49 protein-coding genes and 3 tRNA genes (1 of these 52 cut by a window edge) are annotated in these 56,110 nt (G+C 68.2%); 27 read left to right on the top strand and 25 right to left on the bottom strand.

All coding sequences use genetic code 11. The features are described from left to right. From coaD to ETC07_RS13420, 5 genes are all read left to right on the top strand, one after another. Window positions 1–398: the 3' portion of a pantetheine-phosphate adenylyltransferase gene (gene coaD, locus ETC07_RS13440; protein WP_136249034.1), read on the top strand. Its footprint begins 82 nt before the window's first position; only the last 398 of its 480 coding nucleotides appear in the window; its start codon lies off the left edge, out of view; the stop codon is at window positions 396–398. A 57-nt stretch (window positions 399–455) separates the two neighbouring features. Further along, window positions 456–704, top strand: coding sequence for a YfhL family 4Fe-4S dicluster ferredoxin (locus ETC07_RS13435; RefSeq protein WP_136249053.1), 249 nt, complete (start codon window positions 456–458; stop codon window positions 702–704). Between the two features lie 148 nt (window positions 705–852). After that, the gene (locus ETC07_RS13430) at window positions 853–2,193 is read left to right on the top strand and encodes an MATE family efflux transporter (RefSeq protein WP_136249033.1); all 1,341 of its coding nucleotides are present in this window, start codon (window positions 853–855) and stop codon (window positions 2,191–2,193) included. A 347-nt stretch (window positions 2,194–2,540) separates the two neighbouring features. Continuing rightward, window positions 2,541–3,851: a short-chain fatty acid transporter gene (locus ETC07_RS13425; protein ID WP_136249032.1), complete on the top strand. Its 1,311-nt coding sequence runs from the start codon at window positions 2,541–2,543 to the stop codon at window positions 3,849–3,851. A gap of 155 nt (window positions 3,852–4,006) precedes the next feature. Then, complete coding sequence (locus tag ETC07_RS13420; RefSeq protein ID WP_136249031.1) at window positions 4,007–4,510, top strand: acyl-CoA thioesterase; 504 nt, start codon at window positions 4,007–4,009, stop codon at window positions 4,508–4,510. Between the two features lie 4 nt (window positions 4,511–4,514). Here ETC07_RS13420 and ETC07_RS13415 read toward each other — a convergent pair whose 3' ends face one another. Both ETC07_RS13415 and ETC07_RS13410 read right to left on the bottom strand, forming a co-directional pair. Then, window positions 4,515–4,646, bottom strand: a complete 132-nt coding sequence (locus tag ETC07_RS13415; RefSeq protein WP_136249030.1) for an entericidin A/B family lipoprotein — start codon at window positions 4,644–4,646, stop codon at window positions 4,515–4,517. 81 nt (window positions 4,647–4,727) lie between these two features. Continuing rightward, window positions 4,728–5,474 carry a sulfite exporter TauE/SafE family protein gene (locus ETC07_RS13410; RefSeq protein ID WP_136249029.1) on the bottom strand — a complete coding sequence of 249 codons (747 nt, stop codon included), beginning with the start codon at window positions 5,472–5,474 and terminating at the stop codon, window positions 4,728–4,730. A 102-nt stretch (window positions 5,475–5,576) separates the two neighbouring features. Between ETC07_RS13410 and ETC07_RS13405 the strand changes: the two genes are divergently transcribed. Next, the gene (locus tag ETC07_RS13405; protein ID WP_136249028.1) at window positions 5,577–6,008 is read left to right on the top strand and encodes an HIT domain-containing protein; all 432 of its coding nucleotides are present in this window, start codon (window positions 5,577–5,579) and stop codon (window positions 6,006–6,008) included. Between the two features lie 143 nt (window positions 6,009–6,151). Here the strand turns inward: ETC07_RS13405 and ETC07_RS13400 are convergent, their stop codons facing one another. After that, on the bottom strand, window positions 6,152–6,520 hold the full coding sequence (locus ETC07_RS13400) for a hypothetical protein (protein WP_136249027.1): 369 nt from the start codon (window positions 6,518–6,520) through the stop codon (window positions 6,152–6,154). Beyond that, window positions 6,517–7,017, bottom strand: a complete 501-nt coding sequence (locus tag ETC07_RS13395; protein ID WP_136249026.1) for a hypothetical protein — start codon at window positions 7,015–7,017, stop codon at window positions 6,517–6,519. Before ETC07_RS13395 ends, ETC07_RS13400 begins: the two co-directional genes overlap by 4 nt. 202 nt (window positions 7,018–7,219) lie before the next feature. Here ETC07_RS13395 and ETC07_RS13390 point away from each other — a divergent pair, with 202 nt between their 5' ends. Next, complete coding sequence (locus ETC07_RS13390; RefSeq protein WP_136249025.1) at window positions 7,220–7,693, top strand: Dps family protein; 474 nt, start codon at window positions 7,220–7,222, stop codon at window positions 7,691–7,693. A gap of 67 nt (window positions 7,694–7,760) precedes the next feature. Here the strand turns inward: ETC07_RS13390 and ETC07_RS13385 are convergent, their stop codons facing one another. From ETC07_RS13385 to ETC07_RS13375, 3 genes are all read right to left on the bottom strand, one after another. Beyond that, a complete protein-coding gene (locus ETC07_RS13385) occupies window positions 7,761–9,161 on the bottom strand; it encodes a DNA recombination protein RmuC (RefSeq protein ID WP_136249024.1) in 1,401 nt (466 codons plus the stop codon). A gap of 76 nt (window positions 9,162–9,237) precedes the next feature. Further along, entirely contained in the window at window positions 9,238–10,704 is a 1,467-nt protein-coding gene (locus ETC07_RS13380; RefSeq protein ID WP_136249023.1) for an aminoacyl-histidine dipeptidase, read from the bottom strand. A 32-nt stretch (window positions 10,705–10,736) separates the two neighbouring features. Beyond that, the gene (locus ETC07_RS13375) at window positions 10,737–12,896 is read right to left on the bottom strand and encodes a tRNA(Met) cytidine acetyltransferase TmcA (protein WP_136249022.1); all 2,160 of its coding nucleotides are present in this window, start codon (window positions 12,894–12,896) and stop codon (window positions 10,737–10,739) included. 321 nt (window positions 12,897–13,217) lie between these two features. Here ETC07_RS13375 and dctP point away from each other — a divergent pair, with 321 nt between their 5' ends. The 4 genes from dctP (at window position 13,218) to ETC07_RS13355 (ending at window position 18,102) form a co-directional block, all read left to right on the top strand. Beyond that, complete coding sequence (gene dctP, locus ETC07_RS13370; RefSeq protein ID WP_136249021.1) at window positions 13,218–14,324, top strand: TRAP transporter substrate-binding protein DctP; 1,107 nt, start codon at window positions 13,218–13,220, stop codon at window positions 14,322–14,324. 82 nt (window positions 14,325–14,406) lie between these two features. Beyond that, on the top strand, window positions 14,407–14,925 hold the full coding sequence (locus ETC07_RS13365) for a TRAP transporter small permease subunit (protein WP_136249020.1): 519 nt from the start codon (window positions 14,407–14,409) through the stop codon (window positions 14,923–14,925). Further along, window positions 14,922–16,250: a TRAP transporter large permease gene (locus ETC07_RS13360; RefSeq protein ID WP_136249019.1), complete on the top strand. Its 1,329-nt coding sequence runs from the start codon at window positions 14,922–14,924 to the stop codon at window positions 16,248–16,250. Before ETC07_RS13365 ends, ETC07_RS13360 begins: the two co-directional genes overlap by 4 nt. Window positions 16,251–16,350: 100 nt before the next feature. Continuing rightward, on the top strand, window positions 16,351–18,102 hold the full coding sequence (locus tag ETC07_RS13355; RefSeq protein ID WP_438590666.1) for an ABC transporter permease: 1,752 nt from the start codon (window positions 16,351–16,353) through the stop codon (window positions 18,100–18,102). Here ETC07_RS13355 and ETC07_RS13350 read toward each other — a convergent pair. Then, window positions 18,064–19,179 carry an ABC transporter ATP-binding protein gene (locus ETC07_RS13350; protein ID WP_136249018.1) on the bottom strand — a complete coding sequence of 372 codons (1,116 nt, stop codon included), beginning with the start codon at window positions 19,177–19,179 and terminating at the stop codon, window positions 18,064–18,066. The genes ETC07_RS13355 and ETC07_RS13350 overlap by 39 nt on opposite strands. A gap of 185 nt (window positions 19,180–19,364) precedes the next feature. Between ETC07_RS13350 and ETC07_RS13345 the strand changes: the two genes are divergently transcribed. After that, on the top strand, window positions 19,365–20,393 hold the full coding sequence (locus tag ETC07_RS13345; protein ID WP_136249017.1) for a Fe(3+) ABC transporter substrate-binding protein: 1,029 nt from the start codon (window positions 19,365–19,367) through the stop codon (window positions 20,391–20,393). A gap of 160 nt (window positions 20,394–20,553) precedes the next feature. On the opposite strand, the gene ETC07_RS13340 is transcribed toward ETC07_RS13345, so the two are convergent. Then, a complete protein-coding gene (locus ETC07_RS13340; protein ID WP_136249016.1) occupies window positions 20,554–21,066 on the bottom strand; it encodes a hypothetical protein in 513 nt (170 codons plus the stop codon). 135 nt (window positions 21,067–21,201) lie between these two features. Further along, window positions 21,202–23,964, bottom strand: coding sequence for a DNA polymerase I (gene polA / locus ETC07_RS13335; RefSeq protein WP_136249015.1), 2,763 nt, complete (start codon window positions 23,962–23,964; stop codon window positions 21,202–21,204). A 189-nt stretch (window positions 23,965–24,153) separates the two neighbouring features. On the opposite strand from polA, the gene ETC07_RS13330 reads away from it, so the two are divergent. From ETC07_RS13330 to ETC07_RS13315, 4 genes are all read left to right on the top strand, one after another. Next, window positions 24,154–24,447, top strand: coding sequence for a DUF2782 domain-containing protein (locus ETC07_RS13330; protein WP_136249014.1), 294 nt, complete (start codon window positions 24,154–24,156; stop codon window positions 24,445–24,447). Window positions 24,448–24,532: 85 nt separating this feature from the next. Further along, on the top strand, window positions 24,533–25,492 hold the full coding sequence (locus ETC07_RS13325; protein ID WP_136249013.1) for a homoserine kinase: 960 nt from the start codon (window positions 24,533–24,535) through the stop codon (window positions 25,490–25,492). A gap of 8 nt (window positions 25,493–25,500) precedes the next feature. Then, window positions 25,501–27,411, top strand: a complete 1,911-nt coding sequence (speA, locus tag ETC07_RS13320; protein WP_136249012.1) for a biosynthetic arginine decarboxylase — start codon at window positions 25,501–25,503, stop codon at window positions 27,409–27,411. 171 nt (window positions 27,412–27,582) lie between these two features. After that, window positions 27,583–29,928 (top strand): glucose/quinate/shikimate family membrane-bound PQQ-dependent dehydrogenase, encoded by a 2,346-nt coding sequence (locus ETC07_RS13315; protein WP_136249011.1) that lies wholly within the window; start codon window positions 27,583–27,585, stop codon window positions 29,926–29,928. A gap of 100 nt (window positions 29,929–30,028) precedes the next feature. Here the strand turns inward: ETC07_RS13315 and ETC07_RS13310 are convergent, their stop codons facing one another. Both ETC07_RS13310 and thpD read right to left on the bottom strand, forming a co-directional pair. Then, window positions 30,029–30,694, bottom strand: a complete 666-nt coding sequence (locus ETC07_RS13310) for a fumarylacetoacetate hydrolase family protein (RefSeq protein WP_136249010.1) — start codon at window positions 30,692–30,694, stop codon at window positions 30,029–30,031. Window positions 30,695–30,823: 129 nt separating this feature from the next. Beyond that, entirely contained in the window at window positions 30,824–31,816 is a 993-nt protein-coding gene (gene thpD / locus ETC07_RS13305; RefSeq protein ID WP_136249009.1) for an ectoine hydroxylase, read from the bottom strand. A 231-nt stretch (window positions 31,817–32,047) separates the two neighbouring features. Here thpD and ETC07_RS13300 point away from each other — a divergent pair, with 231 nt between their 5' ends. Continuing rightward, a complete protein-coding gene (locus tag ETC07_RS13300) occupies window positions 32,048–33,727 on the top strand; it encodes a sensor domain-containing diguanylate cyclase (RefSeq protein ID WP_136249008.1) in 1,680 nt (559 codons plus the stop codon). Between the two features lie 213 nt (window positions 33,728–33,940). Here the strand turns inward: ETC07_RS13300 and ETC07_RS13295 are convergent. From ETC07_RS13295 to ETC07_RS13265, 7 genes are all read right to left on the bottom strand, one after another. After that, window positions 33,941–34,016, bottom strand: a tRNA-Thr gene (locus ETC07_RS13295). 98 nt (window positions 34,017–34,114) lie between these two features. Further along, window positions 34,115–34,189: transfer RNA gene (locus ETC07_RS13290), tRNA-Gln, on the bottom strand. 3 nt (window positions 34,190–34,192) lie between these two features. Further along, window positions 34,193–34,268, bottom strand: a tRNA-Phe gene (locus ETC07_RS13285). 93 nt (window positions 34,269–34,361) lie between these two features. Continuing rightward, window positions 34,362–34,634: an oxidative damage protection protein gene (locus ETC07_RS13280; RefSeq protein WP_136249007.1), complete on the bottom strand. Its 273-nt coding sequence runs from the start codon at window positions 34,632–34,634 to the stop codon at window positions 34,362–34,364. 3 nt (window positions 34,635–34,637) lie between these two features. Next, window positions 34,638–35,753, bottom strand: a complete 1,116-nt coding sequence (gene mutY, locus ETC07_RS13275) for an A/G-specific adenine glycosylase (RefSeq protein WP_136249006.1) — start codon at window positions 35,751–35,753, stop codon at window positions 34,638–34,640. Window positions 35,754–35,819: 66 nt separating this feature from the next. Beyond that, on the bottom strand, window positions 35,820–38,159 hold the full coding sequence (locus tag ETC07_RS13270) for an AsmA family protein (protein ID WP_136249005.1): 2,340 nt from the start codon (window positions 38,157–38,159) through the stop codon (window positions 35,820–35,822). Then, a complete protein-coding gene (locus tag ETC07_RS13265) occupies window positions 38,156–38,608 on the bottom strand; it encodes an acetyl-CoA sensor PanZ family protein (RefSeq protein ID WP_136249004.1) in 453 nt (150 codons plus the stop codon). Before ETC07_RS13265 ends, ETC07_RS13270 begins: the two co-directional genes overlap by 4 nt. A 171-nt stretch (window positions 38,609–38,779) precedes the next feature. On the opposite strand from ETC07_RS13265, the gene hisB reads away from it, so the two are divergent. The 4 genes from hisB (at window position 38,780) to hisF (ending at window position 41,726) form a co-directional block, all read left to right on the top strand. After that, window positions 38,780–39,373 carry an imidazoleglycerol-phosphate dehydratase HisB gene (hisB, locus tag ETC07_RS13260; RefSeq protein WP_136249003.1) on the top strand — a complete coding sequence of 198 codons (594 nt, stop codon included), beginning with the start codon at window positions 38,780–38,782 and terminating at the stop codon, window positions 39,371–39,373. A gap of 28 nt (window positions 39,374–39,401) precedes the next feature. Continuing rightward, a complete protein-coding gene (gene hisH, locus ETC07_RS13255; protein ID WP_136249002.1) occupies window positions 39,402–40,043 on the top strand; it encodes an imidazole glycerol phosphate synthase subunit HisH in 642 nt (213 codons plus the stop codon). A gap of 152 nt (window positions 40,044–40,195) precedes the next feature. Then, entirely contained in the window at window positions 40,196–40,948 is a 753-nt protein-coding gene (hisA, locus tag ETC07_RS13250; protein WP_136249001.1) for a 1-(5-phosphoribosyl)-5-[(5-phosphoribosylamino)methylideneamino]imidazole-4-carboxamide isomerase, read from the top strand. A gap of 4 nt (window positions 40,949–40,952) precedes the next feature. Continuing rightward, window positions 40,953–41,726 (top strand): imidazole glycerol phosphate synthase subunit HisF, encoded by a 774-nt coding sequence (gene hisF, locus ETC07_RS13245; RefSeq protein WP_136249000.1) that lies wholly within the window; start codon window positions 40,953–40,955, stop codon window positions 41,724–41,726. Between the two features lie 148 nt (window positions 41,727–41,874). On the opposite strand, the gene ETC07_RS13240 is transcribed toward hisF, so the two are convergent. The 6 genes from ETC07_RS13240 to ETC07_RS13215 all read right to left on the bottom strand — a co-directional run bounded on the left by ETC07_RS13240 (window position 41,875) and on the right by ETC07_RS13215 (window position 47,005). Further along, window positions 41,875–42,456 carry a YjaG family protein gene (locus tag ETC07_RS13240; RefSeq protein ID WP_136248999.1) on the bottom strand — a complete coding sequence of 194 codons (582 nt, stop codon included), beginning with the start codon at window positions 42,454–42,456 and terminating at the stop codon, window positions 41,875–41,877. Window positions 42,457–42,492: 36 nt separating this feature from the next. Next, complete coding sequence (locus ETC07_RS13235) at window positions 42,493–42,786, bottom strand: MGMT family protein (RefSeq protein WP_136248998.1); 294 nt, start codon at window positions 42,784–42,786, stop codon at window positions 42,493–42,495. Between the two features lie 5 nt (window positions 42,787–42,791). Further along, entirely contained in the window at window positions 42,792–43,898 is a 1,107-nt protein-coding gene (gene mnmH / locus ETC07_RS13230; protein WP_136248997.1) for a tRNA 2-selenouridine(34) synthase MnmH, read from the bottom strand. Next, window positions 43,895–44,935, bottom strand: coding sequence for a selenide, water dikinase SelD (gene selD, locus ETC07_RS13225; RefSeq protein WP_438590665.1), 1,041 nt, complete (start codon window positions 44,933–44,935; stop codon window positions 43,895–43,897). Before selD ends, mnmH begins: the two co-directional genes overlap by 4 nt. Window positions 44,936–45,076: 141 nt before the next feature. Then, window positions 45,077–46,459, bottom strand: a complete 1,383-nt coding sequence (radA, locus tag ETC07_RS13220; RefSeq protein ID WP_136248995.1) for a DNA repair protein RadA — start codon at window positions 46,457–46,459, stop codon at window positions 45,077–45,079. Window positions 46,460–46,555: 96 nt separating this feature from the next. After that, complete coding sequence (locus tag ETC07_RS13215) at window positions 46,556–47,005, bottom strand: copper resistance protein NlpE N-terminal domain-containing protein (RefSeq protein WP_136248994.1); 450 nt, start codon at window positions 47,003–47,005, stop codon at window positions 46,556–46,558. 197 nt (window positions 47,006–47,202) lie between these two features. On the opposite strand from ETC07_RS13215, the gene hisC reads away from it, so the two are divergent. The 6 genes from hisC (at window position 47,203) to ETC07_RS13185 (ending at window position 55,396) form a co-directional block, all read left to right on the top strand. Beyond that, window positions 47,203–48,258 carry a histidinol-phosphate transaminase gene (hisC, locus tag ETC07_RS13210; RefSeq protein ID WP_136248993.1) on the top strand — a complete coding sequence of 352 codons (1,056 nt, stop codon included), beginning with the start codon at window positions 47,203–47,205 and terminating at the stop codon, window positions 48,256–48,258. 76 nt (window positions 48,259–48,334) lie between these two features. After that, the gene (gene gloA2 / locus ETC07_RS13205; RefSeq protein WP_136248992.1) at window positions 48,335–48,742 is read left to right on the top strand and encodes an SMU1112c/YaeR family gloxylase I-like metalloprotein; all 408 of its coding nucleotides are present in this window, start codon (window positions 48,335–48,337) and stop codon (window positions 48,740–48,742) included. Further along, window positions 48,739–50,538 (top strand): sensor histidine kinase, encoded by a 1,800-nt coding sequence (locus ETC07_RS13200; protein WP_136248991.1) that lies wholly within the window; start codon window positions 48,739–48,741, stop codon window positions 50,536–50,538. Before gloA2 ends, ETC07_RS13200 begins: the two co-directional genes overlap by 4 nt. Then, window positions 50,528–51,910, top strand: a complete 1,383-nt coding sequence (locus ETC07_RS13195) for a sigma-54-dependent transcriptional regulator (RefSeq protein WP_136248990.1) — start codon at window positions 50,528–50,530, stop codon at window positions 51,908–51,910. Before ETC07_RS13200 ends, ETC07_RS13195 begins: the two co-directional genes overlap by 11 nt. A 197-nt stretch (window positions 51,911–52,107) precedes the next feature. Next, window positions 52,108–53,133: a TAXI family TRAP transporter solute-binding subunit gene (locus tag ETC07_RS13190; protein ID WP_136248989.1), complete on the top strand. Its 1,026-nt coding sequence runs from the start codon at window positions 52,108–52,110 to the stop codon at window positions 53,131–53,133. A 115-nt stretch (window positions 53,134–53,248) separates the two neighbouring features. Further along, window positions 53,249–55,396 (top strand): TRAP transporter permease, encoded by a 2,148-nt coding sequence (locus ETC07_RS13185; protein ID WP_136248988.1) that lies wholly within the window; start codon window positions 53,249–53,251, stop codon window positions 55,394–55,396. Window positions 55,397–56,110 lie beyond the last annotated feature (714 nt).

Below are 56,110 nucleotides of genomic sequence, written 5' to 3'. Positions count from 1 at the left end.
TCGACAAGGTGGTGGTCGCCATCGCCACCAGCCCCGGCAAGGGGCCGACGCTTGCGCTCGACGTGCGGCTCGCGCTGGCCCGCACGGTCGTGGCCGACCTCCAGAACGTCGAGGTGATGGGGTTCTCGGGGCTGATGACCGACTTCATGCACCAGCAACAGGCCCGCGTGTTGCTGCGCGGGCTGCGGGCAGTCTCCGACTTCGAGTACGAGCTGCAACTGGCCAACATGAACCGCGCCCAGATGCCCGACCTCGAGACGGTCTTCCTGACACCGGAAGTGGAGAATTCGTATATCTCCTCCAGCCTGGTGCGCGAGATCACCCGGCTCGGCGGCGACGTCTCCAAGCACGTGCATCCCGAGGTCGCCGAGGCGCTGCAGCGCCATTACCATACCTGACCAGGGGGCGCGGGCATGATGCCCGAGCCCGCCGGCCACGATTTCCGTGAGGTACCCATGGCCCTGATGATCACCGACGAGTGCATCAACTGCGACGTCTGCGAACCCGAATGCCCCAACGACGCCATCTCGCCAGGGGAAGAGATCTACATCATCGACCCCGGCCTGTGCACCGAGTGCGTCGGCCACTACGACGAGCCACAGTGCCAACAGGTCTGCCCGGTGGACTGCATCCCGCTCGATCCCGAACGCGAAGAGAGCAAGGATCAGCTGATGGAGAAGTATCAGCGCATCACCGCCGCCTGACCGCTGCCACACTAGTGCCGCCACATCTCGATGAGCCGCCCCCGAGGGCGGGGCGAGCTCGCCCTGCCCTCGGGGCGTTGCCATGCCCCTCTTGCCACGATGAGGCCGACGGCCACCCTGCCGGCGGTGCCCCCGAACCGGAGCCGACGTGACCGCGACCACCCCCGCCACGACCGCCCAGCCCTCACAACGCATCTGGGCGCTGGCCTGGCCGATCATCCTCTCCAACATCACCGTACCGCTGCTCGGCCTGGTCGATACCGCCGTGGTCGGCCACCTGCCGGATTCCCGCTATCTGGCCGCGGTGACCCTCGGCGCCACGCTGTTCGGCTTCCTCTACTGGGGCTTCGGCTTTCTGCGCATGGGCACCACCGGGCTGACCTCCCAGGCGGCAGGCCGCGAAGACGACGAGGCGGTGAAGACCCTGCTCGGCCAGTCACTGTTGCTGGCCGCGGTGATCGGCGGGTTCTTGATCCTGGCCGGCGACCCGCTGATCGCGCTCGGCCTCAAACTGCTCGACGGCAGCCCCGAGGCCACTGCCCTGGCCGCGGAATACGCCGGCACCCGGTTGCTCTCGGCCCCGGCGGTACTGGCCAACTACGCCATTCTCGGCTGGTTCCTGGGCCAGCAGAACTCACGGGTGACCCTGGCGCTGCTGGTGCTGACCAACGGCGTCAACATCGCCCTGGACCTGCTGTTCGTGGTCGGCCTGGGGATGACCAGCGACGGCGTGGCCTGGGCCACGGTGATCGCCGACTACACGGCGCTGACCTACGGCCTGTGGCGGGTACGCCACCAGCTCACGGTTCTCGGGGGGCACTTGCGCCGCTCGCGTCTGCTGCGGCTATCGGCCTACGGCGAGCTGTTCCGGATCAATGCCCATCTCTTCGTGCGCACCCTGGGATTGCTATTTGCCATGGCCTTCTTCACCTCGCAGGGAGCCGCCCAGGGCGATACCGTGCTGGCGGCCAACGCCGTGCTGTTGCAGTTCATCATGCTGACCTCCTATGGCCTGGATGGCTTCGCCCATGCCACCGAGGCGCTGACCGGCCGCGCGGTGGGGCGCGGGCACTGGGGCGAGTTCGCCGCCTCGGTCCGTGCCGCGGCGCGCTTCTCGCTGCTCACCGCCGGGCTCGCCGCCCTGGCCTTCGCGCTGGGCGGGCCGTGGCTGATCGCCCTACTCACCGGGCTTGCGGAGGTGCGCGACACCGCCGCCACCTACCTGCCGTGGATGGTCGCCATGCCGCTGATCGCGGTCTGGAGCTACCTGCTGGACGGCGTCTTCATCGGCACCACCTCCACCCGCGAGATGCGCAACAGCATCTTCATCGCCCTGGCGGTCTATCTGCCCGCCTGGTGGCTGACGCGTGGGCTCGGCAACCATGGCTTGTGGCTGGCCTTCACCCTGTTCACGGCGGTGCGCTCGGGGGTACTGATTGCCTACTACCATCACTATCGACGCACGCGCTGGTCAGGTCACGACGCCTGACGGTCGCCGGTCGCCGGTCGCCGGTCGCCCGGTTCATCGTGGTGCGCCCCGGGGGGGCTGATCGCCGCTATTTCTGCCATCACTATCGCCGCACGCGCGGGTCAGGTCACGACGCCTGACGGTCGCCGGTCGCCCTTCCCCCGATTCAGCGTGGTGCGTTCGGGGGATATTGATCGCCGCCCATCGCTTCTACCGTCACGACCGCCACACACGCGGGCCGGACGAAAAACTTAGACATTCGTCGCATTTGCCGACTTTTCGGCTTTACGCTGACCTCGTTTGCCCCGAGGCTTGCTCTCCCGGCCGCCGCTGCGGCCCTCCCTCCACCAGCGTAAAGGGATGTCACCATGCTGAAGGTAATCTCGCGCCCGGCCGTCAAACTGGTCGAACGCTACCTGCCCGACCCTTATATCTTCGTGTTGCTGTTGACCGTGATCGCCGCGGCGGCGGCCATCGCCGTGGAGCGTCAGACGCCGCTGGCGGTGCTGCGCTTCTGGGGCGACGGCTTCTGGAACCTGCTGACCTTCTCGATGCAGATGCTCTTGGTGCTGGTCACCGGCTACATGCTGGCCAGCTCGCCGCCCGTCAAGCGCCTGCTGCGGCGCCTGGCCGGCCTGGCCCATAACCCCGGCGCGGCCATCGTGCTGGTCACCCTGGTATCGCTGGCCGCCAGCTGGGTCAACTGGGGCTTCGGCCTGGTGGTGGGGGCGCTGTTCGCCAAGGAACTCGCCAAGCAGATCCGCGTCGACTACCGATTGCTGGTGGCCAGCGCCTACTCGGGCTTCATCGTCTGGCACGGCGGCCTGGCCGGGTCGGTACCGTTGACCATCGCCACCGAGGGTCACTTCAGCGTCGAGCAGATCGGCGTGATCGGCACCTCCGAGACCATCTTCTCGCTGTTCAACCTGCTGATCGTGCTGGCGCTGTTCGTCGCCGTGCCGCTGTTCAACCGCCTGATGCTGCCCGACGAGAAGGACAGCGTGTACATCGACCCGAGCCTGCTCGAGGAAGACGACGACACACGCGTGCGCATCAATCGCCCCGCGGAGCGCCTCGAGAACAGCATGACCCTAGCCTGGCTGGTCGGCATCCCGGGGCTGTTGTTCCTGGTCGACCACTTCGTGCTGCAGGGCGGCGGGCTCAACCTCAACGTGGTCAACTTCCTGTTCCTGTTCCTGGCCATCGTGCTGCACCGCACGCCGCGCAGCCTGCTGGAAAGCCTGCACGAGGCGATCAAGGGCGGCGCCGGCATCGTCATCCAGTTCCCCTTCTATGCCGGCATCATGGCCATCATGGTGCAGTCGGGGCTGGCCGAGACGCTCTCTCAGGCGCTGATCTCGCTGGCCACCGAGACCACCCTGCCGTTCTGGACCTTCATCAGCGCCGGCATCGTCAACGTCTTCGTGCCTTCCGGCGGCGGCCAGTGGGCGGTGCAGGCGCCGGTGATGCTACCCGCCGCCGAGGCGCTAGGCGTCGACGTGCCACGGGTCGCCATGGCCGTGGCCTGGGGCGATGCCTGGACCAACCTGCTGCAGCCGTTCTGGGCCCTGCCGGTGCTCGGCATCGCCGGGCTCAAGGCCAAGGACATCATGGGCTTCTGCCTGGTTCAACTGCTGCTCACCGGCATCATCATCGCCGCGGGCCTGACCTGGCTCTAGGCCACGCGGCCCGTCGGCCTCCCCCCGGCGACGCCCGGCCTCGCGACGCCCAGCGATGTCGGGGCGCCACTCCGTCCTGCGAACACGCCTTGTCCCCATCGCGGGGGCAAGGCGTTATGCTATGGGGGACAATCGCGCATAAGGACCTCACCTCGATGGACGAACACGCCCTTTCCGGCCAGCATGAATTGACCATGACCGTGCTGATGACCCCCGACATGGCTAACTTCAGTGGCAAGGTGCACGGCGGCGCCATCCTCAAGAAGCTCGACGAGGTGGCCTACGCCTGTGCCAGCCGCTATTCCGGGCACTACGTGGTGACCCTGTCGGTGGATCAGGTGCTGTTCAAACAGCCGATCCATGTCGGTGAGCTGGTGACCTTCCTGGCCTGCGTCAACCACGTCGGCCGTTCCTCCATGGAGATCGGCATCAAGGTGGTGGCCGAGGACATCCAGAACAAGGTGATCCGCCACACCAACAGCTGTTACCTGACCATGGTGGCGGTCGACCAGCAGGGCAAGCCGGGGCTGGTACCGAAGCTGACACTGGAAACCGACGCCCAGAAGCTGCGCTTCGAGAAGGCCGAGATGCGCAAGACACGGCGCAAGCAGGCCGAGGAAGAGGAGCGCCGTGCCCAGCTCGAGCACGGCGCCGAGTGACGCCTTACGCGGAAGACTGCTGGATGGCCTCACCGCCCTGTTCGATGTCCTGGCCCACGCCGCGCACGGTATTGCAGCCGGCGAGCAGGGAGAGGGTGAAGAGGGCGGCGATCGAGAGCAGAAGGGTCCGTTTCATGGGGGCTCCTTTCCAAGGGTCGTGAAAAACCGTCTGTGCCGGTTCAATCTAGCAAAACCTGTGCGTTGAGCCATCCCCTTTTCAGGTCAATAGCAGACGCAGCATGATCGCCACGATCACCGCCACGGTCAGCCACTTCACCCACAGCGCCCCCTTGGGACTCACATTGACCTTCACCGCCAACCAGGCCCCGGTCATGCTGCCGGCAGCCAGGGCCAGGCCGTAGCCCCAGCGCACCTGCCCCTCGAACACGAACACCGCCAGCGCCGGCAGCGTGTAGACCAGCACGACCAGTACCTTGAAGACGTTCACCTGGGCCAGGTCGACCTTGAGCAGGCGATAGAGCACCACGATGAACAGGATGCCGACCCCGACCTGAATGAAGCCGCCGTAGACGCCGATGCAGAACATCGCCAGGTAGACCGTCGGGGTGAGCCGCTCCGCGCTCAGCGGGCGCGTCTCGAGCCGTGGCTGCGGCAACAGCATCAGTAACGCCGACAACGCCATGACCGTGATCAGCAGCGTCTCGAAAAGCGCCTCACTCACCTCGAGCGCCAGATACACCCCGAGCAGGCTGCCCAGCATCGCCGGCACCGCCAGGCGCAGGCTCAGCCCCAGGTGATGCGCCCCGGCGCGGAAGAAGTGGAACACCGCCGAGACGCTCTGCAGGACCACCGACACCCGGTTGGTGCCATTGGCGGCCTGGGGCGGCAGCCCCAGGAAGATCAAAAGCGGCAGGGTGAGCATCGAGCCCCCCGCCGACAGTACGTTGATGAACCCGGCCAACCCACCGATGGCGAACAGGGTCAGTAGCTCGAACGGCGTCATGATGGCATCCCTTCCGATCCGTGACGCGCCCGGGGCATCGCCGAGCGCCGCGCTGTGCCATCATACCCTTTCACGCTCGACCGGATGCCACCAGGAGCCCCCATGACGGATATCGCGCTGGATCCCCGCCTGACCGAGGACACTCATCCGGTCACCGAACTACCGCTGTGCCAACTGCGGCTGATGGACGATACCCGCTATCCATGGCTGGTGCTGATCCCGCGCCGTCACAACGTCGTCGAGGTGTTCGACCTCGACGACGCCGACCAGCAACGGCTATGGCGGGAAGCCAGCCTGGTCGGCCGCGCCCTCAAGGAGAGCCTCGGTGGCGACAAGCTCAACATCGCCACCCTCGGCAACATGGTGCCGCAGCTGCACCTGCACGTGGTGCTACGCCGCGAGGGCGACGACGCCTGGCCGGGACCGGTCTGGGGGCAAGGCCAGGCCGAGCCCTTCGACCTCGACGCCCTGGCGGCGATGCGTGACCGCCTGCTGGCGTTGATCGACGGCATCGACGAGCTGCGCGGCTCGTAAGACGGGGCGCTAGGCGTTGTCTGAACAGTCGGCGAGCAAAGGCTAGACAAGGCACGAATCAGCGAGAAGCCGGAGCTTAAATGAGGACTTCGAGCTGATTTTTAACGTGGTATAGCCGAGCGCAGGCAGTTTTCAGACATTGCCTAGTGGCCCAGGCGCTCGCTCAGCTCGGCCAGCAGCGGCTCGACCAGCCTCGGTGGTAGCGGCCGCGAGCCGCGATACGCACGCATCGCCAGCCGGCTCTCGCCCTCGACCGCCTCGACCTCCAGCAGCACACGATAGCCGGGCCAGCGGGCGATGACCGCCTCCAGCCGACCCAGCGCGACGTCGGCATGACGGATCACATAGCCACGCTCCATCAGCAGCGCCATCGAGGCCTCCAGCACGCTCGCCGGCCCCGCCTCGTGGGTGCGCGTGGCGGGCACCGACGGCGCCGGCGTCACGGCGCAGCCCGAAAGCCACAGCAGGAGTAGCACGACCAGCGCGCCTGACCCTCGACCGGTGCGTCTCATGCGCCCTCCTCCGCCTGCCGTCGCATGGCCTCGCGCAGCGCGCGGCAGAAGGCGGCGTCGCTGGCGGTACGCGAGCGACGCGGTTCTCCCCGCCAGTCGAACAGGCGCAGGTCTCGAGTCACCCGGACCGTCCGCTCGCCGACCGCCACCGAAACCCGCTCGACCTCGGTGGCCTCGTCGTCGAACATGCCGAAGCCGCCGCCACGCCCCCGAATGGCACCCAGCCCGAAGCGATCCGGCTCGGGCAGGCCATGCAGGACCGTGCGCCGGGAACGCTCGGCACTGACCAGCCCCAGCGCGACCTCGGTGTGGCGAATCGCAAAGCCCTCGCTCTCCAGCACCGCCACCACGCCGCCCAGGTTGGCCGGCGACGCCGCATCGTCGTGTGCCCAACGGCACGCTTCGGCTGGCGGCGGCTCGGCCACCGGCAGCCGCGACGGCAACGCCTGGCAGCCGGCTAACCCCACGAGCAGGATGATTCCCCATGAACGCCACATGCCGTTATCTCCTCATATTGCCTCGAGTCTAGCAGCCCCCGACGCCTCGCTCCTCGCACGACACCGCTTGAAAGCCCTTGAAAGACGGCGACGCCGCCTCGATATCATGCAACAAGGCTATGAAGGCGATACGCTAAATTCGCTTATCCCCCATGTGTCACTCGCCTACACTGGGCGGCACAACGATCAAGGAGGCTCTCGCATGAGCGATACCAACAGCATCGGTCTACATGAAGGCAGCGCCAGCCAGCTCGCCGAACGACTCAACGTCCTGCTGGCCAACTACCAGACCTTCTACATGAACGTGCGCGGCTATCACTGGAACGTGAAGGGCCAGGACTTCTTCCAGCTGCACGCGAAGTTCGAGGAGTTCTATACCGACCTGCTGGCCAAGGTCGACGAGGTCGCCGAGCGCATCCTGACCCTGGGCCACACCCCGGTGCATGCCTACAGCGACTACTTCAAGATCGCCAGCATCGAGGAAGACAAGAACGTGCACGACGGCACGGCCTGTGTGCGTGGCGTGCTCCAGGGCTACCAGCACCTGCTCGAGCTGCAGCGCGAGATCCTCTCGCTGGCCTCCGACGCCGACGACGAAGGCACCGCCGCACAGGTCGGCGACTACATCCGCGAGCAGGAAAAGACCGTGTGGATGCTCAACGCCTACCTCGGCTGAGCCCCTCCGGCCAAGCCAGGTAATGCAACGCCGCCCCTCGGGGCGGCGTTCGTGATTGAGGCGAGGCTCAGCGGTGCTCGGCTTCCTCGGGGGCGTCGTCCGCCGAGTCTCCCTCGGCGGCACGCACCAGCTCCTCGGGCAGCGGCTTCTTCATGCGCACGCCCAGCCGCTCCAGCTCGCGGGCCTGGGCCACCAGGCTACCCTGCCCCTCGGAGAGCCGGTTGACGGCGCGACGGTGGCTGTCGCCGGCGCGCTCCAGGTGGCGCCCCACCTCCTGCAGGCTCTCCACCAGGCCGCCGAACTTGGTCAGCAGCCGCTCGGCGCGCTCGCCGATCAGCCGGGCATTGTCGTTCTGGCGCTCCAGGCTCCAGAGTCCCGCCACGGTGCGCAGGCTGGCCAGCAGCGTGGTCGGGGTGACCATCACCACCTGGCGGTCGAAGGCCTCCTGAAACAGCGTCGGGTCGCGCTCGAAGGCCGCCGCGAAGGCCGGTTCCACCGGCACGAACAGGAACACGAAGTCCGGCGAATGCAGCCCCGGCAGGCCGGGGTAGTCCTTGGCCGAGAGCCCCCGCACATGGCTGCGCAGCGAACGCAGGTGTTCGCTCATGGCCGCCTCGCGTGAGGCTTCATCCTCGGCGTTGACCACCCGGTTCCAGGCCACCAGCGAGACCTTGGCGTCGACGATCAGGTGGCGGTCCTCGGGCAGGTAGATGATCGCGTCGGGGCGCCGCCGGCCGGCCTCGCCCTCGATCGACACCTCGCGACGATACTCGATGTCGCGGCGCAGGCCGCTACGCTCCAGCACCGTTTCCAGGATCAGCTCGCCCCAGTTGCCCTGGGCCTTCTGGTCACCCTTGAGCGCCCGGGCCAGCGTCGCCGCCTCGTCGCCGAGCCGCGCGTTGAGTCCGGCCAGCTGGTCGAGTTGGGCCTTGAGCGAGCCGCGCTCACGCTGTTCCTGGCCGTGCAGCGTTTCCACCCGCTGACGGAACTGCTCGACCTGCTCGCGAAACGGCTGGAGCAGCGTCTCCAGGCTCTCGCGGCTCTGCGCGCTGTAGGCCTGCTGACGCTCCTCGAAGACCCGGCCGGCGAGCTGATGGAATTCCTCCTTGAGCCGCTCGCGGGTCTCCTCCAGCAGCGCCAGCTGCTCGCGGTGACGCAAGGCCGTCTGCTCACGTTCCGCCTCCAGCCGGGCCGAGCGTTCACGCTGTTCGGACAGCCGGTCGCGGGCCTCGCCGAGCGCCGCCTCGAGGCCTTCCAGGCGCTCACGGCAACCGTCGAGCTGGGCGTCGCTCTGGGTGAGCTCCTGCTCCAGCCGCGCGGTCGTCGCCTGGCGCTCGGCCAGCTCACCACGCGCCTCACCCAGTCGACGTCGCTGGGTGAGGCCCCAGCCGACGGCCCATAGCGCCAACAGGCCACCCGCGAGCCCCCAGGCAACGCCCTGACGTGCCATCTCCTGCCAGTCGAACATGGTCATCTCCGCAATGCCTCGGCGAGTGGTGAACGCGGTCGACGTCCCCCGAGCCTCGAGACCGACGAGAGCCCCCTCAGCGAGGCGGCACCGCCAGGTCCTCGATCAACACCCGCAGCAGCCCCCAGAACTCCTCCACCGAGGCCAGCTCGACCCGCTCGTCCGGCGAATGGGCGCCGCGGATCAGCGGCCCGAAGGAGATCATCGACATGTCCGGGTACTTGGCGCCGAGGATCCCACACTCCAGGCCGGCATGGATCACCTTGACCTCGGGCTCGACGCCCAGCCGCGCCGCATGCAGCGCACGGAAGCGGGCCAGCAGCGGGCTCTCGGGGTCCGGCGTCCAGCCCGGGTAGGCATTCTCGACCCGGGTGCGGGCGCCGGTCAGGTCGAACAGCGCGCGGAAGCGGTCGGCGAGGTCGTGAACGGCGCTGTCACGCAGCGAACGCACCAGCGCGCAGAGGTGGAAACGCCCCGCCTCCAGCGACACCACGCCCAGGTTGTTGGAGGTTTCCACCACCCCGGGCACGGCCACGCTCATGCGCTCGACGCCACAGGGCGCGGCATGCAGGGCGGCGATCAACAGCCGACTGGCATGGCCGCTCAAGGCCTGTGCCTCGGGGGGCGGCACGCGTTCCAGGGTCAGCGCCAGCCCATCGTCGACGCCGGCCAGCTCGTCACGCAGCGTCGCCTCCAGGACCGGCAGCCGCTCGCGGGCGGCATCGACCGACTCGGCGGGCAGCGCCAGGGTGGCGAAGGCCTCGCGTGGCAGGGCATTGCGCAGGGTGCCGCCTCGATAATCGATCAGCCGTGCATCGAGCGCCGCCAGGTCGCGCAGTATGCGCACCAGCAGGCGGTTGGCGTTGCCCCGCCCCTTGTCGATGTCGATACCGGAGTGCCCGCCGCGCAGGCCGGTCAGCGAGAGGCGCATCGCCGTCTCGTCGTCGCCGAGCGGCGAGGTCGGCAGCTGGGCATCGACCTCCACGTCGGCCCCGCCGGCGCAGCCGATATACACCTGGCCGCGATCCTCGGAGTCCAGGTTGAGCAGCAGCCGCCCGTCCAGCCAGCCTTCGGCCAGCTGCAACGCCCCACCCATGGAGGACTCCTCCTCGAGGGTGAACAGCGCCTCCAGCGGGCCATGCGACAGGCTATCGTCCTCGAGCACCGCCAACGCCGCCGCCACGCCCAGGCCGTTGTCGGCGCCCAGGGTGGTGTGGCGGGCGTGCAACCAGCCGTCCTCGACGACGGTGTCGATGGGGTCGCGGGTGAAGTCATGGGGGTGCTCGGCATTGGCCTGGGCCACCATGTCGAGATGGCCCTGCAGGACGATGCCCGGCGCGGCCTCGAGGCCCGGCGTCGCCGGCTTGCGCAGCCGCAGGTTGCCGTAGGCGTCGCGGTCGCGGGTCAGGCCGCGGTCGTCGGCCCAGGCCTCGAGGATGGCCACCAGGGCCGCCTCATGGCCGGAGGGGCGTGGTGTGTTGCACAGGGTGCGGAAGTGCCGCCACAGGGGGTGCGGCGAGAGCTGCTCGAGATGTGCGTTCATGAGGCTTCTGTATCGACAATGACCCGGGCACTCTACCCCTCGCCTCGCGACGAGGAAAGTGCCGGCCCGGCCAGCAGGCGCGCCACCGCCTCGCGCCGCCAGGCATCCACCGCCTTGCCGCCGGAGAGCCCCAGCCGGGCGGCCAGCCAGGCCGTGTCGCGGCCCTGGAAGGCCCAGGCGGCGAGCGCCGCCAGGGTCTCGTCGTGCTCGCCCCTCGCGGCGGCGACGATCAGCGCCTGTACGGCGGGCCGGACCAAGGCCGCCTCGCGATGGCCGTAGGCCACGTCGGCGAGATCGCGGCGCGCCGCCTCATCGAGCGGGCGAGGCTCGTCCTCGGCCAGCAGCGCCAGCGCCACCCACGGATCGAGCGTCTTCAGCTCGAAGGCCAACAGCGTGGGCAACAGGGCCTGGAAGCGCCGCGCCAGCCGCTCGGCCAGGGCGAGACCCGCATCATCGGTGGGCGACACGACCATCACCGCATGCTCGCCGGTGGCCGCCTCGCGGGTCAGGCCGAGGCGCACCACGCGAAAGCCCTGGGAGCGCCAGAAGGCCAGCAGCCCGGCTTCGGCGCCGAAGCTCGCGCCCAGCAGCTCGATGCCCGCCTCGCGGGCCGCCGCACGCTCGACTTCCAGCAGCCGCCGACCCAGCCCCTGGCGCCGCACGGCCGGATGCACGGCGATGCGCAGCACCCGGCGCAGGCGGCCGGTCAGCGCCTCCCGCGAGCCGGCATGGGCGGCCAGCGACTGGGCCATCAGGTGGCCACGGGGGCGGCGCTCGCCCCGCGCCACCCGTTCGGCCAACGCCGCGTCGAAGCCGCCCTCGTCGGCGACCACCGCCACCGCGCCGGGGCCGGCGGCATCTCCCAGGGTGGCGAGCCGCGTATCGGGGCCATCCAGCAGGCGCCGCAGGTCACCCGGCGTGGTGCGGTAATGGGCCTGTACCAGCAGGCCGAACAGCGCCCGCAACCGCGGCTCGTCCCGGGCCAACGATGCGGGCGACTCACGCCGCCAGTCGACTTCGGCGGCCGACGGCGGCGCCGGTTCGGCGTCGAGCATCAGCAGCTTTGAGGTCAGCGCCTCCAGCGGGTCGTCCTCGGCCCAGCGGATCGGCGCGGCCAGATGGAACTCGCGCCATTCGGGGGTGAGGCGATCCAGGCGCTCGCGAAAGCGCAGCGCGAAGCCGCGCCCGGCCCCCTCGTAGCCATGCACGGTAGTGGCGAAGGCGATGCGCGGGAAGGCCGCGAGCCACCGGCCAAGCAGGCCGGCGGGGATCGCCGCGGCCTCGTCGACCAGCAGCCAGGCCCCGGCGCCGCCGGCCTCACCGCGCTCGACCCGGGCACTCAGCTCGTCGGGCGCCAGGAAGACCACTCGCCCGCCGTGGTCCTCGAAACGATTGGCATGGCGCCGGCCTTGAGGCCGCAGCGCGGCGAGCCGCTCGAAGAGCCCGGCCACCGCCGCCGGACGCGGCGCGGTGACCAGGATCTCCCCCTCACCCCGCGCCAGCAGTCGGGCGCAGGCGACGCCCAGCGCCGCGGTCTTGCCGCGGCCACGGTCGGCGGTGAGCACCAGCGGCCGGCGTCGACGCAGCCTGACCAGCCGCGCCACCGCCTCGCCCTGATCGACGGTCAACACCTCCGGGTCGTCGGGCTCCGGCCGCGGCGCCCTGGCCTCCGACCATTCGAGGATCACCGGCGGGCCGGCGGGCGGCCAGCGCAGGGTCTGCGGCGACGCCTCCAGCAGGCGGGCCAGCCGCGCCAGGTAGTACGACGAGAGTGCCTCGGTCGCCCAGGGGTGGGCGGCGAGCCGCGCGTAGTCGTCGTCGGGGCGCGCGCCCCAGTCGTCGGGGGTCATCAGCACCAGCAGCCCGCCGGCTCGCAGCGTGCCGGAGAGCGCGCCGAAGGCGTCAGGATCGAACCCGGCCCCGGGCGAGCAGGCATCGAAGACGATCAGGTCGTGCTCGCCGCCGAGCCGGGTGCGGGCCTTGGCCGCGGGCAGCCAGGCCGCATCGTCCAGCCCCTCGGGCGGTTCGGGGCCGACCCATAACGGCGCCTGGCCGCCCCGGGCACGCCACAGCGCCAGGGCCCGCGCGCGGGCGTCCTCGGCGCCGCCGGTCAGCCACACCAGGCCTCGCCAGCGACGCTCGATCAGGCGCTCCTGGCAGGCCAGTAGTTCGCCCGGCACGCAAGCTTCCATCGGTATCCTCTTCGATCGCTGAACTTTGGTCTAAGCGGACGACGCCCTTTCAACGCCCGGCCTCCCTTCGGCGTCGCAGCATAGCATTCGCCATTCCGCTTTATCGCGCTGAAATTCAAGGCCTTTTAGGGCGGAAAAACGGTCATCGTCGAACCGACCGCCGGCTACTTCGACGTTCGGAGGCCTTCTCCCGATCCCCGGGCCCCATGCTAGCGTGTTTTCAGGGTCGCCACGCCATGGGTGCCATCGTGCGGGCGACCACGAGCCTTGTGCCCCGCTTTCATCCCCCACAATCAGAACAACCCCCGGGAGAGAATCGCCATGACATCGACCCGCCTTGCCCTCACCGGCCTCGCCGCCGGCATCGCCCTGGCCGGCCTGAGCACCACCGCCCAGGCCCAGGAATCCTGGACCATGACCACCACCTGGCCGGACAACCTCGACCTGATCCAGATCGATCGCCACTGGGCCGAGCTGGTCAACCAGCTGGCCGGCGACGAGCTGAACATCGAATTCTACGCCGGCGGCACCCTGATGCCCGGCACCGAAGTCTTCGACGCCACCGAGACCGGCAGCATCCAGGCCGCCGGCGACTGGCCGGGCTACTGGGCCGGCCGCAGCCCGGCCTTCTCGCCGCTGGCCACTACCACCAGCCTGTTCAACGGCGTGGACTACCTGAACTGGATCACCCAGTGGGGCGGCTTCGAGCTCTACCAGGAGGTCTACGGCCAGTACAACATGGTCTACCTGCCCTACGGCATCACCAACAACGAGTCCGGCTTCCGCGGCGGCACGCCCATCGAGAGCCTCGCCGACCTGGAAGGCAAGCGCCTGCGCCTCTCCGGCCGCGACCAGGGTCGGGTACTGGAGCGTCTCGGCGGCTCCCAGGTGACGCTGGCCGGCGGCGAGATCTATCAGGCCATCGAGCGTGGCGTGGTCGATGGCGCCGAGTTCTCGACCCCCGGGGTCGACTACAAGGCCGGTTTCTCCGAGGTCGCCGACTACTGGATGACGCCCGGCTGGCATCAGTCGGCCAGCGTGTTCGGGGTGATGATCAATCAGGACGCCTGGGACGCGCTCTCCGAGGAGACCCAGGAGACCCTGAAGATCGCCGCCCAGGCGACCATGTCCTGGTCGCTGGCCTGGTCCGAGAAGCAGTCCACCGAAGGCACCGCGAAGTTCCTCGAGGATGGCACCACCATCAACCAGCTGTCCGAGGAAGACCTGGCCGAGATCCAGGACATCACCAACGAGGTGATCGTCAAGGGCGCCTGCGATGACCCGATGCACGCCAAGATCTATCACTCGATGATCAGCTACCTGCAGGACTACGCCCAGTGGCGTGATGTCTCGGTGCCCTTCAACATGAGCCGAGTCACCGACAACCTGCCGCCCCTCGAAGAGATCGAGGCCTGCATGAACCGGTAAGGTTCACGCGCCGATCCACTCGCCGGCCGGCGGTGCCACTCGGCCCGCCGGCCTCGTTCGTCTTGCCGAGGAGGCTTACTGGATGCATGCCATCGCCCGGGCCATCGATGCCCTCAACGAGGGCTTCGGTCGCCTGATCGCCCCGTTGATCGCGATCATCACCGCCGTGGTGATCTACGACATCGCCATGCGCTTCTTCGTCGGCCGGCCCAGCGACTGGGCCTTCGATGTCACCACCATGCTGTTCGGCAGCCACTTCATGCTGATGGCCGCCTATGGCCTCAGGCACCACGTCCACGTCGAGGTGGACGTGCTCAAGCGGCTGCTCTCGCGGCGCGGCCGAGCCCTGATCGAGCTCGCCGGTTACCTGCTGTTCTTCACCCCCTTCATCCTGATGTTCATCACCTACGGGTGGCGCTTCTTCGAGCGCTCCTGGAGCCGTGGTGAATCCACCTACGGCATCGTCTCGATCCCGGTCTATCCGGTGAAGGCGGTGCTGGTCATCGCCGGTGTGCTGGTGCTGCTGCAGGCCATCGCCATCGTGATCCGTGCCATCGGTGAGCTGACCGCCACCCCGTCGTCAGCGGAGGACGCCCCATGAGCCCGGAGATACTCACCCTGTTCATGTTCGGCGGCCTGCTGGTGGGGCTGTTCATGGGCCACCCGCTGGCCTTCGTGCTGGGCGGCACCGCGGTGCTCGGCGCCTGGTTCGGCCCCGGCCCCCAGGTGCTCGGCATCATCATCAACAACATCTACGGCCGCGCGATGGACAACTACGTCCTGGTGGCCATCCCGCTGTTCATCCTCATGGCGCGTTTCCTCAACGATTCCGGCGTCACCGAGCGGATGTTCGAGAGCATGCGGCTGCTGCTCGGGCGGGTCCGCGGCGGCCTGGCGCTGACCGTGGTCATCGTCTCGGTGCTGCTGGCCGCGACGACCGGCATCGTCGGCGCCTCGATCGCGGTGATGGGGCTGATCGCCCTGGCCCCGATGCTCAAGTACGGCTACCACAAGGGGCTGTCCGCCGGGGTGATCATGGCCAGCGGTTGCCTCGGCATCCTGATCCCGCCGAGCATCATGCTGATCCTGATGGCCAGCTACTCGCCGGTCTCGGTGGGGGCGCTGTTCGCCGGCGCCCTGGTGCCGGGCCTGCTGCTAGGCTCGCTCTACGCCGGCTACGTGCTGCTGATCTGCTTCATCAAGCCCGGCTACGGCCCCGCGGTGGCCGCCGAGGAGCGCGCCGACCTTTCCACCGGCGAGCTGGCGGTGCGGCTGGCCAAGTACGTGCTGCCACCGATGAGCCTGATCCTCGGCGTGCTGGGCGCGCTGTTCACCGGCATCGCCACCGCCACCGAGGCCTCGGCGATCGGCGTGACGCTGGCCTTCGTGCTGTTCCTGATCTTCGGCGATCGCAAGCTCGCGACCTGTTATCGCACCTTCATCGAGGCCGGCAAGACCACCACCATGGTGATGTTCGTGCTGGTCGGCGCCACCGCCTTCACCGGGGTGTTCTCGATCGGCGGCGGCATGGACGTGATCAGCGACCTGGTGCTGGCGATGCCCGGCGGCACCACCGGGGCCTTGATCCTGATGTTCCTGCTGGTGTTCGTGCTGGGCATGTTCCTCGACTGGACCGGCATCGTGCTGCTGAGCTTCCCGATCATGCTGCCGATCATCGATGCCATGGGCGTCGACACGCTGTGGTTCGTGGTGATGGTGGCGGTGGTGCTGCAGACCTCCTTCCTGACCCCGCCCTTCGGCTACGCGCTGTTCTACCTCAAGGGCGTGGCCCCGCCGGAGGTCGGGACCCTGGACCTGTACCGGGCGGTGATCCCGTTCTGCGCGCTGATCCTGCTGGCCTGCCTGCTGATGGCGGTGTTCCCGGCCCTGGTGACCGGGCTGCCATCGCTGTGGCTGGGCTACTGACCCGCCGCGTGCCCTGAAACGCTCGCGGCGCCCGGCCTTCCGGGGGCGTCGCGGGCTGGCTGCGGCCTCGTCGCGCAACTGATACTATCTTGCATTCGTTATGCCATCGCATCCGTTGAGCGTGTCACCGCTCACCGGAAGGAGAACCCGCGTGCCCCGTTCCCTCACCCAGCGGCTCGGCTCGTCCGCCTTGCGGCCGAGGCTGCGCCTCGATACCTGGAGCGTGCTGACCCTGCTCATCGCCGCGGTCGTCGCGCTACCGGTGCTGACGGTGCTGGCCCATATCGTGCTACCCGCCGGCGACGTCTGGCAGCACCTGGCCAGTACCGTGCTGGGTCGCTACCTGGCCAATACCCTGTTCCTCGTCGTCACGGTAGGGATCGGCACCCTGGTGATCGGCACCGGCACGGCCTGGCTGGTGGTGATGTGCCGCTTCCCGGGGCGCCGGCTGTTCGAGTGGGCGCTGCTGTTGCCGCTGGCGGTACCGACCTATGTGATCGCCTACGCCTATACCGATTTCCTGCAGTATGCCGGCCCGCTGCAGGGCGCGCTGCGCGAGGCCTTCGGCTGGGACCGGGGCGACTACTGGTTCCCGGATATCCGCTCGTTGGGCGGGGCCGCGACGCTGATCACCCTGGTGCTCTACCCCTACGTCTACCTGCTGGCGCGGGCCAGCTTCCTCGAGCAGTCGGTATGCGTGCTCGACGTGGGACGCACCCTGGGCCGCGGCCCTTGGCGACTGTTCACCGGCGTGGGCATTCCCCTGGCGCGCCCGGCGATCGTCGGCGGCGTGTCGCTGGCGCTGATGGAGACCCTCAACGAGTTCGGCGCGGTGCAGTACTTCGGCGTCGACACCTTCACCACCGGCATCTACCGCACCTGGTTCGGCATGGGCGAGCCGGTCGCCGCCGCCCAGCTGGCGGCCTGCCTGCTGGCCTTCGTGATCGTCTTCGTGCTGCTCGAACGCGCCTCGCGGGGCAAACGGCGCTACTTCCATACCACCGGTCGCTACCAACAGTTGCCCGAATTCCGACTCGGCGGCCTACGCGCCGTGGCGGCGACCCTGGCCTGCCTGATGCCGATCCTGGTCGGCTTCTTGATTCCCAGCGGCCTGCTCGGCTACCTGTCGTTCAAGGGCGGAGACGCGCTGTTCGGCGCCAGGTTCCTGGAGTTCGCCGGCAACAGCCTGTTGCTCGCGGGGATCGCGGCGGGGGCCGCGGTGGGGCTGGCGCTGATGCTGAGTTACGGGGCGCGGCTCAACCCGGGGCCGCTGACCCGCACCGCCACCCGGGTGGCCGCCATGGGCTATGCGGTGCCCGGCTCGGTGGTCGCGGTGGGCATCCTGATTCCCTTCGCCTGGCTGGACGACACCCTGAACGGCTTCCTCAGGACCCACTACGGGGTGATGGCCGGGCTGATCTTCAGCGGCTCCGCGTTCATCCTGATCTACGCCTACGTGGTGCGCTTCCTGGCGGTGTCCTTCAACGCCCTGGAGGCCAGCCTCGGCAAGGTGACGCCGAGCATGGACGCGGCCGCCCGCACCCTCGGGCAGACCGCCGGCGGCACGCTGCGCCGCGTGCACACCCCGCTCATGCGCGGCAGCCTACTGGCCGCCGCCATCCTGGTGTTCGTCGACGTGATGAAGGAGCTGCCGGCGACCATCATCCTGCGCCCCTTCGACTTCGACACCCTGGCGGTGCGAGCCCACAACCTGGCCGCCGACGAGCGCCTCGCCGAGGCTTCCACCGCCTCGCTGACCATCGTCGCGGTGGGCATCATCCCGGTGATCCTGCTCAGCCTGGCGATGCGCGGTTCACGCCCCGGCAGCGGCGGGGAAGACGAACACCTGTGACGGGTCCAGGCGGATCGTGACCGGCTGACCCTCCGCGGGCAGAAAGACCCCAGGCACCCGCGCGTGCAGGTGCGACTCGCGGCCGTCGCCGCCGTGGGCGCAGATATGCAGCAGGCTGGTGCGCCCCAGCAGCTTGGCCATGATCACGTGACTGTGGTGACCCGCCGGCGGATCCTCCAGGGCCACCACGCGCAGCGCCTCGGGGCGGATCATCACCCGCACCCGCCGACCCTCCTCCATTCCCGAGGCCGTCACCTCGCCGACCGGCGTCGCGACGCGCCCCTGATCGACAACGCCTTCGAACTCGTTGACCTCGCCGAAGAAGGTCACCACGAAGGGATCGGCCGGCGCGCAGTAAAGCTCCCGAGGCGTGCCCATCTGCACGATATGGCCGTCGCGCATCAAGGCGATGCGATCGGCCATGAACATCGCCTCCTCCGGGTCGTGGGTGACCAGCAGGGCGCCGGCGCCGACCTTCTTGAGCACGTGCAGGGTGTCGTCGCGGATGCGATCACGCAATCGGGCGTCGAGGCTCGAGAACGGCTCGTCGAGCAGCATCAGCCGTGGCGCCGGCGCCAGCGCCCGCGCCAACGCCACGCGCTGCTGCTGGCCACCGGACAGCATGTGCGGATAGTCGTCGGCATGGCGCCCCATGCCCAGCAGGTCGAGCAGCTCCATGGCGCGGCGGCGGCGCTCTCGGGCGGGTAGCGCCTCGAGACCGAATCCGACGTTCTGGCGCACCGAGAGATGCGGGAACAGCGCCGAGTCCTGGAAGGCCAACCCGACGTTGCGCTTCTCCGGCGGCACGTGGGCCTGGCCGGGGCGCCCGATGGCACGGCCGTCGAGGTCCACGCTGCCCTGCTGGAGCACCTCGAGGCCGGCGACGATGCGCAGCAGGGTGGTCTTGCCACAGCCGGAAGGCCCGAGCAGGCAGACCACCTCACCCGGGTGCACCTCCAAGCCGACGTCCTCCACCGCCGGGTGGTGGCCGTAGGCATGGCGAATGTGCTGCATCGCGAGCACCGGAGCCTGCTCCGAAACGGCATCGGCGGGGGATAGCTGAGCGTGAAGGTTCATGGGCAAGCACCGGCACAGACGTGACAAAGTCTTCATGGTAACGCGAAACCTTCGCCTTTTCGTCGCCAGCTGCCGATACAGCGATGCCGGTTGACGCCACGGCGGAGAGGGGCTTAAATGGCAAGACTAATACAATTTATTATCATTCAAAGCCTTAGCCGGCTTTCATTCTCACGAGGTCTCCCATGCATCAGCATCGCCGTCTCGCCCTGCCCTTCGCCGCCCTGATGGCCGGCGCGACCTTCGCCTCCCAGGCCGCCGCGGACGAGGTGAACCTCTATTCGGCTCGCCACTACGATTCCGACCAGGCGCTCTACGACGCCTTCAGCGAAGCGACCGGCATCGAGGTCAACGTGCTCGAGGGCGGCTCCGACCAGCTGATCCAACGCATCGAGCGCGAAGGCCAGGCCAGCCCCGCGGATGTGATGATGACCGTGGACGCCGGCCGCCTGTGGCGCGCCGAGCAGGCCGACATCTTCGCCAGCGTCGATTCAGAGGTCCTCGACGAGCGACTGCCGGCGAACATGCAGCACCCCGAGGGCAAATGGTTCGGCTTCAGCCAACGCGTGCGGGCCATCTTCTATAACCCCGAGGCGGTCGACGCCGATGAGATCACGAGCTACGAGGACCTGGCCGACCCGCGCTTCGAGGGCGAGGTCTGCATCCGCTCCTCGAACAACATCTACAACCAGTCGCTGCTGGCCTCGATGGTCGCCCACCACGGCGAGCAAGAGGCCGAGGCCTGGGCCCAGGGCGTTGTCGACAACATGGCCCGCGACCCCGAAGGCGGCGACACCGACCAGATCAAGGGCGTGGCCAGCGGCGAGTGCGACGTGGCGGTGGCCAACCATTACTACTACGTGCGCCTGCTCCAGTCCGACGATGCCGGCGATCGCGAGGCCGCCGAGAAGGTGCAGATCCTGTTCCCCAACCAGGACGACCGCGGCGCCCACGTCAATGTCGGCGGCGCCGGCGTGGTCCAGGGGGCCCCGCACCACGACAACGCCGTGCGTTTCCTGGAGTTCCTGGCCTCCGACGAGGCCCAGGCGATCTTCGCCTCCGGCAACCACGAGTTCCCGGTGGTCGACGGCATCGAGGTCGACGAGGTGCTGGCCGATTGGGGCGACTTCAAGCGTGACGAGCTGAACGTCAGCGTATTGGGCGAGAACAACCCGCAAGCGGTGCGGATCTTCGATCGCGTCGGCTGGCGTTAAGGCGTCACCGAGGTATTACGGCGCTCGCGGTAACAAGCGGCGCGCCTGAAGGCGAATTGAGCCAAGCACCACACTCTGAAACACCACAGGGCCCGCGGCATTGCCGCGGGCCCTGTGGTGTCAGCGTCGTTGCCGACAGGCGCTCGGGCGCCGGCCAGGCTTACTCGTCGCCCGGCCGTGGCGCGGCGTCACGGGCGTCCTGATACACGCCCAGCGTGCCCATGCGGCGCCCGCGGTCGTTGAGGAAGCTCTCGAGCACCACCACCGGCTCACGGCCCTGGCGGGTGAACTCGAGGCGGTCCGGCGCGGTGCGCTCCGACCGCCAGCCTTCGCCCAGGCACTGGCCGAGGGCCTCGCCACCGGCCACCAGCGCACCACGCGGGTCGTCGGTCGACAGCGAGCCGAAGCACAGGTAGTGGTCGGGCCGCCGGGCCGAGGTGATCACGCAGGCATCATGGAACGCCTGGGTATCGGTCTGCCAGGTGCGCGTCAGGTTGGTGGTTTCCAGGCGCCCCTTGATGTCGCCGAAGCCCGTCTCCGCGCTCGCGATCGCCCGATCCAGGGCGGCACAATCAAAGCGCTCCGCCGCCGTCTGTTCGGTGGCCTGGCTCGCGCACCCCGAGAGCAGGACCACCCCCGCACCCGCCAGCCATGTCCTCATCGTCCTTCGCATCCTCGTCTCCTCGCTGGATTCGGGCCGTCACGCCCCGGATACAGGCACCATAACACTCCACGGCCGCGCCATCTCATCGCCGCGACGCACTGCGGCCGGCCCGGGGAAGCCAGGCCGGCCCGCATCAACACAGACTCAGTGTGCCTCGTCCCAGTTGGCGCCACTCTCGGCCTCGACGGTCAGCGTCACATCGAGCTCGGCGGCGGCCTGCATGCGACGCTTGACCTCGGGAATGAAGGCCTCGACGGCCTCCTCGGCGACCTCAAAGACCAGCTCATCATGCACCTGCATGACCATCATCGCGTCGACATCGCCCTCGGCCAGCCAGGCATCGACGTCGATCATGGCGCGCTTGATGACGTCCGCCGCGGTGCCTTGCATGGGGGCGTTGATGGCGGTGCGCTCGGCACCCTGCCGGCGTGCACGGTTCTGGGAGTGGATCTCCGGCAGGTAGAGACGCCGGCCGAACACCGTCTCGACGAAGCCATCTTCGGCCGCCTGTGAGCGGATGCGCTCCATGTAGCGGGCCACCCCGGGGTAGCGGTCGAAGTAGCGGTCGATATAGATCTTGGCCTGCTTCTGCTCGATGTGCAGCTGGCGGCCCAACCCCCAGGCGCTCATGCCGTAGATCAGCCCGAAGTTGATCGCCTTGGCGCTGCGGCGCTGCTCGCCGGAGACCTTGTCGAGGCCCACGCCGAACACCTCGGCGGCGGTGGCGGCATGGATGTCGCGCCCCTCGGCGAAGGCCTCGAGCAGCCCCTTGTCGCCGGACAGGTGCGCCATGATGCGCAGCTCGATCTGCGAGTAGTCGGCGGCGACGATGCGATAGCCGGGCCGCGCCACGAAGGCCTGGCGGATCTTGCGCCCCTGCTCGGTGCGGATGGGGATGTTCTGCAGGTTGGGATCGGAGGACGACAGCCGCCCGGTGGCGGTGACCGCCTGATGATAGCTGGTATGCAGCCGGCCGGTGGCCTTGTTGACCAACCGCGGCAGCTTGTCGGTGTAGGTGGAGCGCAGCTTGGACAGGCCGCGGTGCTCCATGATCACCTTGGGCAGCGGGTAGTCCAGCGCCAGCTCCTCGAGCACCGCCTCGGCGGTGGACGGCGCGCCCTTGGGCGTCTTCTTGAGCACCGGGATCTGCTGTTCCTCGAACAGTATCTGGCCGAGCTGCTTGGGCGAGCCGAGGTTGAACTCGCGCCCGGCCAGCTCGAAGGCCTGCTGCTCCAGCTCGCCGATGCGCCGCCCGAGCTCCTGGCTCTGGGCATGCAGGCGCTCGGCATCGAGGGCCACGCCGCCACGCTCCATGCGCGACAGCACCCGGATCAGCGGGCGCTCGAGGCGGTCGAGCACCTCCGCCAGGCGCCCCTCGGCCTCGACCCGCGGGCGCAGTTCGCGGTGCAGGCGCAGGGTGATGTCGACGTCCTCGCAGGCGTAGGGCGCGGCCTGCTCCAGGGCGACCTGGTTGAAGGTCAGCTGCTTGACGCCCTTGCCGGCGATCTCCTCGAAGCCGACGGTCTTCTCGCCCAGGTACTTGAGCGCCAGCGAGTCCATGTCGTGGCGGGTGGCGGTGGAATCCAGCACGTAGGACTCGAGCATGGTGTCCTCGAGGGCGCCTTCCACCTCGATGCCATGGCGCGCCAGCACCGAGATGTCGTACTTGAGGTTCTGGCCGGTCTTGGCCTTGCCGGCATCGGCCCACAGCGGCGTCAGCGCCTCGAGCACGCGCTTGCGGTCGAGCTGCGCCGGGGCGTCCAGGTAGTCGTGAGCCAGCGGGATGTAGGCGGCCTCCCCCGGCTCGAGCGAAAGCCCCACGCCGACGATCTCGGCCTCCATGTAGTCGAGGCTGGTGGTCTCCAGGTCGAAGCAGAAGGCCTCGGCGTCGTTGAGTCGCGCAAGCCAGGCGTCGAGCTCGGCCTGCTCGAGGATCACGACGTCTTCACGCTCGCCGCCGCCGCTTTGCCCCTCGGCCCCACCATCGGCCGCCGCCGTGCCGCCGGCGGCATCGTCGACGCCCTCGTCCTTGCCTTCCAGCAGCTCGGACAGCCAGGCCTTGAACTCGAGGCGACGATACAGCTCGCCCAGCGCCTCGCGATCGGGCCGGGCGATGCCCAGGTCGTCGAGCCCCACCGGCAGCTCGCAGTCGGTCTTGATGGTGGCCAGCTCATACGAGAGGAAGGCCTCGTCACGGTGCGCCTCGAGCTTCTTGGGCAGCGTCTTGGCGCCGCGGAAGCTCAGCGTCTTGACCGTCTCCAGGTCAGCATAGACGCTCTCGAGACCGCCTCCCATGCCCTGCAGCAGCCCCAGCGCGGTCTTCTCGCCGACGCCGGCCACGCCCGGGATGTTGTCGACCTTGTCGCCCATCAGCGCCAGGAAGTCGATGATCCGCTCCGGCGGCAGGCCGAACTTCTCCTCCACCCCGGCCACGTCGAGGGTCTCGTCCTTCATGGTGTTGACCAGGGTGATGTGGGCGTTGACCAGTTGCGCCATGTCCTTGTCACCGGTGGAGATCACCGCGTCGCGGCCGGCCTCGGTGGCATGCCGTGCCAGGGTGCCGATGACGTCATCGGCCTCGACGCCCTCGATGCACAGCAGCGGCAGGCCCAGCGCGCGTACGCAGTCGTGCAGCGGCTGCACCTGGACGCGCAGGTCGTCCGGCATCGGCGGGCGCTGCGCCTTGTATTCGGCATAGAGCGCGTCGCGGAAGGTCTTGCCTGGCGCATCGAACACCACCGCCATGGGGCTTTCGGGGTAGTCCTTGAGCAGCCGCTTGAGCATGTTGAGCACGCCCTTCACGGCGCCGGAAGGCAGCCCCTCCGAGGTCGTCAGCGGCGGCAGGGCGTGGAAGGCGCGGTACAGGTAGGAGGAACCGTCGACGAGAACGATGGGGGTATCGGCCATGAATCGGCATCCCTTGCAGGCTGGGCGATGAAGTGTGAGTGATGAGGGGAGCGGCGGCGGGCGAACCACCGGCCCCTGATCCTGATGCCGATCATGATACGCATTGACGAGGCGATTTGCCGCGCAAAGCATGCGTCGTCGGCCTATCCCGGCATACACTGGGGGCAACCCCATGGTCAGGAGAACACCATGAAGCGTATACGCCCCGCCCTGCTCGCACCGCTGTTCGGCCTGGCGCTGTTCACCGCGGCCCTGCCGGCCCTGGCCCAGTCCAGCACCGACGTCGAGCCGGATGTCACCATCCGTCAGGAGGCCGACCGCACCATCCGCGAGTACCGGGTCAACGGCGCGCTCTACGCCATCGAGATCCAACCCGCCAGCGGCCCCGCCTACTACCTGGTCGACCGCGACGGTGATGGCGACTTCGAGCGCCAGAACGGCCAGCGTATCGCCGTCCCCGAGTGGGTGATCAAGCGCTTCTGATGGGCGTATCCCGCGCCATCCGGTTCGTGCATCGCACCGCCAAGCCGCTACAATAGGCGGCTTGGCATATCCGGGCGAGAGACACATGGCCGTATTCACACCGCTGACCGACTCCCAGGTGGAGGCGTTTCTGAGCCGCTTCGATGCCGGCGCCCTGATCGCCTGCCGGGGCGTGCCTGCCGGCACCGAGAACAGCACCTTCTTCGTCACCACCGAGCGTCGCGAGCTGGTGCTCACGCTGTTCGAGCAGGGCGAGCACGCGGAGCTGCCGTTCTTCGTCGAACTGCTGGATTACCTGGACGAGCACCGCCTGCCGGTGCCCGGCCCGCTCCACGATCGCGACGGCATCGCCCTGCACAGCCTGGCCGGCAAGCCGGCGCTGTTGTTCCCGCGCCTGCCCGGCAAGCATCCCGAGGCACCCAACCTGGCCCAGTGCCGGGCGCTGGGCGATGCCCTGGGCCGCATGCACAAGGTCTCGCGACGCTTCCCGGGCCATCGTCCCAACCCGCGTGACCTGCACTGGCTGCTGCCGATGCACCACCGGGTGCTGGCCTATCTGTCGCCCGACGACCAGACGCTGATGAAGGACGAGGTAGAGGTCTACCAGGGCTTCTTCGGCGACGCCCCGACGCTGCCCCAGGGCGCGATCCACGGCGACCTGTTCCGCGACAACACGCTGTTCGACGGCGACACGCTGGGCGGGCTGATCGACTTCTACAATGGCTGCACCGGCGACCTGCTGTTCGACCTGGCCATCGTGGTCAACGACTGGGCCAGCGAGGCCGACGGCCGGCTCGACCCGGCGCGCTACGCGGCGCTGCTCGGCGCCTACCAGGCGCGTCGTCCGCTGGAAGACGCCGAGCGCGAGGCCTGGCCGATGATGCTGCGCATGACCGCGCTGCGCTACTGGCTGTCGCGGCTGCTGGTGGTCTACGTCGACCCGCCGGCCCACGACCTCACGCCCCACGACCCGTCCGTGTTCCGCGCCATCCTCGAGCGACGCCTCGCGGATGGCGCCCCGGCGCTGCCCGAGGCCAGCCAATGAGCCTGGCCATGAGCAGCATGGCCGGGCCCGCGCAGCGTGCCCGGCACACCTGGAACATCGACCAGTGGGGCGGCGGCTACTTCGATGTGGCCGATGACGGCCAGGCCCTGGTGCGCCCACACGGCGGCGAGGACGACGGCCCCGCCCTCGCGCTGTCGCCGCTAGTCGCCCGTCTGCGCGAGGCCGGCCTGCGGCTGCCGGTGCTGATCCGCTTCACCGACATCCTGCACGACCGCGTCGAGCAGCTGTGCGCCGCCTTCGACGGCGCCATGGACGAGGAAGGCTTCGGCGGCGGCTATACCGCGGTCTACCCGATCAAGGTCAACCAGCAACGCCGGGTGGTCGAGGAGATCCTGGCCACCCGGGAACGCGGCCACGACCGGGTCGGACTGGAGGCCGGCAGCAAGCCGGAACTGCTCGCGGTGCTGGCGCTGTCCGGCGACGGCCCCTCGCTGATCGTCTGCAACGGCTACAAGGACCGCGAATACATCCGCCTGGCGCTGATGGGCGAGAAGCTCGGCCATCGCGTCTACCTGGTGGTAGAGAAACTCTCCGAGTTGCCGCTGATCCTCGAGGAGGCCGACCGCCTGGGCGTGACGCCACGCATCGGCCTGCGCGCCCGGCTGGCCTCGGTGGGCAAGGGCAAGTGGCAGAACACCGGCGGCGAGAAGTCCAAGTTCGGCCTCACCGCGGGCCAGATCCAGACCGTGGTGGAACGCCTGCGCGAGGCCGATGCCCTGGCCAGCCTGCAGCTGGTGCACTTCCATCTGGGCTCGCAGATCGCCAACATCCGCGACATCCAGCGGGGCCTGCGCGAGTGCGCACGCTTCTACCAGAGCCTGGTGGCGCTGGGCGCCCCGGTGGACACCGTGGACGTCGGCGGCGGGCTCGGCATCGACTACGAGGGCACCCGCTCGCGGAGCTTCTGCTCGATCAACTACTCGATGCGCGAGTATGCCCGCAACGTGGTCGCGGCCTTCGCCCAGGTCTGCGAGGCCGAGGGGCTGCCCCACCCGCACCTGATCAGCGAATCGGGGCGCGCCCTGACCGCCCATCACGCGGTGCTGGTGACCAACGTGATCGGCGACGAGCGCGCCGATACCCAGGCCCCGGCGGCCCGGGTCGAGGGCGACCCGCAGGTCGCCGAGCTGTGGCGAGTCCACGACGCGCTGGAGGCCGCCCAGGCGCCGCGCGGGCTGGTCGAGGCCTGGCATGACCTGGGCCAGGCCAGCGGCGAGCTGCAGGAACGCTTCGTGATGGGGCTGGCCGGGCTCGAGGCGCGCGCCGAAGGCGAGGGCGTCTATACCGCCGCCTGCGCCCGGCTGCGCGAGCGCCTCGACTCGCGCAACCGCGCCCATCGCGAGATCCACGACGAGCTCGCCGAGAAGCTGGCCGACAAGCTGTTCGTCAACTTCTCACTGTTCCAGTCGGTGCCCGACGTGTGGGGAATCGACCAGATCTTCCCGGTGCTGCCGCTGAGCGGCCTGGACCGCCCGCCCACGCGGCGCGCGGTGATCCAGGACATCACCTGCGACAGCGACGGGCGCATCGATGGCTACGTGGATGGCGAGGGCGTCGAAGCCACCCTGCCACTCCCCGAATGGGGCGCCGACGAGGAGCGTCTGCTGGGCTTCTTCCTGGTCGGCGCCTATCAGGAGATCCTCGGCGATCTCCACAACCTGTTCGGCGACACCGACTCGGTGGACGCGGCCCTGGACGCCAACGGCGAATGGCGCCTCGAACACCAGCGCCGCGGCGACCGGGTGGCCGACGTGCTGGGCTACGTGGACTTCGACGCCACGCGGCTGCGCCGGCAACTCGCCGACCAACTCGCCGCCAGCGGCCTCGCGGCCGATGAGCAGGCGCGCTTCCTCGACGACCTCTCCGAGGGGCTCGAGGGCTATACCTACCTCGAATGACTCGCCGTTAACCGACCTCGCCTGACGACCTTCCTTCATTAGGCCATAGTGAAAGGGGGAACCGTGTTGTCGGGGTCGACACAGGGCGGCAAGCGGTCAACGCCATTTTTATTTGCATCCTAATGTTTTATCATGGGTGCATTGTTTGTTATTCGCAAGGAGCATGGGCTCATGATCATACTCTCCCTCATTTTCTGGCTGGTGGGGCTGGCCCTGCTCGGGGGTGGTCTATGGCTGATCACCCTCGACGGCAGTTGGTACTACGCCCTGTCCGGCATCGTCTTGATCGCGGTCGGCGCCATGACCCGCTCGCGCCGCCCCAAGGCCCAGCTGCTGTATGCACTGTTCCTGGTGGCGACCGCCGCCTGGTCGCTGTGGGAGTCGGGCTATGACTGGTGGGCCCTGGCACCGCGCCTCGGCCTGTTCCTGCTGCTCGCCATCCCGCTGCTGTGGCCCGCCAAGGGCGGCAGCCGCATGGGCACCGCCGTGCTGCTGCCGGCCTGGGCGATCATCGGCGTGGGCCTGCTGGGCAGCATCGCCGTCGATCAGCACCGCATCGACGGTGAGCTGAACCGCGAGGTGGTCAACGAGACGCCGGACCTCGGCGACAGCCCGGAAGATGGCTGGCACGCCTATGGCCGCAGCAACATGGGCCAGCGTTTCTCACCGCTCGACCAGATCACGCCCGAGAACGTGGCCGACCTGGAGCCGGCCTGGCAGTACCAGACCGGCGACCTGAAGGGCCCCAAGGATGTCGGCGAAACCACCTACGAAGCCACGCCGCTGAAGGTGGGCAACTCGCTGTTCTTGTGCACCCCGCACAACTGGCTGATCGCCCTGGACGCCGACAGCGGCGAGGAGCAATGGGTGTATGACGCCAAGGTGCCGGCCGAAAGCTCGCGCCAGCACCAGACCTGCCGTGGCGTCGCCTACCTGCCGCCGGCCTCCGGCGAGGCGGATGCCATCGACGTACAGGCAGCCAGCGGCCCGGCCGAAGACCAGGCGCCCGTGCAGTGTGACGCCCAGCTGTTCATGCCGACCTCCGACGCCCGCCTGGTGGCCGTCGACCCGGCGACCGGCGCCCGTTGCGCCAACTTCGCCGATAACGGCGAACTCGACCTGATGCACAACATGCCGTTCAAGCAGGCCGGCTTCTACTACTCCACCTCGCCCCCCGTGGTAGCCGACGGCAAGGTCGTCGTGTCCGGCTCGGTCAACGACAACTACGCGGTCAACTCGCCGTCCGGCGTGATCCGCGCCTACGATGCCAAGAGCGGCGAACTCGAGTGGAACTGGGACGCCGGCAATCCGGACGAGACCGCACCGATCGCCGACGGCGAGACCTATACCACCAGCTCGCCCAACAGCTGGTCCATCGCCAGCGCCGATGAAGAGCTGGGGATGATCTACCTGCCGATGGGCAACCGTACCCCGGATCAACTGGGCATGTACCGCAGCCCGGCCGAAGAGAAGTACGCAAGCTCGGTCGTAGCGCTGAGCCTCGACACCGGCCAGGTGGAATGGGTCCAGCAGTTCGTTCACCACGACCTGTGGGACATGGACACCCCGGCCCAGCCGAGCCTGCTCGACCTCGACACCGACGAAGGCACGCAGCCGGCGCTGGTGGTCCCCACCAAGCAGGGCGACGTCTATGTGCTGAACCGCGAGACCGGCGAGCCGATCCACCCGATCTCCGAGCAGCCGGCGCCCCAGAGCGGCACCATCGAGGACGACTACACCGCCGAGACGCAGCCGATCTCGAGCCTGAACTTCCGTCCGCCGACCCTGCGCGAGGCGGACATGTGGGGCGCCACGCCGTTCGACCAGCTGATGTGCCGCATCCAGTTCAAGTCGCTGCGCTACGACGGCCAGTACACGGCGCCGTCCGAGCAGGGCACCATCGTGTTCCCGGGCAACTTCGGCGTCTTCAACTGGGGCGGCATCGCGGTCGACCCCAAGCGTCAGGTGATGTTCGGCATGCCGCTCTACCTGGCCTTCACCTCCACCCTGGTGCCCAAGGAAGGGGCCGACATGGCCGGCGCCAACCAGGGCGAGCAAGGCCTCAACTCCAACGCCGGCGCGGACTATGCCGTCGACATGAAGCCGTTCCTGTCGCCGTTCGGGGTGCCCTGCCAGCAACCGCCCTGGGGCTATGTGGCCGGCACCGACCTGCGCAGCGGTGAGGTCGCCTGGCAGCACAAGAACGGCACCATCGAGGACATGACGGCCCTACCGCTGAAGATCCGCATGGGCGTGCCCGGCATCGGTGGACCGATCATCACCGACGGCGGTGTGGCGTTCCTCGGGGCCACCGTGGATGACTACCTGCGCGGCTACGACCTCGAAACCGGCGAGCAGCTGTGGGAAACCCGCCTGCCCGCCGGCGGTCAGGCCACGCCGATGACCTACCTCAACAGCCAGGGCGAGCAGATGGTCGTGCTGGTGGCCGGGGGCCATGGTTCCATCGGCACCACCATCGGTGACTACGTGATGGCCTACAAGCTGCCCCAGCAGTAACGGCCCGGGTGCCGCCTTCCCGGCGGCGCTCACACGCGACAAGACCCCCGCCGGCATCACCGGCGGGGGTCTTGTCGTTTGCGGCCCGGGGCACGCCCGCTCAGTCGATGACGCGGGTGGTGATGCGCAGCCCGCCGCTCAGCGCCAGGCGCAGCTCGGCGCCACGGGGCAGCTCGCCCACCCCGGCCGGCGTACCGGTGAGAACCACATCGCCCGGCGCCAGGGTGAAGTGGCGGCTCATCTCGGCGACCAGCTCGGGCACCGAGAACAACATGTCGGCGCCGTGGCCGTGCTGGCGCTCCTCGCCGTTCACCGCCAGGGTGAAGGACAGGGCACTCCAGTCGGGTGCCTCGTCGAGCGGCAGGAAGGCCGACAGCGGGCAGGCTCCATCGAAGCCTTTGGCCATCTCCCAGGGCTGGCCCTGCTCCTTGAGCCGGGCCTGGACATCGCGCAGCGTCAGGTCCAGCGCCAGGCCGATGCCGACGATGGCCCGCTCCGCCTCGGCGGCATCGGCGTCGGTCAGCGCCTCCCCCACCAGCAGCGCCAGCTCGGTCTCGAAGTGCACGTCGCCCCGCCGGAAGGGCGCTGCGACCGGCGCCTCCAGGCTCACGGCGCTGGTCGCCGGCTTGATGAACAGCAGCGGCTGGCGAGGTACCGGGTTACCGAGCTCCCGGGCATGTTCGGCGTAGTTGCGACCGACGCAGACGATCTTGCCCAGCGGCTGCGGGAAGGCCCGACCATCGGTGAAACGGGGAACGAAAGGCATGACGATGCGACTCCTGGCTGGCGGAACGGGAAGACGGTTGACCCTCCAGTCTACGCCCAGGACAGGAACGGCGTCAGGCCTAGGCGTTGCCTGAACAGTCGGCGAGCGCAGCCGGTTTTCGGACAGAGCCTAAGGCGTCCAGTCCTCGTCGGGCGCATGGGCCAGGAAGCGCGGACGGCGCCGGCTGGCGGCGAAGGGCTCGCCGCAGCGATTGTCGCGACGGTTATAGACGAAGAAGACGTTGCTGCGCGGGTCCGGCGACATGTTGGCGTTGGAACCGTGCAGGGTGTTGCAGTCGAACAGCAGCAAGCCGCCGGCGGCGCCGGTGGGTGCCTCGATACCCTGGTCGTCGATCAACCGACGCAGTGCCTCGCGCCCCGGCACCCCGAACTCCTGTGACTTGAGCGACTGCTTGTGGTGATCCTCCGGGGTCTCGCCCAGGCAGGGCACGAACACCCGGTGAGAACCCGGCACCAGCATCAGCGGGCCATTGAAGGTGTGATTGTCGGTCAACACGATCGAGGCGCTGACCGCATGCATGGCCGGCATGCCGTCCTCGGCGTGCCAGGTCTCGAAGTCCGAGTGCCAGTTGAAGCCTCGGCCCTCGAAGCCCGGCTTGTAGTTGATGCGCGACTGATGCATGTAGGGCTCACCGCCGAGCAGCTGGCGGGCACGGCTCATCAGGCGGGGATCCTGGGCCAGATGAGCGAAGACCCGCGACAGGAAGTGCACGGCGAACAGCGAGCGAATCTCGTTGCCCTGCGGCTCGGTGATGCTGAAGTCGCGCTCGCGGTAGGCATCATGCTCCAGCAGCCGTCTGAGCTCCCGGCGCAGCGCATCGAGCTCCTCGCCCCCTAAGAAGTTCGGTTCGAAGAGAAAGCCCTGGCGTTCGAACGCCGCGAGCTGCGACGCGGACAGTGGGCCCTCCCGGTCATGGCCCTTGACCACCGGCTCCCGGCGATTGAGCCAGGGCAGGTCGAGGGGCTCGGCGAGCCGGGTGGGATAAGGGTCTGCACCGGGCAGCGGCGCACTGCGCGCTCGGCTCCGAGGGGCCAGGGAGTCGACGTGATCGAACAGGGTCGCTGGTTCCAGCGGTCGGTCAGACGATGTCTGCACTGACATCCACTACCTCCTTTGCAGTCGGAAGGGTTTCAGATTCGAACTCGTTACCGACGGCGAATCAGCCGCACGGCGCGGGCCATGAAAGACCCACACCCGTCACATGGCGATGCCCCGGCGGGGTTTCAAGGATCGACTCCCCCGGGCGGGACGAGCCGCGCAATGGACGCCCGCCCTCGATCGGGGCAGAGTAGTGAGCATGGATCCATGCATCGACAAGGGAGATGGGGTGCCGTGACACAACCTGCCTGGTGGGAAGAGGTCTTGAGCCTCTCGCATTCCGCCTACCTGCATATCTCGCGCGAGCAGCGTATCATCGACGCGCTGGGCGATACCCAGACGCTACTGGAGCGGACACCGACGGCGCTGGTCGGCATGGCGCTGAGCGATCTCAAGGACATCCGGGCTCAGCTCGGCGCGGCGGTGGCCGAGAGCCTGGCCCGGCGCGAGATTCGCCCCGGCGAGACCTGGGGCTTCGAGGACGGCGCCGGCAGCTACTATGGCCTGGCCGACGGCAGCTTCGTGATCAAGCTCACCTCGGCGATGAAGGTCGACCAGGGCATCGTCGGGCGGCTCGCCGATCAGCTGCCCATCCTGGTGACCTATATCGATGCGGATCTCCGCTTTCGCCTCACCAACCAGGCCTACGTGGACTTCATCGGCATCGCCCGGCAGACGCTCTACGGCCAGCCCATCGCCATGGTGGTCGACGACGCCTCCTTCGAGCGGATCCAGCCACATCTGCAAACGGTGCTCGCCGGCCAGGACGTCACCTTCGAGGATCGCCTGACCCTCTCCGATGGCCGCACCTGCTACTTCAAGGTGCACTACACCCCCGACTTCCTGGAAGGCGAAGTGGTCGGTTTCTACGCCATCGTGCAGGACATTTCCGAATACCGCGCCATGATCCAACTGCTGCGCGACGTGCACAGCGGCGTGAACCGCACCGACATCGCCACCGACGAGATCATCCACCAGCTGCTGCGCGACGCCCTCGCCTACCTCTCGCTGGATATCGGCCTGGTCAGCCGCATCATCGACGAGCAGTACATCATCAAGTGGGCCACCTCCGATGTCGCCGACATCGCGCCGGATGACACCTTCGCCCTGGGCGATACCTACTGCCGCCTGATGCTCGACAGCGGAGACATCTTCCACACCACCACCGCCGGTGAGGACACCCGCGTCAACGGCCATCCCTGCTACCAGGCCTTCGGCCTGGAGACCTACATCGGCACCCCGCTGCGACTCAATGGCGAGGTGTGGGGCACCCTCAACTTCTCCAGTGCCCACCCCCACCCACAGCCCTTCACCCAAGTAGAGATCGAACTGGTACGGCTGATCGCCGATGCGGTGGAGCGTGTGATCACCGACGCGGCGGAGATCGAACAGGTGCGCCAGGAACTCGATCGCATGGCCGACAAGGCATTGCGCGACTACCTGACCGGCCTGCCCAACCGCGCCTATCTGGACCAGCACGTCGAGACGCTGATCCAGGCCCATGATGCACGCGGCGCCGCCTTCTCCCTGGCCGTGGTCGATATCGACCACTTCAAGCGGTTCAATGACCAGCATGGCCACGATATCGGCGATAGCGTGCTCCAGTGGCTGAGCGGCCGAGTCGCCGAGTGCCTGAGGGATGGCGACATGGTCGCCCGGGCGGGCGGCGAGGAATTCGTGGTGGTAATGCGCGACACGGACGCCCTGGAGGCGAGCGCTGCCATGGAGCGGGTGCGCCAGCATATCGGCGCGGGCAACATCACGCTCGAGGACGGCCAGCGGCTCCACGTGACCGTCAGCATCGGCGTCGGCGAACACCTCAAGGGCGAATCCTACGCGCAGCTTTTCAAGCGCGCCGACACCGCCCTCTACTCGGCCAAGCGCAACGGCCGCGACCGCGTCGAGCGCCTCTAAGCGGCCCGAGGGCCCCTTCGGCGACGGCACGCAGCCCAAGAGTCATGATGAGGTTCGTGATCAGGCGCCGAAGGCACTCCGCACGCCATCCTCCCAGGAGGGAACCGGCCCGCATGGCCGCGGGCGTCAACACGCTAGCGATAGACACAAAAAAACCGCCTTCATCGGGCGGTTTTAATGTCGCTATAACGTATTGATTGCAAAATGCGTTAATGGTGCCGGCACCAGGAGTCGAACCCGGGACCTACTGATTACAAGTCAGTTGCTCTACCAACTGAGCTATGCCGGCAGTAACGCCTTCAACCAATGCCGGGAGGCAACAGCACCCTCCCGAGCGAGAAAAACCGCGAACCTTCGTCCACGGCTTTTCGAAAACTTATGTTGGCATGGCTGGGGTAGCAGGATTCGAACCTGCGCATGCCGATACCAAAAACCGGTGCCTTACCGCTTGGCTATACCCCAACATGGTGGCCAGAGACGGAATCGAACCGCCGACACGGGGATTTTCAATCCCCTGCTCTACCGACTGAGCTATCTGGCCCCTTGCCAACGGTGCGTATTAAACCGTAATGGCCTGCTTTCGTCAACTCTTTTCGATTCAAAAAGTTGGAGGAAAGCCGAGGCCCCGCCGCGCCTATTGTTCGGGGGGAACGAAGCCTTCCGCCTGGTCGGTCTCCTGGTTATCGAGGAAACGCTCCAGCTGTTCCATCAGGTATTCCCGCGCCTGGGGCTCGAGCATATTGAGGTGCTTCTCGTTGATCAGCCGGGTCTGCAGGGCCTGCCACTCCTCCCAGGCCGGCTTGGAGACACTGGCCTGAATCTCCTGGCCCTTCTTGCCGGGCAGCGGCGGGAACGGCAGGGCCTCGAGCTCTTGCTGGTACTTGCGGCAGAAAACGGTCTGGCTCATCGGTCATGGCTCCTGGGGTGTGGGGGAATGGGGCGCGTCCTGAACGCTCAGGGTGAAGGGCCCGAGCGCGTCCAGCAAGCCCTTCACCGGTGCGGCCAGGCCGATGCTGTCAGGCGCGGCGGGATCGAACCAGCGCCGCGTCTCGCCCACCCCATCGCCATGCGCCACGCGCGCCGGCTGCGGAGTGATCTCGAGACGGAAATGGCTGAACACATGGGTGAAGGCCTTCCAGGGCGCCTCCAGGCTCGCGCCGGGTGCATGCTGGTCGAGCCAGGCGCGCAGCTCGAGCGAGCTATCGAACTGCGGCAGGCTCCACAGCCCACCCCACAGCCCGCTTGAGGGGCGCCGCTCGAGCAGCACCCGCCCGTCTCCGTCCTGCAGCAACAGCATGGTGGTATGGCGGGTGGGGATGGCCTTCTTGGGCTTGGATTCCGGGAAACGCTTCGGCTCGCCCTGGGCATGCGCCAGGCAGACGTCGCCGAAGGGGCAACGCCCGCAGTCGGGCTGGCCGCGTCGACACAGGGTGGCGCCGAGGTCCATCATCGCCTGGGTGAAGTCGACCACGCGATGCGCGGGCGTGTAACGCTCGGCGAGGCCCCACAGCTGGCGCTCCACCGCCGGGCGCCCCGGCCAGCCTGCCACCGCATGCAGCCGCGTGAGCACTCGCTTGACGTTGCCATCGAGGATCACCGCCCGCTCACCGGTGCTCTGGGCGATGACCGCCCCGGCGGTAGAGCGGCCGATGCCCGGCAGCGCGGCCATGGCCTCGAGGCTGTACACCGGAAACTCGCCGGCATGCTCGTCCACGACGACCCGGGCGGCCTTGTGCAGGTTGCGCCCGCGGGCATAGTAGCCGAGCCCGGTCCACAGATGCAGCACCTCATCCTGCTCGGCGGCGGCCAGCGAGCGCACGTCGGGGAAGCGTGCCATGAAGCGCTCGAAGTAGGGAATCACGGTGGCGACCTGGGTCTGCTGCAACATGATCTCCGAGACCCACACCCGATAGGGCGTGCGATCGTGCTGCCAGGGCAGATCGTGGCGACCGTGGGCGTCGAACCACTCGAGCAGGCGCCGCTGGAAGGTCTCCGCGGGCAGGATGGCGGGGGGCGTCTCCGTCATGGGCGTTCTCGGCACGAAAAAAAGCGCCGACTATATAAGTCGGCGCAGGGACTGGCTATTGCTTGCTCACTTAAAGAGACCCTCGAGGGCGTCACGAAGTTCCCCACTCGATTCTTCTCCGATGCGTTCATCGAGTTTTTCCACCGCATTACCAAGGCTTTCGTTCAGCTTGTCGTTGGCCCGCTGGGTGGCTTCCTCGCGCAACAGGTCGCCCAGGGTGGACTGGAAAGCCTCGCGATCGAAGCGGCACCACTCGGCGCTGTCGCCGTCCAGCCGGCCCTCGCAGTGCACCGGGAAGGGCACGTCGACCAGCCGTGGATTGACCTCGCAGGCGGCGTCCACGTCTTCGCCGGTGAAGCGGGCGTCGGCGCGCAGGTCGAAACGCTCGCTGGTCAGGTCGAAGCTGCCGTCGCCGCCCAGGCCGATGCCCGGGACGGCGACGCTCAGGTCATCGCTCTTAGCCACGCCATCGCGGATGCGGAAGCTGGCCTCGGCACGCTGGAAGCGGGTATCGGGGGACCAGTCGCGGCGGGTGCTCTCCCCTTCCAGGCGCGCCGTGGTCGTGCACAGCTCCTCGGAGACGTTGACGCCGGGGATCCGCCCCTCGGCCAGCCGCGTGGAGAGCCGCCCGTTCAAGGCACGCTTGAGCTCGGGGACGCTGTTGCCACGGGTCGTCAGCTCGCCCTCGGCGTTCAGCCGCCCCTCCAGTGGCGCCGGCTCGTCGCCCAGCGAGGCGAGCAGCGCCCCCAGGCGTAGCGACTCGACGCGCGGCGACAGCTGCCAGCGCAGCGGCGTCTGCCGGGCATCCAGCTCGCCGCTGGCCGACAGCCGGCCCTCGTGGAGGCCGGACTCGAAGTTCACCAGGCGTTGGCGGCCGTCGTCGCCGGCCAGTGTCAGGCTGACGTCGCTGAAGCTCTGGCCCATCAGGATCAGCTCGTCGATGCCAAGCTTGGCATCGAGGGAGAGCGTCGCCAGCCAGTCGGCCGGCAGCAGCGCTGCCTGGTCGCTCTGTGCCAGCGCCCGGCCCACGCCGGGCAGGCTCGGGCCGCCGGCGGTCTCGGCGGACGGCTCGCCGGCAGGCAGATAGTCGTCCATGTTCAGGCGATCACCCTTCAGGTCGGCCTCCAGGCGGGTGCCGTCGAGACGCCCTCCCAGCCGGCCATTGAAGGTGCTGCCGTCCAGCGCCAGATTCAGGCCATCCAGGGTCACTCGCTGCAGGTCGCCCTCGACCGGACTGGTCAACGCCACCCGGCTCAGGGCCTCGTCGGAGGCCATGTTCGGCAGGGCATCGAAGCGCTCGAGCCAGGGCCTAAGCGACAGCTCGGCGAGCCGCAGCTGCCCCTCGTAGGCCGGCGCCTCGGCCAGCCCAGAAAGCGCCAGGCTACCCTCGAGGTCGAGGCCATCGGGGCCGCTCAGCACAAGCTCGCTCAGCCGAGCGCTGTGCTCGGCGAGATCGGCATCGAGCAAGAAGGCCAGCGACAGCGACAGGCGCTGCTCGCCCAGCCGTGGGTCCCGCAGGCCGGCGTCGAGCTGGCCGGCGTCGACCTTCAAGCGCTCACCGCTCAAGTCGAGTACCAGCTCTTCGGCGGCGAGCTGTACCTGCTGCTCCGCCTCGGCGCCATCCAGGCGCGTGCTGGACGCAAGCGTCAGCCCCTCGAGCACATGGCGCCCCTCGGCCAGCCCCAGGCTGACCCGGGTATCGAGCTCCAGCTGGCTTTCCAGCCGCGGGGTCTCGGCGTCGAGCGCGTCGCGCATGGCAACCTCGAGGCTGGCGCTGAGCGGGAAGGGTTGGCCGGGGTTGACGTTGCTGCCGGTCATCTCGATACCCGAGAGCGTCAGCTCGCGCCCCGCCTGGGCATCGCGATAATGGATCCGGCCATCATGCACCTCGACGCTGGCGATATTCAGTGCCACATCCAGGCCGCCATCGGCGCCGGGGTTGGGGCCCGCACTGGCCGGCGCCAGCACGGCCTCGGCCTGTTCCCCGCGGCTGCGCAGCCGCTCGATCAGCGCCTCCCAGTTGCCGCGCCCGGCGGCGTTGCGCGCGAGGTTCAGGTCGAAGCCATCGAGGGTCAGGCCGTCGATGGCGATCTCGCCGCGCAGCAGCGGCGCCATCGCCAGGCTGACCCCGGCACGATCGAAGGCGGCGAAAGGCGCATCATCGGTGGACTGATCGGGCAGGCGCGCCTTGGCGGCCTCGACGCCGACCCCCAGGCGTGGATAGAACGACCAACTCAGCGGGCCATCCAGTTCCAGCTCCAGCCCGCTCTGCTCGCGCACGACATCGACCAGACGCGGCTTGAGGTCTTCGAGGTCGAAGAAGGTCGTGATGAACACCACGGCACCGACCAACACCAGGCCGAGGACCCCGACGGCGGCCAGCAGGGTTCGCAAGATTCGTTTCATTGCCCGGCTCCTTTGGGCGAGAGATCCATTTCGAAATAGTCGCCGGCCTGGGTCAACCGGTAACCCATGCGGCTAAGCAGCACCCGATCGGGCATCGCCAGCTGTGAGGCCAGCACGCGAAGCCGGCGACCATCGGCATGGGCGGCCTCGCCGGTGAGGGCCAGCAGCCTCGCGCCGACGCCACGGCGTCGGGTGGTCTCGCGCACGCAGAAGTGCGACAGCCACCAGGTCTGGTCGTCCGGCGACACGGCCAGCGCCCCCAGCAGGCGATCGTTGAAGCGGGCACAGAAGAAAAAGCGCTCGCCGAACAGGTGAGCGTCGACGAATGGCTCGGGCGAGGCCGGCAGGCGCTCGGCGGGAGCATCGGCATAGATGCGGTGCAGATCGTGTCGTACCTGGGCGTCCGCCTCCCAGGCCGCTCGATCGACACGCTGTAGCGTGACCGGCATGCAGGTATCTCCCTGAACGAGAGGCAGGCCCGGCCTGCCACATGATGGGACCATTGTAGCGAATGGGGGCAGCGTTTCACTATAATGGCCACCTTGCAACGACGGGGCCGCCCCGTCCCCCCGCCCGACGGCGGCCCCATTCGACACGCGCCCAGGCGCTGGAGACCCAACATGTCCGAGCGTATCGCCACGGTGACCCGCAACACCAAGGAAACCCAGATCACGGTGACCGTGAACCTCGACGGCGAGGGCCGGCTGACCTGCGAGACCGGCGTGCCCTTCCTCGACCACATGCTCGATCAGGTCGCCCGCCACGGCATGATCGACCTGGAGATCCGGGCGGTCGGCGACCTGCATATCGACGATCATCATACCGTCGAGGATCTCGGCATCACCCTGGGTCAGGCCTTCGACCAGGCGATCGGTGACAAACGCGGCATCTATCGCTATGGCCACGCCTACGTGCCGCTCGACGAGGCGCTGTCGCGGGTCGTGGTAGACTTCTCCGGTCGCCCGGGGCTGTTCATGGACGTCGAGTTCACCCGCGCCAGCATCGGCCGCCTGGATACCCAGCTGTTCTGGGAGTTCTTCCAGGGCTTCGTGAACCACGCCAAGGTCACCCTGCATGTCGACAACCTGAAGGGCTTCAACGCCCACCATCAGGCGGAAACCATCTTCAAGGCCTTCGGCCGAGCGCTGCGCATGGCGGCCGCCGAGGACCCGCGCATGGCCGGCCAGATGCCGTCCACCAAGGGCAGCCTGTGATCCCGCCGACCGACACGAGGAGCGTCCCATGACCATTGCCGTCATCGACTACGGAATGGGCAACCTGCACTCCGTCGCCAAGGCGCTGGAGCACGTCACCCACGAACACGTGGTGGTGACCCGCGACGCCCGTCGCATCCTGGGCGCCACGCGCCTGGTGTTGCCCGGCCAGGGCGCCATTCGCGACTGCATGGGCGAGCTCGAGCGCACCGAGTTACGCGGCCTGGTTCAGGAACTGCTCGACCAGCAGGCCAAGCCGCTGCTGGGGGTCTGTGTCGGTCAACAGATGCTCCACGACCACAGCGAGGAGAACGGCGGCATCGGCTGCCTGGGCTTCATGAGCGGCGAGGTGCGGCGCTTCCCCGTCGACATGCGCGACGACCAGGACAATCGCCTGAAGGTGCCTCACATGGGCTGGAACCTGGTGCACCAGCGCAGCGATCACCCGTTGTGGCAGGGCATCGACGATCAGGAGCACTTCTACTTCGTGCACAGCTACTACGTGGAGGCCGGCGACGACGCCCAGGTGTTCGGCACCACCGGCTACGGCCGGGTCACCGCCCACGTGGCCACCGGCCGCGACGCCACCTTCGCCGTGCAGTTCCACCCCGAGAAGAGCTCCCGGGCCGGCCTCAGGCTGCTGGAGAACTTCGTGCAGTGGACGCCCTGAACGGCGCCGCGCCCCGACGAGCTTCCGGGCGCCCGCTGCCACGCCCCGACAACATTTCAGGGCGCCTGCTGCCGCGCCCCAACAACATTCCAGGGCGCCCGCTTCCGCGCCCCGACAACAGGGCCTTTTGATGCGCCCGTAGAGGACTGGACATGCTGGTAATTCCCGCCATCGATCTCAAGGACGGTACGTGCGTCCGCCTCAAGCAGGGCCGGATGGACGATGCCACCACCTACGGCGACGACCCCGTGGCCATGGCCGCGCGCTGGGTCGAGGCCGGCGCTCGCCGGCTGCATCTGGTCGACCTCAACGGCGCCTTCGAGGGCGCGCCGGTCAACGGCGAGGCGGTCACCGCCATCGCCCGCGCCTATCCCGACCTGCCGATCCAGATCGGCGGCGGCATCCGCTCGGCCGCGACCATCGAACACTACCTGGAGGCCGGCGTGTCCCAGGTCATCATCGGCACCCAGGCGGTCAAGCAACCGACCTTCGTCACCGAGATGTGCCGGGCCTTCGCCGGCCACGTGATCGTCGGCCTCGATGCCCGCGACGGCTTCGTCGCCACCGATGGCTGGGCCGAGGTCTCGACCCAGAAGGCCACCGAGCTGGCCAAGCGCTTCGCCGACGACGGCGTGTCCTCGATCGTCTACACCGACATCGCCCGTGACGGCATGATGGGCGGCGTCAACGTCGAGGCCACCGCCGAGCTGGCCCGCGAGGGCGGCCTGCCGGTGATCGCCTCCGGCGGGGTGACCAACCTCGACGACCTGCGCCAGCTGATCGAGGCCGGCGAGCCGGGCATCCTCGGCGCCATCACCGGCCGCGCCATCTACGAAGGCAGCCTGGACGTGGCCGACGCCCAGGCGCTGTGCGACCGCCTCACCGGCCAACGCGACGGGAGCTGACATCATGGGACTCGCCAAGCGCATCATTCCTTGCCTGGACGTCGATGCCGGCCGGGTGGTCAAGGGCGTCAACTTCACCGGCATCCGCGACGCCGGCGATCCGGTCGAGATCGCCCAGCGCTACAATCACCAGGGCGCCGACGAGATCACCTTTCTCGACATCACCGCCAGCCACGAGGACCGCGGCACCACGGTGGAGATGGTCGAGCGCATCGCCGGCGAGGTGTTCATACCGCTGACCGTGGGTGGCGGCATCCGCACCTGCGACGACATCCGCACCATGCTCAACGCCGGTGCCGACAAGGTGTCGATCAACACCGCCGCGGTACACCACCCCGAGTTCGTGTACGAGGCCGCCGAACGCTTCGGCAGCCAGTGCATCGTGGTGGCCATCGATGCCAAGCGGGTCTCGGAAGAAGGCGAGACACCTCGCTGGGAGATCTTCACCCACGGCGGCCGCCGCCCCACCGGCCTCGATGCCGTGGAGTGGGCGCAGAAGATGGTCGAGCTGGGCGCCGGCGAGCTGCTGCTGACCAGCATGGACCGCGACGGCACCAAGGCCGGCTTCGACCTCGGCGTGACTCATGCCATCAGCGAGGCGGTGAGCGTGCCGGTGATCGCCTCCGGCGGTGTGGGCAACCTCGACCACCTGGTGGAAGGCGTCAAGGACGGCGGCGCCGATGCGGTGCTGGCGGCCAGCATCTTCCACTTCGCCGAATACACCATCCCCGAGGCCAAGCGGTACATGGCCGAGCACGGGATCGAGATGCGCCTGTAGGAAAGGGGAGTTCTTGCTGCGCTCGACGACCGACAGGGATGCAGGAGGTGCGTAGGGTCGTCGGGAACGCACCTAGCCTGGCCTTTTCTTGAAGCAAACGAAGGGTTCCCCATTTGGTGAGCCCTTCGCGTCCTGGCCGGCGCGCGGGCTACTCCTCGCCGCCGAGCCCCAGGTTGCTGACCCCTTCGTTGCGACCCAGCCGGCGCAACGCCTTCAAGCCATCGCGGTCGAGCTCGCCCTCCACCGCCTCGAGCACCGCATCCTGGAAGCCGTTCTCGTCGGCCATCAGCGGATGCTCGCGCACCAGGGCGGCGAGGCGCTCGCCATCCACCTCGCCCTCGGTCAGTTCGATGAAGGCACGCACGCCGCCGCGCGAGGTACGGCTGACTTCCAGCACCGCCTCGGGTGACTCGCCACGCAGGGTGTCGAGCAGCGACGAGATCGCCACCACCGCCTCCAGGGCGCGACGCGCGCCGAAGCTGTCGTCCTCGGCCGGCGGCTCCAGCTCGGCCAGCTTCTCGGCCTGGCGCTCGAAGTCGATGCGGGCGTCCTTGACCGCGAGGCGCTCCCAGACCAGGTCGAGCACGGCACGCAGCGCCAGGGGATCACCCTGGCCGGTGGCCTCGGCATAGAAGGCGTAGTTGGGCCGCAACCGCTCGCACAGAGCCGCCATGAAGGCCTGCTGACGACGCGCTGGAAGCGCCTGCAGGCGCTGAAAGAAACCGCTCATGAATGCTCCTTGGAATATCGCTGCCCCGCCGCGTCATCAGGGCCACATGCGTTGCGCCGACACCCGTCCCTTCTCATCGAAGGCCACGCCCTCGTCGATCAGCCGGCGGCGCTGCTCGTCGGCGCCGCCATGGTCGGCCAGCTTACGCGAGGCGGTGATCACCCGGAACCACGGCAGGCCATGCCCGGCAGGCAGCTCACGCAGCGCCCGCGCCACCAGCCGTGGCGTGCCGCCTTCGGTCATGGCGGCGATGCGCCCATAGGTGGTCACTCGTCCCGCGGGGATCTCGGCCAACACGGTCAGTATCTGTTCCTTGAGGGCCGTTTTCATGTCACTCAGCCCTCGCCTGTCTGGCCGTGCTCGGCGACCCAGTCGCGGGCGAAGGCCAGGCAGCTGTCCCAGTCGCCCACGTGCAGGAAGCGTTTGTCGTCGTGCTTCTCCAGCTGGTAGCGATACATGGGGTCGTAGTATTCGGTGAGCAGCGGCGCCAGCCAGGCCTCGTGAGCCTGCCAGTTGCCGCGCTCGTGCTCGCGGAAGGCCAGCCGCTGCAAGCGCTGCAGGCGCGCCAGCCGGGCGCTGCCGAGGCGTTTCTTGAGACGCCCCAGGGCGCCCGACAGCTGCTTGCGCATCAGCGACCAGCCCAGCCAGTCGCCGAACTGATGGCGATAGACCGTCCACAGGTCGTCGATGTAGTCCTTGTGGATCTGCGCCAGCCGCCAGTCCAGCGGCATCTCAACGCGCACGCGCGGGGCGGCCTCCATGCCGTGCCAGAAGGTCAGCGGCACGTTGGACGCGCCGATATGGCGCGACTCGTCCTCCAGCACCAGCGACGCCGGCAGCTCCAGCAGGCGTCGCCCCATGGCATGCTCGAAGTCGATCTGCGCCGGCGCCGGCAACGGATGGCGACCGAAGGCCGAGCCCTTGTGACGGGCGCAGCCTTCCAGGTCCAGACCCTGGTCGAGGGCGTCGATGAGCGAGGTCTTGGCACAACCGGTGAGCCCACCGACCACCAGCATCGGCTGCTCGGCGGCGGCATCGATGCGCGTGCACAACGCCTGGCGCATGGCCTTCCATCCGCCACGGATGCGCGGCCGCGTGATACCGGCATCGGCCAGCCACTGCTGGGCGACCTGGGAGCGCAGCCCACCACGGAAGCAATAGACGATGGCATCGGGATGCGCCTCCAGCTCGCGTCGCCAAGCCGCCACCCGGGCGGCCTTGATGCCACCGCTGACCAGCCGCTCGCCCAGTTCGATGGCGGCCTTCTGACCTTGCTGCTTGTAGGCGATGCCGACGCGATGGCGCTCTTCGTCGTCCATCAGCGGCAGGTTGACCGCCCCGGGCAAGGCGCCCTGGGCGAACTCCACCGGGGCCCGCACATCGATCAACGGCCGCCCCTCGCGCAGCAGCGCGAGGTTCGGCTCGACCAGCGGTAGGGTCATCCTTTCACCTCGATGCGCGCCTCGCCCCGCTCGGCGACGATCTCGCCGAACGGCTCGAGCTCGAGGCCATGCTGCCGGCCGATCCGCTCGACGTCGTCCTCCCAGGCGGGATGCACCGACAGTAGCAGGCCGCCGGAGGTCTGGGGGTCGCACAGCCACTGCCAGTGGGCCTCGTCCATGGGCGGCAGCGCCGCGCCCAGGGCATCCCGGTTGCGGGCGCTGCCGCCGGGCACCGCCCCCTGGCGGCGATAGGCCTCCGCCTCGGCGAGGCGCGGCAGGCGGCGGAAATCGATCCGCGCGGCGACGCCGCTGGCCGCGCAGACCTCGCTGAGATGGCCGGCCAGGCCGAAGCCTGTGACGTCGGTCATGGCGTGCACGCCGGCGATCTTCGCCAGCTCGGTGCCGATGCGGTTGGATTCGAGCATGGTGCGTCGCGCCAGGCCCTGATGGCCGGGCTGGATCAGGCTCTTCTTCTCGGCGGTGGTCAACAGGCCCACACCCAGCGGCTTGGTGAGGTAGAGCAGGTCACCCACCTGGGCGCCCTTGTTGAGCTTGAGGTGCTCGAGGTCGACCAGGCCGTTGACCGACAGGCCGAACATCGGCTCGGGGGCGTCGATGGAATGCCCCCCGGCCAGCGCCAGGCCCAGCTCGCGGCACACCGCTTGGGCACCGCCCACCACATCGCCGGCGATCTCGGGGCCGAGCTGGTCGAGCGGCCAGCCGAGGATGCCCAGCGCCATGATCGGCGTGCCGCCCATGGCGTAGACATCGCTGATGGCATTGGTGGCGGCGATGCGTCCGAAATCGAAGGGATCATCGACGATAGGCATGAAGAAGTCAGTCGTGGCGATCATGCCCCGGCCGTCGCCCAGGTCATAGACGGCGGCGTCTTCGCGCCCCTGATTGCCGACGATCAGCCGCGAGTGGCTGGCGCCGGGTCCGGCCTTGGCCAGGATGCCGTCGAGGACGTCGGGGGCGATCTTGCAGCCACAGCCGGCGCCGTGGCTGTACTGTGTCAGGCGGATGGCACTCATCATGGTCTCCTTGGCGTCGTTTTCGGTATTCTACAGCACCGCACCCGCGTATCGTTGCCGAGCGCCGGGTTCCCGAGCGGCGGGGCCTGACATGCCCGAGGGCTCGCGACGCCGAGCTCGATGCGCGCTATGCCGAGCGCCGCCTCACAGGGCCTCCAGGGCGTCGGCCAGCTTGTCCACGGGCACGATCTCCATGCCCTCTGGCGAGTGCTTGGGCGCATTGGCGCGCGGCACGATGGCGCGCCGGAAGCCATGCTTGGCGGCCTCGACGATGCGCTCCTGGCCACTCGGCACCGGACGGATCTCGCCGGACAGCCCCACCTCGCCGAACACCACCAGTTCGCGGGCCAGCGAGCGGCTCTGCAGGCTCGACACCACGGCCAGCAGTACCGCCAGGTCGGCGCTGGTCTCTAGCACCTTGACCCCGCCGACCACGTTGAGGAAGACATCCTGATCGCCGGTGAACAGCCCTCCGTGGCGATGCAGTACCGCCAACAGCATGGCCAGGCGGTTCTGGTCGAGGCCCACCGCCACGCGCCGAGGGTTGCCCATCGCCGAGTCATCGAGCAGCGCCTGCACCTCGACCAGGATCGGCCGCGTGCCTTCCCAGACCACCATCACCAGGCTGCCCGGCGCCTGCTCTTCGGTGCGCGACAGGAAGATGGCGCTGGGGTTCTTCACCTCCTTGAGGCCATGCTCGAGCATCGCGAACACGCCCAGCTCGTTGACCGCGCCGAAACGGTTCTTCTGGCCCCGCAGGGTGCGAAAACGCGAATCCGCCCCGCCCTCGAGCAGCAACGAGGCATCGATCATGTGCTCGAGCACCTTGGGGCCGGCCAGGGTGCCATCCTTGGTGACGTGACCGACCAGCAGCAGCACGGTGCTGGACTGCTTGGCGAAACGGGTCAGCGCCGAGGCGGATTCACGCACCTGGGCCACGCCCCCCGGCGCCGAGGAGACGTCCTCGAGATGGGTGGTCTGGATGGAGTCGATGATCAGGATATCCGGGCGTTCGCGTTCGGCCACGCCAAGGATGGTCTCGATGCTGGTCTCGGCGAGCATCTGCAGGCCCCGGGTAGGCAGCTGCAGCCGCTGGGCACGCATCGCCACCTGGGACAGCGATTCCTCGCCGGTGACATAGAGCACACGGCGCTGCTGGGCCAGCTTGCAGGCGGCCTGCAACAGCAGGGTCGACTTGCCGGCGCCGGGGTGGCCGCCGAGCAGCACCGCCGACCCCGGCACCAGGCCGCCGCCCAACACCCGGTCGAACTCCTCGAAGGTCGAGGACAGCCGCGGCACCTCGCTGAGGTCGACGTTGGCCAGGTCGATCACCTCCCGGGAGACCATGCCGGCATAGCCACCGCGCGTCCCCGAGCCCCCGCCGCCATCGCCGGCGCCGGGCCGGGCGGCCGATAGCCGCACCTCGCTCAGGGTGTTCCACTCGCGGCAGCTGGTGCACTGCCCTTGCCACTTGCGGTACTCGGCACCGCACTCGGTGCACACGAAGGCGCTTTTCGCTTTGGCCATGGGATGTCCGGCAACGGTTTCTCTGGAGGATGGGCGCGGGCCCAACGACGAGGGGCGACCCATCGGCCGCCCCTCTGTGCTACGTGATCGACTGCCTTACAGGCGGTTCAGGCGCAGCATCTCGTTGTTCTGGAAGCGACGACGCTGGGGGTCGATCAGCTCCAGGGTCTGCGGGTCGAGACGCAGGAAGTAATAGGTCTGCCCCTCGCCTTGCGGCGTCAGCTCGTAGACGGTGGCCTCCGGATTGTCGGCGGTGCCGTCGAGCAGCTCCCAGTTACCCGCATAGTTCTCATCCGACGGATTCTGCGGATGACCCCGATAGGAGGCCTGAAGATCGAAGGTGCGATCGCTCGCGGAGCTCTGGGCATCCCCCGCCATGGTCACGTTCAGGTCGATCCCCTCGCAGTTACGGCAGGGCAGCGTTCCCTGATAGGTCTCCTCCGCGGAGTCCATGCCGGGGCCGGTTCCCTGCCCGCCGGGGCCGCCTGCACAGCCTGCCAGCAGGGCAAGCATCGCGGAACCGACCAGCAACGTCCTGATTTGCATATTCGTCCTCCTAACCAATGGGCATGACGCCGCCATCGCGGCAGCCTGACTCACAGCATAACCGCTAGTGCGAGCAGCGGACAGCCCGAACGCCATCGGGTTGTTGTTCCCACGCCACATCGAGCCGCGGCGCGGCTTGCGCAGCCGACACCGGCGAGCGAACATGGCCGAATTGCCCCGCGATCCGAGACCTCAAGATGAGCAAGTTCTGGAGCCCCAAGGTCCGCGAGCTGACGCCCTATGTCCCCGGCGAGCAGCCGCGCGAGCGCCTGATCAAGCTGAACACCAACGAGAACCCCTACCCACCGGCGCCGGGCGTCGAGGCCGTGCTGCGGGAGTTCCCGGCCGACCACCTGCGCCGCTATCCCGACCCCGAGTCCCGGGGCCTGCGCGAGGCCCTGGCCCGGGAGTTCGGCGTCGAGGCTGAGCAGGTGTTCGTCGGCAACGGTTCCGATGAGGTGCTGGCCCTGGCCTTCCAGGCCTTCTTCGGCCATGGCCGTCCGCTGGAGATGCCGGCCATCACCTACAGCTTCTACCCGGTGTACTGCCGACTCTACGGCGTGGAGCGCCGGACCCTGCCGCTGGACGCCGAATGGCGGATCGACCTCGAGGCCTTCTCGCCGCAGGCCGGCGGCGCGATCTTCGCCAACCCCAATGCGCCAACCGGCCACGGCCACGAGCGCGCGGCGATCGCCGGCCTGCTCGAACGTCTCACCGAATCGGTGGTGCTGGTCGACGAGGCCTACGTGGATTTCGGCGCCGAGAGTGCCGTGCCACTGATCGATCGATTCCCCAACCTGCTGGTCACCGGCACCTTCTCCAAGTCGCGCAGCCTCGCCGGCCTGCGACTCGGTTATGCGGTGGGCTCGCGCGAGCTGATCGAGGGGCTCGAACGAGTCAAGGACTCCTTCAACTCCTACCCCATCGACAGCCTGGCCAGCGCCATCGGCATCGCCGCCCTGGAGGACCGCGAGCACTTCGACGCCTGCCGCACGGCGGTGATCACCACCCGCGAGCGCACCCGCACCCGCCTGGAAGGCCTGGGCTTCCGGGTACTGCCATCGCAGAGCAACTTCCTGCTGGTCAGTCATCCGGGGCAGGACGCCGCCCAGCTGTTCGTCGGCCTGCGCGAGCGTGGCATCCTGGTGCGCCACTTCAACACCGAAGCGCTGAATGGCTGGCTGCGCCTGTCCATCGGCACCGAGGACGAGATGGATAGCCTGGTCGAGGCCTTGGAAGGGCTTTGCCACTAGTCCCTCGCGCCGGGCGTTGCCCGCGGCGCCCGGCTCTCTTGCCTTGCCCCGTCCCGTCCACCGACGAGTTCATGCCATGCCCGAGGAACGATTGCCGCTGGTCGGCGTTCACCATGTCGCCCTGATCACCGCCGACTACCCGCGCGCCAGACGCTTCTACCTGAAGGTGATGGACGCCGAGATCCTCCACGAGACCTATCGCGAGTCGCGGGACAGCCACAAGCTCGACCTGCGCCTGCCCGGCGGTATCCGGCTCGAGCTGTTCTCCTTTCCTTTTCCGCCGCCGAGGCCCAGCTATCCGGAGGCCTGCGGCCTGCGTCACCTGGCGCTCGCCACGCCGGACCTCGATGCCTGCGTGGCCGGCCTCGAGGCCCGCGGCGCGGCTCCCGAGCCGATCCGCGTCGATGAGATCACCGGGGCCCGCTTCGCCTTCCTCAGCGATCCGGACGGCACCCCCATCGAGCTGTACGAAGTCGGACCATGAGCCGACCGACCCGCGTGACTCGGCCCTGGAGGATGGCCCTGTTGAGCGCCGCCGGCCTGCTGGCGGCCACCCTGTGGTGGTGCGTGTGGCAGTGGCAGTTGCAGCAGTCGCTGGACGTCGCCCGCCAGCATGCCGATAACCGACTGTCGCTGTATTCCACCACCTTGGAGGGCGCCCTGGCGCGCTTCTCCTACCTGCCGAGGCTACTGGCCGGCCAGTCCCGGGTCCGCTCGGCGGTGGATGGTGACTCCTCAGGCGAGGCCGAGCGCGCCAGCCGCTATCTCGAACGAGTCGCCGAGGATGCCGGGGCCGAAGCCATCTTCCTGCTCGACCGCCGGGGCGTCACCGTGGCTAGCAGCAACCACGCCAGCGCGGACAGTTTCATCGGCCATCACTACGCTTTTCGCCCCTACTTCCAGGACGCCATGGGCGACGGCGAGGGCGAGTTTTTCGCCATCGGCAACACCACCGAACGGGCGGGTTACTTCGTCTCGGCGCCGGTGGCCTCGACCGCCGACGGCCAACCGCTGGGGGTCGTGGCCGTCAAGGTGGCGCTGGAGTCGCTCCAGGCAAGCTGGCGGCAGGCCGGGGAAACCGTGCTGCTCTCCGATGCCAACGGGGTGGTGATTCTGTCCAGCCGACCCGGCTGGCGGTATAGAACGCTCGCCCCGATCGCCGATACGGCTATGGGTGAGATCCGCCAGCAGCGCCAGTTCCTCGATCAGCCTCTGGAGCGCCTCGGCCGGAGGCTGGCCGACGACTCCCTGACGATCGGCGACGCCTCCATCAGCAAGCGTTACCTGGACCTCTCCCGGGAGCAACGGCGGCTGGGCTGGACCATGCACTACCTGGTGCCGATGCGACCGCTGTACCTGGACGCCCGCAACGCCTTCCTGGCGGCGGTAGGCCTCACCCTGGTGCTGGTGCTACTCGGCCTGTGGCTGCGCGAGCGCCAGAAGCGCCACCGCCTGCGGGATCGCGAGGCGCGGATCATCCACGAGGCCAATGAGAGCCTCGAGTCGCGGGTCATCGAGCGCACCCAGGCGCTCCAGGAGGCCCAGGAAGAACTCGTGCAAGCCGGCAAGTTGGCGTCGCTGGGCACCATGGCGGCGGGCATCGCCCACGAGCTGAACCAGCCGCTCTCGGGCATTCGCACCTATGCCGCCAATGGCGCCCGGCTGCTGGCCAAGGGCCGCCAGGACGCGGCTGAAAGCAACTTCTCGCGCATCCAGGCGCTGTGTGACCGTCAGGATGCCTTGATCCGCCAGCTCCGGCTGTTCGCCCGCCGTGGCGGTGATCGCGAACCCATCGATCTCGAGGAGCGCCTGACCTTCGTGCTGGAACTGCTCGCCGATCGCCTGCATCACCAAGGTGTCGACGTGGAGATCGAGCGCGCCGCGTTACCCTGCCCGAGGGTGCTCGGCGACACGCTACGCATCGAGCAACTGCTCACCAACCTGATACGCAACGCCCTGGATGCCCTGGAGACGGTCGAGCGGCCACGGCTGGTCATCGGCCTGGCGGCCGGCAAGGAGAACGCGGTGCTGAGGCTCACCGACAACGGTCCGGGGATCGACGCGGCGATCCTCTCGCGCCTGTTCGACCCCTTCTTCACCACCAAGGCGGTCGGCGACGGCCTGGGGCTCGGCCTGTTCATCTGCTATGGCATCGTGCAGGACCTGGAAGGCCGCATCACCGCCACCAACATCGAACAAGGCGGCGCCTGTTTCGAGGTCACCCTGCCGCTCGCCGAGACGCGGAGCCCAGCCGAAGGAGAACGCCAGGATGCCGACTGAAGACACCCTCCCCATATGGCTGGTCGACGACGACCCCGATGTGCGGGAATCGCTGAGCCAGTGGCTGGAGGTTTCGGACCTGGCGGTGCGCACCTTCGACGCCGCGACACCGGCCCTCGAAGCCCTGCGCGACGATGCCCCTTGCGGCGTGCTGGTCAGCGACGTCAAGATGCCGGGCATGGATGGCCTGGCGCTGCTCGACGCGGTGCAGGCGCTCGAGGCTCCGCCACCGGTGGTGCTCATCACTGGCCATGGCGACGTGCCCATGGCGGTCTCGGCCATGCAGGCCGGCTGCTGGGACTTCGTCGAGAAACCCTTCGCACCGGAGCGCCTCGAGGAGTGCGTGCGTCGCGCCCTCCGGCAGCGTCGCTTGGCGCTGGAGAACGCACGCCTCCGGGACGCCCTGCGCGAGGGCGATCTGGCGGGCCGGCTGCTGGGGCAAGCGCCGGCCATGGTGGCCCTGCGCCGGCAGATCGCGACCCTCGCCCCGGTGCGCGCCAATGTCCTCGTTCAAGGTGAAACCGGCAGCGGCAAGGAGGTGGTCGCCCGCTGCCTGCATGACTTCGGCCCCGGTAGCGACGCCCCCTTCGTGGCCCTGAACTGCGGCGCCCTGGCCCCCGAACTGATCGAGTCGGAACTATTCGGCCACGAGAAGGGCGCCTTCACCGGCGCCCACGGCCGGCGTCTCGGCAAGCTTGAACATGCCAGCGGCGGTACCCTGTTCCTCGACGAGGTGGAGTCTCTGCCGCTGAGCGCCCAGGTCAAGCTGCTGCGGGCCCTCCAGGAGGGGGAGATCACGCCGTTGGGCAGCAATGCGGTGCGCCCGGTGGCCCTGCGCGTGGTGGCGGCCGCCAAAACCGACCTGCCAGTCCTGGCCCGGGAAGGCCGGTTCCGGGAAGACCTCTATTATCGGCTGGCCATCACCGAGCTGCGCCTGCCACCGCTGCGCGAGCGACGCGAGGACATCGCAGCGCTGTTCGGCCATTTCTGTCGACAGGCGGCCGCGGTCCACGAGCGTGATGCCCCCGAGGTATCAGCCACCCTGTTCCAGGCCCTCGAACGGCAGCCCTGGCCCGGCAACCTGCGACAGCTGCGCAATGCCGCCACCCGCTTCGTGCTGGGGCTCGAGATTCCTGGCCTCGAGGACGGCGAGGAAGCCGAGCACGGCTCGCTGAACGCCCAGCTTGCCGCCTTCGAGTCCGCCCTGCTACGGGCCACCCTGGGTCGCCACGCCGGCAACATCCAGGCCGTGATGGAAGAGCTGGAACTGCCCCGACGCACCCTGAACCAGAAGATGCTCAGGCACGGGCTTCGCCGCGAGGCCTTCCTTGCCCCCGAGGACCGCGAGCCCCCTGGCCCGAACGAAGCCTGACGGGCATCGGCTTTTGATGGCCGACGGCGCCGTTGAGTGTCGGCAAAAAATGGCCGATAGCCCGGCGACAACGCCTCTCCGGCTCCCCCTCGAACACTCCAAGTCACTGAACAAAAAGCCAAAGCCTCCCCTTGGCAAGCTTATCGCTAGGTCAACGAGCCAGTCATCAAAATAACTCGCTTGCGACGGAGGCTCGTATGCAAAAACGCCAGTTCCTGAAACTCGCCCTGACCCTATCCACCGCCACGGCGCTCGGCCTGGGTGCCTCCGCGGCATCCGCCCAATCCGAGGCAGGCGATGGCCAGTACATCATGGGCACGGCCACCACCGGCGGCACCTTCTACCCGGTCGGCGTCGCCCTGTCGACCCTGGTACGGGTCAAGCTCGAGCCTACCCACGACCTGTCGGTCTCGGCCATCAGCTCGGCCGGCTCGGCGGAGAACCTGCGCCTGATGGATACCGACGAGGCCCAGTTCGGCATCATTCAGGCGCTCTATGGCGCCTGGGCCTGGAACGGCAACGGCCCGGTGCCCAAGGCCTACAAGGACATCCGTTCGGTGTCCATGCTGTGGCAGAACGTCGAACACTTCGTGGTCCGCAACGACCTGGTCGACACCGGCACCATCGACGATCTGACCGGCCTCTACGACCAAGGCTTCTCCATCGGTGCACGCAACTCCGGCACCGAAGGCTCCGGTCGGCAAATTCTTGCCGGTCTCGACATCGACCCCGAGCGGATGGACCTGGCCTACCTGGGCTACAGCGCCAGTGCCGGGGCCATGCAGAACGGCAACATCGATGGCATGAACATCCCAGCCGGTGCCCCGGCCTCCGCGGTCACTCGCGCCTTCGCCAACATGGGCGACGATATCAGCGTGCTGGAGGTGAACGAGGACCAGCTAGCCCGCATCAACCAGGAATACCCGGTGTGGAGCCCCTACGAAATCGACGCCGAGACCTATCCCGGGCAGGACGAGGTCATCCACACCATCGCCCAACCCAACATCCTGGTGGTCAATGCCGACGTGCCCGACGAGGACGTCTACCAGATCACCAAGGCGATGTACGAGAACCTTCCGTTCCTCAACAACATCCACCCGGCCACCAAAGCGATGGCGCTGGAGAAGGCCCTCGACGGCCTGCCGGTACCGCTGCACCCCGGCGCGGCGCGCTTCTTCGAGGAACAAGGGCTTGAGATCCCGGACACCCTGACCGCCGACTGACCACCTTCCCGCGCCCCACCGCGCCCCTTTCCGTCCGGGTCGCGGTGGCCACCGGGCATTGCCGACGGCCGCCCCTCCTGCCCCCGACCCGGCCGTCCGCTCCAGGAGAGCTTCCATGAACACCACCCCCGCAAGCGAGGGCCGAGACGAGTCGGTCAGCGAGGCCACACCCCGCTTCGAACACCCCTGGCTGGGACGCCTGCTGTTCGGCCTGACCCTCGTCATCGCCCTGACCCACCTCTACTTCAACACCTTCAGCACCCTCTCCGAAGTGTGGACCAGTGCATTGCACTTCGGGCTATTCGGCCTGTTGTGCGCGCTGGCCGTGCCGATGCTCCAGACCGCCAAACCGTCGCGTCGACGACTGGTGCTGCTGGTCGACATCCTGCTGGGGCTCGCTGCGGTGGGTTGCGCCCTGTACCTGATCGCCTTCGAGGACGACCTGTACGACCGCGGCGTGCGCTTCTCGACCACCGACTGGATCGTCTCCATCGCCGCCCTGGGGCTGGTACTGGAGTTCGCCCGACGCACCACCGGTTGGTTCATCCCGGCGCTATGCCTGGTCGCCCTCACCTATGTGGCCTGGTGGGGCCAGTATGTCGGCGGCGTGTTCAACTTCCCGGGGTTGAGCTGGGAAACCGTGTTGTTCAGGAGCTACATGGGGGGCGAAGGAATGCTGGGCTCCATCGCCCGCATCTCCTGGTCCTATGTCTTCATGTTCATCCTGTTCGGCGCCTTCTTGGTGCGCTCCGGGGCCGGCGACTTCATCATCGAGCTGGCGCGCTGCGCCGCCGGGCGCTTCGTCGGCGGCCCCGGCTTCGTCGCCGTCTTCGCCTCCGGCCTGATGGGTTCGGTCTCCGGTTCCAGCGTCGCCAACACCGTTTCCACCGGTGTGATCACCATCCCGATGATGCGCAAGGCCGGATTCCCGGCACGCTTCGCCGCCGGCGTGGAGGCCGCCGCCTCCACCGGTGGCCAGCTGATGCCGCCGGTGATGGGGGCAGGCGCCTTCATCATGGCGTCTTATACCCAGGTCTCCTACCTCTCGATCATCGGCATCGCGGCCCTGCCTGCGCTCCTGTACTTCATTTCCGTCGCCATGTTCGTGCGCATCGAGGCCAAGCGCAGCCATGCCCACCAGTTGGTAGACGAGGATGCCCCGAGTCTTGCCAGCGTGCTCAAGGACGGCTGGCACTACCTGCTGCCACTGGTCGTTCTGGTGGCCGCCCTGATCTATGGCTTCACGCCCACCTATGCCGCGGGTATCGCCATCCTCTCGGTGGTCGCGGCCTCCTGGCTGTCGAAGACGCCGATGACCCTCAATGCCATCCTCGAAGCCCTGTCGCTCGGCGCCCGCAACATGATCACCACCGCCATCCTGCTGATGACGGTGGGACTGATCGTCAATGTGGTCTCCACCACCGGGATCGGCAACGTCTTCTCGCTGATGATCGCCGACTGGGCCGGCGGAAGCCTGCTGATCACCCTGGTATTGATCGCCGTGGCCTCGCTGGTGCTGGGCATGGGCCTGCCGGTCACCGCGGCCTACATCGTGCTGGGCACCCTGTCGGCGCCGGCGCTCTACGGCCTGATGGCACAGGATCAGTTGATCGACCTGCTGATGAGCGGCCAGCTCCCCGAGCAGGCCAGGTCCATCTTCATGCTGGCCGCGCCGGATCAACTGTCTGCCCTGAATGCACCGATGGATGCCGCCTCGGCCAGGGAACTGCTGTCGGTGGTGCCGGACAACTTCCGCAGCCAGCTCTACGAACAGGCGCTGTCCCCGCACACCCTGACCATGCTGCTGGTCGCGGCGCACATGGTGATCTTCTGGCTGTCTCAGGACTCCAACGTCACCCCGCCGGTGTGTCTGACCGCCTTCGCCGCGGCAGCCATCGCCGAGACACCACAGATGCGTACCGGCTTCACCGCCTGGAAGATTGCCAAGGGGCTGTACATCATTCCTTTGCTGTTCGTATGGTCGCCACTGATCACGGGGTCGGCACTCGACATGGTCACGGTGTTCGTCTTCGCCGCGTTCGGGATCTACGCCATCATCGCCGGGCTCGAGGGCTACCTAGAGCACGAGCTGCCCTGGTGGTTACGCCTCGGCATGTTCCCACTCGGCGCGCTGATGCTGTGGCCCCATGGCTACCTGGCCCTTGACCTGCTCGGCCTGGCCATCTTCGTCGCGGTGCTGCTGTGGAGCTATCGACTCGGCAAACACAGCACTCCCCTGGCGACGGTCACCCAGCCCGGTTGAGCAACGTGGAAGGGCTGCCGGCGGAGATCGGTGGCCCCGGTAGCGGCCTGAACGAACGCCCTGCCCTCCTACGAGGGCGGGGCGTTTTCGTATCGAGGCCGAGGGAGTCGTGGGGGAAACAGCGCCGCCATGAGGTCGGCCAGGAGGCGAGGAAGGCCGGTGATGTGTAGCGAGACGGTCCCTGGCCTTGCATAGCCAGGCACAAGAAAGCCGAGCCCGGAGGCTCGGCTTTCACGTCGTCGGGTGCGGGGCTCGGGCAGGCCCCTGAGCTCGATGAGTCCGCCCCCATCGAGCGTCCTGACATGAGAAAACCCCGGCTCAATGAGTCGGGGTTTTCGCGTCATAAATGCCTGACGCCTCTGCGGCCACCGCGTGACCTCGAGCCTGGGCTCGGGGCGCCACTTCGCGGCTTTGCATCCCCCGCCCGTTCGCACCTGACAAGGCCATGCCTTGCCTGGACGACGCGCACCCTAGCCTCCCCTGCCCGACCGCCTCTTCGACATAGCCAGGCACAAAAAAGCCGAGCCCGGAGGCTCGGCTTTCACGTCGTCGGATGCGGGGCTCGGGCAGGCCCCTGAGCTCGATTAGTCCGCCCCCATCGAGCGTCCTGACATGAAAAAACCCCGACTCATTGAGCCGGGGTTTTCTCGTAATAAGTGCCTGACGATGACCTACTCTCGCATGGGAACTCCCACACTACCATCGGCGCTGAGC

Origin of the sequence: Halomonas borealis (genome assembly GCF_004798905.1) — a bacterium.
Classification (GTDB): domain Bacteria; phylum Pseudomonadota; class Gammaproteobacteria; order Pseudomonadales; family Halomonadaceae; genus Halomonas; species Halomonas borealis.
The sequence above is the reverse complement of the archived record's forward strand: the minus strand, read 5'-3'. Positions and strand labels throughout refer to the sequence as shown.

What these genes read in the sequence shown, in the direction of transcription:
- ETC07_RS13435 (WP_136249053.1), top strand. Translation starts at nt 456, where the DNA reads ATGGCCCTGATGATCACCGACGAGTGCATCAACTGCGACGTCTGCGAA.
- ETC07_RS13425 (WP_136249032.1), top strand. Translation starts at nt 2,541, where the DNA reads ATGCTGAAGGTAATCTCGCGCCCGGCCGTCAAACTGGTCGAACGCTAC.
- ETC07_RS13420 (WP_136249031.1), top strand. Translation starts at nt 4,007, where the DNA reads ATGGACGAACACGCCCTTTCCGGCCAGCATGAATTGACCATGACCGTG.
- ETC07_RS13415 (WP_136249030.1), bottom strand. Translation starts at nt 4,646, where the DNA reads ATGAAACGGACCCTTCTGCTCTCGATCGCCGCCCTCTTCACCCTCTCC.
- ETC07_RS13410 (WP_136249029.1), bottom strand. Translation starts at nt 5,474, where the DNA reads ATGACGCCGTTCGAGCTACTGACCCTGTTCGCCATCGGTGGGTTGGCC.
- ETC07_RS13405 (WP_136249028.1), top strand. Translation starts at nt 5,577, where the DNA reads ATGACGGATATCGCGCTGGATCCCCGCCTGACCGAGGACACTCATCCG.
- ETC07_RS13400 (WP_136249027.1), bottom strand. Translation starts at nt 6,520, where the DNA reads ATGAGACGCACCGGTCGAGGGTCAGGCGCGCTGGTCGTGCTACTCCTG.
- ETC07_RS13395 (WP_136249026.1), bottom strand. Translation starts at nt 7,017, where the DNA reads ATGTGGCGTTCATGGGGAATCATCCTGCTCGTGGGGTTAGCCGGCTGC.
- ETC07_RS13390 (WP_136249025.1), top strand. Translation starts at nt 7,220, where the DNA reads ATGAGCGATACCAACAGCATCGGTCTACATGAAGGCAGCGCCAGCCAG.
- ETC07_RS13385 (WP_136249024.1), bottom strand. Translation starts at nt 9,161, where the DNA reads ATGTTCGACTGGCAGGAGATGGCACGTCAGGGCGTTGCCTGGGGGCTC.
- ETC07_RS13380 (WP_136249023.1), bottom strand. Translation starts at nt 10,704, where the DNA reads ATGAACGCACATCTCGAGCAGCTCTCGCCGCACCCCCTGTGGCGGCAC.
- ETC07_RS13375 (WP_136249022.1), bottom strand. Translation starts at nt 12,896, where the DNA reads ATGGAAGCTTGCGTGCCGGGCGAACTACTGGCCTGCCAGGAGCGCCTG.
- dctP (WP_136249021.1), top strand. Translation starts at nt 13,218, where the DNA reads ATGACATCGACCCGCCTTGCCCTCACCGGCCTCGCCGCCGGCATCGCC.
- ETC07_RS13365 (WP_136249020.1), top strand. Translation starts at nt 14,407, where the DNA reads ATGCATGCCATCGCCCGGGCCATCGATGCCCTCAACGAGGGCTTCGGT.
- ETC07_RS13360 (WP_136249019.1), top strand. Translation starts at nt 14,922, where the DNA reads ATGAGCCCGGAGATACTCACCCTGTTCATGTTCGGCGGCCTGCTGGTG.
- ETC07_RS13355 (WP_438590666.1), top strand. Translation starts at nt 16,351, where the DNA reads ATGCCATCGCATCCGTTGAGCGTGTCACCGCTCACCGGAAGGAGAACC.
- ETC07_RS13350 (WP_136249018.1), bottom strand. Translation starts at nt 19,179, where the DNA reads ATGAACCTTCACGCTCAGCTATCCCCCGCCGATGCCGTTTCGGAGCAG.
- ETC07_RS13345 (WP_136249017.1), top strand. Translation starts at nt 19,365, where the DNA reads ATGCATCAGCATCGCCGTCTCGCCCTGCCCTTCGCCGCCCTGATGGCC.
- ETC07_RS13340 (WP_136249016.1), bottom strand. Translation starts at nt 21,066, where the DNA reads ATGCGAAGGACGATGAGGACATGGCTGGCGGGTGCGGGGGTGGTCCTG.
- polA (WP_136249015.1), bottom strand. Translation starts at nt 23,964, where the DNA reads ATGGCCGATACCCCCATCGTTCTCGTCGACGGTTCCTCCTACCTGTAC.
- ETC07_RS13330 (WP_136249014.1), top strand. Translation starts at nt 24,154, where the DNA reads ATGAAGCGTATACGCCCCGCCCTGCTCGCACCGCTGTTCGGCCTGGCG.
- ETC07_RS13325 (WP_136249013.1), top strand. Translation starts at nt 24,533, where the DNA reads ATGGCCGTATTCACACCGCTGACCGACTCCCAGGTGGAGGCGTTTCTG.
- speA (WP_136249012.1), top strand. Translation starts at nt 25,501, where the DNA reads ATGAGCAGCATGGCCGGGCCCGCGCAGCGTGCCCGGCACACCTGGAAC.
- ETC07_RS13315 (WP_136249011.1), top strand. Translation starts at nt 27,583, where the DNA reads ATGATCATACTCTCCCTCATTTTCTGGCTGGTGGGGCTGGCCCTGCTC.
- ETC07_RS13310 (WP_136249010.1), bottom strand. Translation starts at nt 30,694, where the DNA reads ATGCCTTTCGTTCCCCGTTTCACCGATGGTCGGGCCTTCCCGCAGCCG.
- thpD (WP_136249009.1), bottom strand. Translation starts at nt 31,816, where the DNA reads ATGTCAGTGCAGACATCGTCTGACCGACCGCTGGAACCAGCGACCCTG.
- ETC07_RS13280 (WP_136249007.1), bottom strand. Translation starts at nt 34,634, where the DNA reads ATGAGCCAGACCGTTTTCTGCCGCAAGTACCAGCAAGAGCTCGAGGCC.
- mutY (WP_136249006.1), bottom strand. Translation starts at nt 35,753, where the DNA reads ATGACGGAGACGCCCCCCGCCATCCTGCCCGCGGAGACCTTCCAGCGG.
- ETC07_RS13270 (WP_136249005.1), bottom strand. Translation starts at nt 38,159, where the DNA reads ATGAAACGAATCTTGCGAACCCTGCTGGCCGCCGTCGGGGTCCTCGGC.
- ETC07_RS13265 (WP_136249004.1), bottom strand. Translation starts at nt 38,608, where the DNA reads ATGCCGGTCACGCTACAGCGTGTCGATCGAGCGGCCTGGGAGGCGGAC.
- hisB (WP_136249003.1), top strand. Translation starts at nt 38,780, where the DNA reads ATGTCCGAGCGTATCGCCACGGTGACCCGCAACACCAAGGAAACCCAG.
- hisH (WP_136249002.1), top strand. Translation starts at nt 39,402, where the DNA reads ATGACCATTGCCGTCATCGACTACGGAATGGGCAACCTGCACTCCGTC.
- hisA (WP_136249001.1), top strand. Translation starts at nt 40,196, where the DNA reads ATGCTGGTAATTCCCGCCATCGATCTCAAGGACGGTACGTGCGTCCGC.
- hisF (WP_136249000.1), top strand. Translation starts at nt 40,953, where the DNA reads ATGGGACTCGCCAAGCGCATCATTCCTTGCCTGGACGTCGATGCCGGC.
- ETC07_RS13240 (WP_136248999.1), bottom strand. Translation starts at nt 42,456, where the DNA reads ATGAGCGGTTTCTTTCAGCGCCTGCAGGCGCTTCCAGCGCGTCGTCAG.
- ETC07_RS13235 (WP_136248998.1), bottom strand. Translation starts at nt 42,786, where the DNA reads ATGAAAACGGCCCTCAAGGAACAGATACTGACCGTGTTGGCCGAGATC.
- mnmH (WP_136248997.1), bottom strand. Translation starts at nt 43,898, where the DNA reads ATGACCCTACCGCTGGTCGAGCCGAACCTCGCGCTGCTGCGCGAGGGG.
- selD (WP_438590665.1), bottom strand. Translation starts at nt 44,935, where the DNA reads ATGATGAGTGCCATCCGCCTGACACAGTACAGCCACGGCGCCGGCTGT.
- radA (WP_136248995.1), bottom strand. Translation starts at nt 46,459, where the DNA reads ATGGCCAAAGCGAAAAGCGCCTTCGTGTGCACCGAGTGCGGTGCCGAG.
- ETC07_RS13215 (WP_136248994.1), bottom strand. Translation starts at nt 47,005, where the DNA reads ATGCAAATCAGGACGTTGCTGGTCGGTTCCGCGATGCTTGCCCTGCTG.
- hisC (WP_136248993.1), top strand. Translation starts at nt 47,203, where the DNA reads ATGAGCAAGTTCTGGAGCCCCAAGGTCCGCGAGCTGACGCCCTATGTC.
- gloA2 (WP_136248992.1), top strand. Translation starts at nt 48,335, where the DNA reads ATGCCCGAGGAACGATTGCCGCTGGTCGGCGTTCACCATGTCGCCCTG.
- ETC07_RS13200 (WP_136248991.1), top strand. Translation starts at nt 48,739, where the DNA reads ATGAGCCGACCGACCCGCGTGACTCGGCCCTGGAGGATGGCCCTGTTG.
- ETC07_RS13195 (WP_136248990.1), top strand. Translation starts at nt 50,528, where the DNA reads ATGCCGACTGAAGACACCCTCCCCATATGGCTGGTCGACGACGACCCC.
- ETC07_RS13190 (WP_136248989.1), top strand. Translation starts at nt 52,108, where the DNA reads ATGCAAAAACGCCAGTTCCTGAAACTCGCCCTGACCCTATCCACCGCC.
- ETC07_RS13185 (WP_136248988.1), top strand. Translation starts at nt 53,249, where the DNA reads ATGAACACCACCCCCGCAAGCGAGGGCCGAGACGAGTCGGTCAGCGAG.